The following is a 57,671-nucleotide window of genomic DNA, read 5'->3' on the forward strand; positions in this document are numbered from 1 at the left end:
ACAGGGTGGGGTGTTATACGACCTGATCGCCTGGATTACAGGCAAGCCCATTGATGTACTCTCCAGTCCGGGTTCGTTCCGTCCGCTCATTATTGTACAGATGATGTGGAAAGAGATGGGATGGGGCACAATTATTTTCTTGGCAGCCCTCGCAGGTGTGGATACGGAACAATATGAAGCCTCCATTGTGGATGGTGCAGGACGGTTACGACGAATGTGGCATATCACACTTCCAGCCATTCGTACGACCATAGTCATTTTGCTTATTCTCAGACTGGGGAACTTCCTCGATACCGGATTTGAGCAGATCTATCTGATGACCAACTCCCTCAACCGGGATGTGGCGGACGTATTTGATACGTATGTGTACACGGTAGGGATTACGCAAGGTGCATTCAGTTACAGTACTGCTGTTGGACTATTCAAGTCTGTGGTGGGGGTCATTCTGGTGCTTGGCAGTAATAAACTTGCGAAAAAATTCGGCCATCCCGGAATTTATTAAGGAGGAGCGCCCATGAACAGCCGTCTATACAACAGCCCTGCCGGCAAGGTATTTGATATCTTCAATTACGTCATGCTGGGGATTCTGGGCATATTAACCGTCCTTCCGTTCCTGTATATTATAGGGAATTCTTTCGCAACGGAAGCCGAGATCACCGAACGCAGTTTTTTCCTCATCCCGAAGGTATTTTCCTTTAGTGCATATGAGTATATTTTTTCCTCGTCCACGATCTTTCGCAGCATTGGTGTATCCATTTTCATCACGGTGGCAGGGACACTGGTCAATCTGTTCTTCACGCTAACGATGGCCTATCCACTATCCAGAAGTGACTTCTGGGGCCGTAACGTCATGATGAACATGGTGATTTTCTCGATGTTATTTGGCGGTGGCATGATTCCAACGTATCTCGTCATTCGTGGACTGGGACTGCTCGATTCTTACTGGGCCCTTATGCTTCCTGGCGCGATCAGCGCTTTTAACTTAATCGTTGTCAAAAACTTTTTTCAGCAAATGCCGCCCGGGCTGGAGGAAGCGGCCCGCATCGACGGCTGTTCAGATCTCGGGGTGCTGTGGCGAATTGTTCTGCCTTTATCAAAGCCAGTCATTGCCACGTTTGCCTTGTTCTACGCCGTAGGCCACTGGAACAATTTTTTCTCGGCACTTCTGTACATTTCCGACAGTGACAAATGGCCGCTGCAAGTCATGCTGAGACAGATCGTGTTACTTTCGCAAGCCAGTGTCGGAGATATGGCTAACATGGACCCCAATTTTGTGCAGCCACCAGAGCAGTCAATCAAAATGGCGGTGATCGTTGTAGGTACCATTCCGATTTTGCTGGTGTATCCGTTTTTGCAGAAGCATTTTGCCAAAGGTGTCATGTTAGGTTCAATCAAAGGTTAAAGCCAAGGGGGAGAACGTATGGGACAAAAAACGGGATTCAAAAAAGGTGCACTGTTACTCTCTGCGTCACTGGTATTGAGTACAATTCTGGGAGCATGCTCCACGGATAAAACAGGTTCAGGGAGCGCTGCCGGTGGCACAGACGAAATTACCATTATGCTTCCGAACTTCGAAGCGGAGAATCCGCCGGAGAACAGCCCGGTCATCCAGAAGCTTGAAGAACTGACCAAGGTGGATGTGAACCTGCAGTGGGTGCCAAGCAGCTCGTATGAAGACAAATTCAACATTACACTGGCCTCGGGAAAGCTGCCTCAGATTATGGTGGTGTTAGGGAAGTCCCCAAGTTTTATTAATGCGGCCCGAACCGGAGCATTCTGGGAGCTTGGTTCTTATCTGAAAGATTATCCGAATCTGAGTCAACTGAATGAAATCATCACCAACAATGCGTCAATCGATGGCAAAACCTATGGGATCTACCGGGCACGGGCCCTCGGACGTAACGGGGTCACAATCCGCAAAGATTGGCTGGAGAATCTGGGTCTGGAAGAGCCAAAGACGATTGATGAATTTTACAATGTATTGAAAGCGTTCACGAAGGATGATCCAGACGGTAACGGCAAGGATGATACGTACGGTCTGGTTGCCAGCAAATTCACGGGCCCGTGGGATAACATGCAGGTATGGTTCGGTGCGCCCAACAAATGGGGAGATGATGGCAGCGGAGGCCTGATCCCGGCGCATGAGACACCAGAATACATGGAAGCCCTGAAATTTTTCCGGCAAACCTATAGCGAAGGTCTGGTGAACAAGGACTTTGCCGTGATGGATGCAACGAAACTTCCTGATCCTTTTGTGAATGGTCAAGCAGGTGTCATGGTGGATGTAGCAGATAATGCACAGCGCATGGATCAGAAAATACTCGATAAAGACCCCAATGCGACGGGACGCGTGGATGTGCTGCAAGCGATGGAAGGTCCAAAGGGATTGCGTGATATGCCAACGTCCGGCTACTCCGGCCTGATTGCGATCTCCAAAAGCAGTGTCAAAACGGAAGAAGACCTGAAGAAGGTACTGAGTTTTCTGGATCAGCTGAATGAACCGGAATTGCAGGCATTGTTGTACAACGGACTGGAAGGCAAGCAGTATGAGAAAAAAGAAGACTACATCATACCGAGCACTGACAAGCTTGCGCTCCGCGACCTGCAGGGTTTAAATCAGATTTTGATGTTTGTGCCGGAAGACAGAACGCTTCGTGTCCAACAGACACCTGTCCGTGAAAAGGTTGCACAGGTGCAGAAAGCCAACGAAGAGATTGTCATTGCCAATCCTGGCGAACCGCTGATCTCTGATGTTTACGCTCAGAAAGGACCGCAGCTGGACAATATCATCAACGATGCACGGATCAAATATATCGTAGGTCAGATTGATGAGAAAGGATTCGAAGATGCTGTTGCCCTTTGGAAGAATAATGGCGGAGACGATTATGTGAAAGAAGTTAATGAACTGTACGCTGCACTGAAGTAGTCTTATAAGCCAAAGCCCGGTAGCCGTGCCTTCAGTGTAGGGGAAACAGCCGGGCTTTCCTTATCGCTGTAATGGCTTGATTCGCGAACAAAATTTCATCCAACTTTCTGGAAATTATGACTTCCTGAATATGGTTTTTGATGTATAATCAAAACAAAACAAACCTATATGAACTGAAATGAACGTTATTGGTAAAGCTGGACACCACACACTCTTGGACACGCAGGGAGGAAGGCAACATGTGGAACGGGGATGCTTTTGAAAATCCCGAGGCGCAGTACCGGGTTCATCCCTTTTGGTTCTGGAACGGGGATATGGAAGAAGAACAGATAAAGCGGCAAGTGGCTGAGATGGCGGCGCAAGGTGTAGGTGGATTCTTCATCTGTCCACGTCAGGGACTGCAAATTCCCTATCTGTCGGAAGCGTGGTTTGATAAGGTGCGGATTGCAGTGGAAGCGGCGGCTGCTCACGGCATGCAAGTATGGTTATATGACGAATATCCATATCCAAGTGGGATGGCTGGTGGGGAAGTGACCCTTGATTTCCCTGAAGCGAAGCAGCGACAGCTCGTACATCATCAGTTGGTGGTTCAGGGCGGAGAAGCTGTGGATCTGGAGTTACCATGGGGACGAGTCTTGGTTGCCAAGGCGATTCCCAAGGATGAACAGGGCAAACGGTTGTGGCATGAATCCATTGACTTGCGCAGCAAAATCGGTAATATCCAGACCGATCAGGTGTATCAGGAGACCGGACTCACATCGTATAACCGCAAGCGGTTCTTCACCTACCGAACAGCGTTCCGCTTGTTGTGGGATGTTCCCCCGGGTGATTGGGAGTTGATTATATTTCAAGAAATGGAGATCGACGATTTCAAATATTACGGCAACTTTGTTGATCCTTGCCACAAGGAAGCGATGAGTAGATTTATTGAACTGACACATGAGCGTTATAAGTCAGCGGTTGGAGATCAATTTGAAAGCGTAATCAAAGGTATGTTCTCGGATGAGATTGCACCGCTGGGCCGTATCCCCTGGTCACCACAGCTTCCCCGTTATTTCAGAGAGCGTTGTGGTTATAGTCTGATCGATTCCCTACCGGCCCTGTTATATGGTGATGTTCCGGACGCGCATCGGATTCGGTATGACTACTATCAGTCCCTACACCTGCTTCTCCGGGAGTCCTATCACAAACAGGTGCATGATTGGTGTGAGGAAGCAGGAATCCAGTATGCGGCTGAAGTGCCTGGTGTACGGATGACGACCCAGTTGTTCAGCCATATGCCAGGTGGTGATTCAGCACATGAGAAAATTGGACGATCCTTATCGTGGATTCTGGAACGATATGGTCAAAAGATGCGTGACAATCCCAAGATGGTCAGTTCGCTTGCCCGGCAATTGGGCCGAAGCCGCAATCTGATTGAATGTTTTCACAGTGTAGGCTGGTCCATGACGCTACAGGATGCCAAGTGGATGATTGATCGAATGGCCGCCATGGGCACCAATTTCTATAACTTTCACGCCTTTTTCTATACGATTGGTGGGCTTGCGAAGCATGACGCACCGCCGTCTCAATTTTTGCAGAATCCCTACTGGAAGCATTTCCGGCAGTTGGGGGATTACACCGGACGTTTGAGCTATCTCATGAGCACTGGAGCAGCAGACATTCGAATTGCTGTACTTGACCCAACGACGACATTCTGGAGTCTGATGGGTAATCCACTGCATGGATTTGAGTATAGCGGCGAGGACGAAGCAGAACGGGTGCAACTGGAGCGCCTGACGAAGGACTGGATGAGGATCACGACACATCTGCTCGAAAACAGACGTGACTATGATCACCTTGATCCCGAATTGTTGGCTGAAGCTGACTTAACGGATGGTATCATTCAGATCGGCGTTGCCCGTTATGACGTACTGATTCTGCCACCGATGCTGAATCTGGAGGCCGCGGCCTGGGAACAGGTGAAGCGATTTGTTCGGCAGGGAGGAACTGTTATTTCTGTTGGGATGCCTCCGCATATTGCGATTCAGCAGGGAAGTCCGGAGGGGGAGGAAGCTGCCGAGTTCTTTGGTGCGGGCGAGCAGCCGCAAGAGGTGTACTGGGGCCGTAGCGTGACAACAGATCACGATAACCGTGAAACCATGTGGCATCAGGGTGAGGGGAATGCCTATTTTCTACCCGCAGGAACAGGGCAGGGAGATGACTTTTCGCTGGAGCTAATCTCTCTCCTGCTCGATCAGGTATTGCCGGAACCCATCTGCTGGATCATGGAGGAGGAAAGTGCCTCTCTGCTGATGCACACCCGTGAATTGTCGGCTGGGGAGCATATGGTTTTTTTGACCAATCAGGAGGGTCAGGACCTGAAGGGACAATTGAAGCTGGTCACCAGGCAGTTGTGGGATGGAACGGAGCTGACAGAGGGTGCTTGTATTGTGGCAGAACGACTTGATCTGGAGACAGGGCGGCTTCAGACATTGCCGTATACGAGCAGTGGTGGGGAATGGTGCATTTCACTAACACTTGCGCCTTATGAAGCGCATGCTGTTCGTCTTACTTTACAACCTGCGAAGGAAGAGGCATTAACAACGAAGGTGGATGTAACAGACAAAACGGGTTCGGCGTTCGTAACGGATGTATTGGCAGGAGCTAATCAAGCCTGTAAGATCATGGTCCCTTCGGAAGGGCCATGGCGACTCGAAACGGTGCAACCTAACATTTTGCGAATGGGACAATTCCATCTTCAGGCTTCCAATGTTAATGGTGTGATTCTGGAAAGCCAGCATGTAGCTGTGAAACCGTTTATTGATCAAGCGGCAGAATTATCGGAGCAGCAGCATCTGCCAATCCAGTTTAATCAGGTATTTGGCACACCGAAAAAGGCATCCTTAGCCTATCCCATCGAATGTCGATATACGACTACATTTGAGCTGAGAACGGCATTGCCTGCATGTTTGTTATTTATGGACAGAGCGGCGATCTCGGGCAGTTGGTCCATGGAGATTAATGGGCAACCACTTGGAAAAGAACAATTCGATCCAATTGAAATCACCGATCACAATAATATCGCTTGTGATATCACGGAGTTGTTGCACAGCGGTCTCAACGAAATGGCGGTGATTGTGCAGGTAACGAAAGATGAGGATGGCATCGTGGATCCCTTGTATCTACAGGGAAGATTCGGCATGGAGTTCCATCATGAAGGCATGGTTTCGCTTGTACGGGAACCGGACACGGCCCTTTGCATCGGACCTGAACCGCAGCCGCTGTATCCCCATTTTGCCGGGGAAATGAGTTATAAACGCACGTTCTGGCTGGATGAGCCAGGGGAAGATATTACCTCGTTTGAACTAGAATTTAGCGATTGGCGTGTGCAGGATGTGGTGGAAGTGCGGGTAAACGGACATAGCCTGGGTGTAAGATGCTGGTCTCCGTATCGTTGGAAGGGAGAGACCTCCTGGTTGCGTCCGGGAGACAACGACATTGAAGTGCGGATTACCAACACATTGATCGGCCTGCTGGAAGGTACGTATTTTGATTCGGAACATCATCGATTACAGGATGCAGGTCATGTACCTGTTGAAGAATTGGGATAAAGGAGTGGAAGTAAGGAATGGGACATCGTATTCAGTTTGACCGCTATCCAGGTGGTGTGATGAAAGCGTTAACGCTCAGTTATGACGATGGAGTGGTGCATGATCGCAGACTGGTGGAAATCTGTAATCGGTATGGTCTACGGGGAACCTTTAATCTGAACTCCGGTACCCTGGGTAATCCAGGCCGCATTGAGGCTGGGGAAGTCGCTGAACTTTATACGGGGCATGAAGTAGCCGTTCACACGGTTACTCACCCTACGCTGCCTTATGTTCCGAATGAACTATTGACCGAAGAGATTATCGAAGACCGAAAAGCATTGGAGCAGCTCGTCGGTTATCCGGTACGAGGCATGGCTTATCCCAACGGAGGGTACGACCGTGCGTTAAGTACAAAGCTGGAGTGGCTTGGCATTGATTATGCCCGTACCGTTGAATCACATGGCAGATACACGTTGCCAGATCGGCCGCTTGAATGGCATCCGACGTGTCATCATAACCATGATCTGGCGGGGCATGCCAAACGTTTTATCCAACATTCCAAAACAGGTACACCACTATTACTCTACGTCTGGGGTCACAGTTATGAGTTCAATGACAACGACAATTGGGAGATCATCGAACAGTTCGGTGAGCAGATTGGCGGCAGGGACGATATCTGGTATGCCACGAACATCGAAGTGATTGCTTATTGGAAAGCGGTGCAACGATTGGAGTGTTCAGCAGATCGCTCCATCATCCATAATCCGTCTGCCATCCCGGTTTGGTTCACGGCAGATCAGCAGGTTGTTGAAGTGCAGGGCGGAGAGACATTGCGGCTAAGCGAACGAATCAAGGTATAAGGGAAGGGAGCTGACGATCATTCGTTATTTTCATGAGAACGAGGCGATTGCAGGCAAGGTGTACGATTCAATTCCGGATATATTGACAACGGTGGCTCAGCGTTATATTGGCGATCATCCGAAACATTCCTTTTTGTTCAGAGCTTATCATCAGGGAGGTTTTCGCAGGCTAGGGGACTATCGTTACAACCTGAATCTGAATGAGAAATGCGTTGGGGCGCATGCAGGGCAGTACGTGTATGTATGGGGCAAGTTATGGAGCGAGCAGAATACAACGTTAAATACGGGCTTGAACTGTTATAGTCCGGTGACGATTTACGTGAACGGTGAAGAGGTATTCAAGTCTGAGCTGTTGCAGGAATTATTTCCCGAGCGAAGAACCCAGATTCCGATTTCCGTGAACTATGGCTGGAATGATGTATTGCTGTGTTTTGTCAAAACAGAAGTGGGATTCGGCGGTATCTACGGAACAGCCTCGTTCAAAAATTTCCCGCTGCACTTCCTCACTCCTGGGGCAGATCGTCAGGGTCAGGAGGGCTGGTTATATTCGGAACCCGTCGATGAACCTGTAGTATCTCTTCCTCGTGACGGCATGACGGAAGAAGAAACGGGTCTTACCTGGTATCCGCGCAGGGGCTGGACAGATGAGGAGCAGAGCATGGGTTCTTTTGCCCGCATCTTTGGTACAGAAAAGCCCGCTGTTGCCTACGCATGGTCCAGATTGGATGTAACTTTGCCAGGAACATCACCAGTTATTTTAAAAGGTCGTCATGATGGAGCTTTGACCCTGTATGTGGATGGCACGGAAGTATACTCTGCTGGAAGCAGCGGTAATTTTCACGTTGAACTCCCGCGCCGTTACGGTTCCTCGGATTTGGTGGCGAAAGGTGAAATCCAGGCAGTCGGCGGCTCATGGGGATTCACGTTGGAAGATGCCGAGCGTTCGGATTCCAAAGGCTGGAGACTGAAATCGCCTCATCCGGTTGCGGGATGTTCTAACCCCTGGCTGTACACGGGTGTGTTTGCTCCCGGTGCTGAAACATCGCATGCCGACATCGTGCGAACAGATACCGTATTTGATGATGGCGCACAAGGTGTGTATTGGCGGGTAGATCTTCCCGACACCCATGTCCGTCCTTACCTGGAGAATACACATTACGGAAAGTGGAATTATCCGCTTGGCGTTACCCTTCTTGGACTGCTACAGACGGGACAGGAATTGGGACGGGATGATTACATTCAGTATGTGCGGCAACATATTGAACTGAGTACTTCATTTGACCGCTATGGTCTGTGGGATCGGGAAGGGTACGGTGCTGCAGGGATTAATAATCAGCTGTCTGCCATCGACAGTCTGGATGATTGCGGTTCGTTTGGGTCTACGCTGCTTGCTGCGATGGAGTTCGGTGATATTCGTGGGGGAAGAGATACTGCGGATCGGATTGCGGGCTACATTACGGATGAGCAGGAACGTTTGGAGGATGGTGCCTTTTACCGGGTTCGCGGCAGTGGGGAGATGCGACAGGAGACGATGTGGTGTGATGACTTGTACATGAGTACACCTTTTCTGATGCGTTATGGTCAGTTGACAGGTGATGCGACGTATTGGGATGATGCGGTCAATCAGTTCCTGATGTTCCGTAAATACCTCTACCTTCCCGAACAACAGATCATGTCCCATGTGTATGATTTTGTGCGTGGTCGGGCGACAGGTATTCCATGGGGACGAGGGAACGGCTGGGTGCTCTTTTCATTAACTGAATTGTTATCCATCCTGCCACATGATCATGTGAAACGGTCGGAACTGCTAACTTTCTATCGTGATTTAAGTGAAGGTTATCTGGCGCTGCAAGGGGAAAATGGACTATGGCATCAGGTGCTGAACCGCCCGGATTCGTATGAAGAAACCTCCTGCACGTCGATGTTCATCTACGCTTATGCCCGTGGTATTCGGGAAGGCTGGCTGGAACAGCCAGAGTCCTATCTGGAGGCAGTGCGCAAAGGATGGGAAGGCATGACACGTTTGTCGATTGACTATAAAGGCAATATATACGGGGTATGCCGGGGCTCCGGGTACTCGTTTACCGCCTTGTATTATCGCGATGATCTGGGCTGGAATCTGAACGATACCCATGGGATCGGCATTGTGCTCTTGGCAGGCATTGAGGCTCATAAAATGAACCAGAAGCTACGAGAGGTGTCTATCAATTCTTCGGTTACAGCCGCGCAGCGCTGATGTTTGACACAACGGAACGGATGTATGTGGATAGCCTTCTAAAGGTAGATTACCAGCTAAAGAAAGCGGCAATGCCCTCAGGCTTGCCGCTTTTAGTTTTATTCCAATCCCGAATCTGATCTGCATAAAGCAATATATAAATACACTTACCTTCACCCAATAATATGAATAACTCCGTTTTTAGCACGCATTAAAATAGCTCCAGCTGCTCCGGTCCTTCTTCCTTCTCCGGTTCAGAACGGTCAGGAAAAGGCTTCACCGGCTGATCCAGCAGGTCCATCATCATCTGGGCATTCGCTGCTGCATCGCCACCGGAGTTGTTATTAAAAATAACATAGACATCCTTGCTCTGCTCCTGCAATTGCTCCAGATACCCTTTCCATTCCAACAATTCTTCCTTGTTGTAACGGTACAGGTAACGGGTCTCGCGCCAATTAGGCGCACCATTCTGATGCCACCCGGACACATTACGTCCGTGCATGCGAACCAGTGTCATCTCGGAATCCGTCGCCTGTGGTACGATGGGGATAGAACCTAGACCTGCCTGAGGTTCGTCACAGACGCTGTGAATCCAGCCTTGCTCTTTCAGGAACGAAAGCGTCCGCTCGCGCATGTCACCTTCATACCAGCTACGATGACGGAATTCCAGGGCACACGGAATGCCCTCCATTCGAAGTTTTACTTCACGAAGCTCTTTCACGTTGTCCTTATTGCACTCAAACCAAGGCGGATATTGAAACAAGGCTGCCTGCATCTTGTCGGCTTCAATGACCGGTTCCAGTGATTCCCGAAAAGCCTTATACATCTCCGACGTGCTGGTGAAGTAGGGCTTGCCCCGCAGATGTCCGGTCATTCCCTGATAGGCTTTGATGATAAAAGCAAAGGATTCGGGCGTCTCTGCAGCCCACCGTGCCATTCGATCCCGCGGCTGAACGGCGTAGAAAGAACTATCCACCTCCACGGTGGAGAAGTACTGTCCGTATAGACTGAGCTTGTCTTTGGCTTTGGTACGGTTTGGATAGAGATCTTCCTGATCCCCCCATCCGGTAAGTCCGATGCGAATCATCAGAACACCTCCTGTTGCTTTTTGAACAACCTCTTATAATTAACCGATTTGCAGGCATATGTCTAACATTATATCGTGTGCATTTTGGCTCTTCAATGTTGGAAAATTACTGGATTTTTTTGAGTTTGCAGAATAAAGACGTTACAATACATTAAAGCTAGTGGAAATGATCAGGCCTGTACATAGCGTACTACAGATAGAGAGCCAGTGACCAAGTGGAGGGCGAGAATGGATGACGGAATGGTATAAAAAGAGTTTTGGAGAAGATTATCTGCTCGTATACAAGCACCGGGATGTGCAGGGTGCCCATCAGGAAGTACATAAAATGATTAATTGGTTGAAGCTTGAGCCCAATTCTGAAGTATTGGATCTATGCTGCGGTATGGGACGGCACTCCATGGCACTTGCTGACGCAGGATTGCGAGTGACCGGAGTTGATCTGTCCGATGTGCTTCTACATGAAGCGCGCCTAATGGACACCGAACATCGAGTATCGTGGTGTCATGCGGACATGCGTGAACTGCCGCTGAAAGGTGGCTTCGACGCTGTAGTTAATCTGTTCACATTGTTTGGTTATTTCCTGGAGGACGGAGAACAACTGAAAGTATTACGTGCCATTCATCGCATGCTTCGCCCGGGTGGCAGCTATATTATTGATTTTATGAATACAGCTTTGATGTCCATGACAGAGGACATACACCGCGTCAAAACTAACATGTCGTTTCCCTTGCGATGGGTCAATTTATGTGTTGTCTGAACCGAATGGAACGATTACCAATATAGATCCGGGACCACGTAATAGAAGAGAGCAGATGATTTTGTCATCTGCTCTTTTCATCCAGTGTCCATTAAAGCGTGTTATTGTACAATACAGCTATTAGAATTTTCTCCACTTAAACTCTTTCTTAACTTCTTCCACTTCATCAGGATAGGTGTCTTTCAATGATCCGATCGAGCTTCTCAGCGTATTAGCCACGTTCTTATTCTTCTTAAGAATATCAAGTGAAAGAATGGATCTCTGATCTTTCAGAAGTAAGAGAGTGTCTAAAGTTTCTTTTTTAGGAATATCAAGATCATCTCTGGTGCGTGCAGCTTTTAATAAAGCAAACATAGTCCATTTGTCCATTTCTTTTATGATTTTTAAAATGGATTTTTGGAACCAACTATTAAGTTTTTGTTCATCAACTTTTTGGATAGTTGTCATTACTATTTTCTGAGAGATATTATCTTTAAAATTCCAGGTGCTGAGTTCGTCTATATATTTCAAACTTGGTTTTATTTCAATCATGTTTGCTAGTTCGATGCCAAACTCATTTCGACTATCAATAGAATCATATTTTTCCAGATAGGTCTTTCTTTCTTCGAGATTAAAGAAATCCCATCTACGGATAGCAATATCTCGATGATATTCACTTTCTGAATTATGATGTGTAATGAAAAAATCAATATACGTCTCATTATCAAGTTCTAATTTTTTGCCTAATGTAATTAGTAATGAATCCATTGTATCAGGATCAAGATGATCTATAAGTTTTTCTTGAATAGCCTTTTCTAAGAAGGATTTCCAATCAATTTGTTCACTATTTAATAATCGATTTAGTATTAGATTGATGTAAATGGTGTGATTGTTTCGGTAGTTAGTATAAGCAACTCCTAAAAATCCATTTCGTACCTTCAATAAATCAAAGATTGAGAGTACGGTCCAATCAGCAAGGTCATCATTGATTTTTAGAAACGATACAAGCAGATCAGCCCTATCCTCTGCTACGATCGGCGGCCATTGAAGCCAAATAGTTGTTGCATCTGGAGGGAAAAATTCTGCAATTAATGATTGGAGTTTTTCTGCCCATAAAGAGTCAGTAACTAGCAGATCTATTATAGTATTTGCTGTGGTTCTTCTATGATTATTTGAAGCATCGGTTAGTTCGCCTTTGATTATAGTAACAATACTATCAAGTCTCTTCTTGATAACTGCGGAACGTCTCGATATAATTTCTGTCCCCAATTTCAATATTTTCTCTTCTAATGCAAATGAAAAAATATCACATGCAAAACTTGCAATCCCGGGGGCATCCGACCATTTATCCATTAAACTAAATGTTTTTTCTTCATCTTCTTTCCACCATGAGGAGAAAATGTTACGAACACGGCTTGAAATAGCTTTGTATTCGAGTTCATCAAATTGACTTGCAATGTAATTAAGATCTTCCTCAGTAAATCCAGAAAAATTTATTGAGTCCATCAGATCTAATATTGAATTCATGTCTGCTTGCTTAGAATCAGATACCTCATATAACTCACACCATAAAGTACCAACGCCCTCTAAGTAGGTAGGATTCTTGAAATTAAATGCAGCAAGCAGTTCATTTATAATAGATGTTGTCAAAAGTCCCTCAGTTTTTTGCGCCCATATAGGAAGCAAAGTAGCCAATGGAATATCCGGTAGGTCGTCGGATGTAACTGCATTTAAAATAGTATTGATCCAATCAAATGTTTGATTCCTTAAGATTGAATTATTATGGCTAATACTAGGTAGTTTATTGACAGCAATATGGGATTTATTTTCACTCTTTAACGTAGATATAATGCCTTGGCCAATTTTAGATAAGCCTAGGTTGGTTACATAGTTTGGATGTTCAACCCATAAATTGAATATTAATTCATGGTTAACTTCATCAGAAATCGCTTGGCCATAAGTTTTCCACACGAAATCTCCACATTGTAATTTCTCGAGACCTAAGCAAATGTCTAAAGTAGCAAGCTCAAAAAAATCATCTGTGTGTGTTATATTCTCAACTATAATTTTTTCCCAACGGTTTAGATCTATTTCTTTTATGAATTTTAAGGCTTCTTGATCTGCAAAAAGGACTTTTAAGACATTGCCAGCAAAGATGTTACTTGTAGTATCGATGTCTTCTAATGTTGAAGACAAGACAATTTGCATATCCTCGAATGAAAGTTTATAAAATTCCTCATGAAACTCATCATCTTGTCCATTCAGAAGATATTCTTTCGTATTTTCAAGTTCAGGTCTTCCTGTTAAAGGATTGAGTAACTGATTGTTGAAATAAATGAAAGGACGAGGATCAGCGGGCATATTACCTTTAACTCGGGAAAGAAATGCCTCGAGATCATGAGTTGATTCGTCAGAATTTTCGTTTTCTTCAAGGGGTGGTTCATCTTGATAATAGATTTTTCTGATTTGATCTTTTATAGGTTTTTGAATTATAAATGGATTTTGACTAACTGCATGATAATAGTTTGGGAAATCGGTCTTCAAAACAGTGAAAATGGCAATATGATTAGAATGTTTACTAAGAAATTCTACGCCAGCTTCAGCATCACGTTTAAGTGCTAAGTACCAGTCAAAAGCATAGGCATTTAAGATCTTCTTTACTTGTCTTGGAGTTCGGACTCCAGTGTGAATTAGTATCCCTAATAGCCTGTCCACAGGTATGTTTTCATCTAGCGTCCACTTCACCTGTTGTTCCGAAAGTATGTTTTTTGCATATGTTCTCATATTGACTTTTTCTACATGTGGTAGATGGAGTTGTAAATCAAATGTTTTATTTAAGAATTCACTTACAGAAAGATTAGACATCTTTTTTTCATTGAATGCGGAAGATATCCCTTCTAACAAGACCTCTTCATCACAGGGAACAATAAAAGCACATTGATTTGAACGTAAGAAGGTTTTAATGGTATTTAAAGCAGCAACGAGTTGCTTTGGAGGAAGCCTATCTAAATCATCAAAAACCAGAATTAATTTCTTACCTTTATTGGCTTTAAGATATTCACTGACCGCACTTTCAAAGCGATGCTCAAATTGATCTCCATGCAGGAGAGCTAGTTCTTTTTGTTGCGTTTGATAAGTAAGTTCTAACCCATTTTTGTTTAGAAGGTTATTCGCAATTAAAATGGCCAATAAGGAAGTTGTGCTTGTAAATGAAAGTGCCCAAGGGTCTTTGAAATTGAACAACCATTCGTACAGAACAGTTACAATAATGAGTGTTATTACATATAGAAGTATAATTATTCCATGCTTTTTCCATAACTCTTTCTGAAATATTGACCATACTCCAGATGTTTTTTTTATTTGTTGTATAGTAGTTTCGTGACTTATTCCTTCTTTTTTTTCCACTTTCAATTCTGCTTCTACTTCTCTTACAATCTTTCTATGTAAAGAAGGAGCATCATCTGCAAATTTCCACACATTGATAAACTTCAATAAGTATTTGCGTTCGCTTTTTCTCTCGGCATTTACCTTGGTTTCAAGCAGCCGTAAGACTGAGGTTTTACCTGTTCCCCATGAACCCATTAAACCAATGTGTAAGGGGAGTTGCCCTTCTTCTAATAGTTCGTAAATGATATCGGCCATCTGACCATACTGGAACTTATCTTCTTTTCTATTGGTGACTGGTGAATCTTGTAAATATAGAGGTGTTTTATTTACTATTTTCTTCCGTCCGACAGGATTCTGAAAAGGAAAGCTTTTAATTATATTTTTAATAGTATTTTTCCTCATTTTTATGTGCCCTCTTTTTTTGATAGTGGTAATTCTCAATATTACCATTATATTGTTTAGGTTTGCCGATATCATTATTTAATTTTGCTAAATGGAAGTTAGCTGCAAGATAGATGCAAAATAGATGCAAAATTAGATTTACTCATTCACTTTTATTTTTGTGTTTAATCCACTAGAATATGTATAAAACTATTAGGAGGGATTGTGTGTTCGATACAAAAGATCTGCTGATGAGAGCAGTCCATGAAGGTGTCTTTGATAATAAAACTATTAAGCGCTTCTCAGGTGAATATAAAAGAACCTACAGATTATTGATGATCCAGTGTTGGTGTTCAAGTTTCTTTAATGATAGGTCAAAGTTTTATGAAGCGTTCCAGGAAATTAAAAGGTTATATAGAGCACTGAATACTAGTACCGTAGGTCAAATAAATAAACAAGTCTTAAGTCAGATAAATCAAAATTGTGCAATATATTTAACTGATAATTGTGGTATGAAAATAAAGGATAAAGACAAAACATATGAGGACGATTACTTGCTTGAAAGCAATATACAGCAAGCAGCAGATTTTTTAATCAAGTACAAAGATAATTTAATGCAGAATAAACCAATAACATTATACAGATATTCAGAGATTAGTTCATTCTGGGATTTAAGCGATCAATATAAGGAAAATAAATTATTAGAACATCATTGGTTTGACTTTAGAGCGTTTGAAATGCCTCAACCAATATTCACTTTTCCTGAATATTTTGCTTATGCTGATTTAATTAATCTTTGGAATGACACCATTAAAAAAATGAATGACACCCTGACTAAAGGATATAATTCAAAAGTAGCTGAAACTAGAGAACTAAGATTCTCATATTTTTCTTCCTTGCGAACGGTAGCTATTTTAGGTGTTCATTTTATGGAAACTTACCTATATTATCTGTACTATAATTTAAGGAGTCTTAAAAAGTTTCCAGAAAACACATTACTCAACAGGAAAGATATTAGATCAATAAATGATAAACAGATTATTGAGGAATTGTTATTCATAGAATTTCCCTCATTACAAGCGAACATTGTACCGTTATATCAAAAGTATCAAGAGACACTTAGAGATAGAGATGCATTTGTACATATTTCCGCATTTACTGAGGATCATTCAGGTGCTTCAAAAATGCAAAGGCTAGTGAATATAGATATCAACGATGTAATTAATGATTTAGACAATATAATTAACATGATTGAATTAATTGAAGCAGGTATTGGAGAAGATAGTATTTTATTTTGGTGGGACTTATTTGAAAGACCTGTTTTTAAAAGGAAAACTTATATCAGTCCTCTTCGTAAATAGAACAACTGATCTACAATTAGTTTTTAATTATATAAGGAGTGGTTTAATGTTGAAACCCGGTGAAATTGTTAAATTTAATAGTATGAAGCATTTCAAACACATATCGACTTTAGGATCTGGTGGCACAGGTGATGCACATTTATTTAAAGATGAAACCACCGATATGTTGTTTGCTTTTAAAAAGTATTCACCTAAAGGCAGTAATGATAATGATGATACATTTAAACGTTTTGTGGACGAAATTAAGATATTATTCACTTTGTCTCATGAGAATATAGTTAGAGTATACAATTATTATTTATACCCTGAAGCTAAGTCTGGATATCTTCAAATGGAGTATGTAGAAGGAGTATCAATTGATCAATTTGAACCTTACCATAGATCCTTTTGGGAAGATATTTTCAAGGATGTCATATATGTTTTTGAATATTTGGAAGAGAATCAGATATTGCATAGAGACATACGACCTTCAAATATTCTGATAGATAAAAATGATAAATTAAAAATAATTGATTTCGGATTCGGAAAAAAATTAGAAATTGAAGAAAGAGAAGGAAGAAGTGTCTTCCTTAACTGGCCTGTTTCACAACTACCAGTGGAAACCCAACTTGAAGGAATATATAGTCACCAAACTGAAATTTTCTTTGTAGGTAAATTGTTCCAAAATTTATTTAAAAATAAGGGCATAGAGGATTTTAAATATAATTATATCATTGAAAAAATGATAAAAATTGATCCGAGTACTCGTTATAGATCTTTTCCTGAGATTGCTCAAACCATATCTGCAGGGGTAATGAGTGAGATAAATTTCACTACAAGGGAAAAAGAAATTTATCAGTACTTTGCTGATACTTTATTTAGTCATATAAGCTCTTTGTACGATAAATATGATCCCATAATTGATATAGATGTTATCTTAGACAAACTAGCTAACTTAATACGAAACAGTTCACTTGAGACATATATACAACATAATTCACAATTAATTAATTGTTTTATTAAAGGTGTTTATAAGTATAAAAAGAATATTGATATTCAAGTTGCTACTGTGAAAAAATTCTATGAGTTTTTAGTGAAGTTAGATAGCGATAAACAAAAAATTGTAATCGATAATATACGTACGCGTTTAGCGAATATAAATATTATTATTACTGATGATCTTCCTTTCTGATCAGATGTAAGATAATAAATAGAAAACAACCTACCTGAATTTATCTAGGTAGGTTGTTTTCTATTTATGAGAATCAATTGTGTTTAAAACGTTACTTGTCAACTGTTGAATCATCTGAATATCATGAAAAATATGATTCAGTAAATCATAAAATATAAAAGGTACTAATACCTTAACGGCTAAAGTACCGAATTTTTTGTTCCTTTTTTAGAGGGGATTCGGTTCCTTTGCCGTATTAACATCTATATTATCTTTTAAGTCGGTTGAAGGTTGTACTCTCAACCAAAAGGATTTTATCCATATTTTATAATCATATAATTGACTTTAAGGTAATGATCAATCTCGTTAAAAAGGAAAGATAGAATATAGTTCTTACATGTGATAAATTCAAATGATATTATAGCTAACCAATATCATTAACTTAGGAAAGGAACATTACTCATGAAAAATCGGATGTTAGACGGAAAAGAAAAACAGAGTATAGTCAAACTCTTAAAAAGAGACAGAAATGAGCAAATAGACATTCTAGATTGCATCGAGGGTCTAAACAAAGATGAACGGGATTTGTTACTAGCGAATGATGAGTTTCTTCCATATTTCACTTCAGGGGAACATTCTCAATCTAGATATTACGTTAGTGATGAAGCAGAGGTATTTGTCTGTGAAGCGATAAAGCAGTTTTTGATTCAACGAAAATTGCCTGACGATATAAGTCAGGTGAATATTTTAAAGCTCCTTTCAATTCTTTTCTCAAGAGATCATACAACATCATTCACTGAGTATAGAGACATTATTCTTAATGTTAGTTACACCGAGTTCAGAAAACTTACACAAGAACGTAAAGAATTTTTACATAAACTCCATGAGAAATATAAAAATTATTACAATCAGAATAGGGAATTATACCAAAATGTACAACATCAATATCAAAAAATGCTAATTAAAAATAACATGGATAGTTTGACAAAGTTGAAAAAAGCTTCAGAAGAACAATTAAAAGAGAATAAACTTATATCCCATGTATCATGGAAGTTGTCAAAGTTCAACGTACGTCAATATGATTTTCTTAACAATGATCCTTATTTCGCACCAGCAGAGTTGTACTCACCAAAAATTCTTGATCAAAGGTTTAGATGGATGCTACATTTGCCCCCAGCTGAATATTTTAAGTTATTGTCAACAAATGATATATCTGTTTTAGAAAAGGACATACCTGCGTCGATGAATTATTTAGAAGAATATCTTAAAGATAATGAATTTAACCTAGAGGTTAAAATTCACGTAGAAGCTATAGTTGAAGCAATTGATTCTTATAAAATGGGATTCAAAAGAGCAGCCATAACGTTAATGCTCCGTGAAAACGAAGGACTCGTTTGGGACTTGGCTCGCCAGATAGCAGATAAGAATAACATAAGTTTTAGTAAGGAAAAGAAACAAATTAAGATAGAGCAGTCTGCTTCTCCTAAAAATATATCATCATTGCCGATGTTGTTAGCTATTACAGAATGGCCTAAAATTTTTAAAGATCCACTAAAAGAAGGTGGGAAATTGAGGTTGGGTGAACGATTAGGGTACCTATCTATTGATTACTCGCATGAACGAAATCTGATCGTACATGGAATTAGCGATGATTATTATAGTAATTGGAAATGGTTTGAACTTCTTTCAGCGTGTGTAGACATATTACAAGCATTTGAAGAACTTGAGGAGGAGAATTAGCAAGGAACTGAATTTATTAAATAAGAAGGTGGCCCAGAATAAAGATTCTGGGCTACCTTCTTTATTTGAACGTTCTTCTTATTAATTGAATTGATTAGAGTAATTATTACTCAATTATGTACATTTCTTAAGTTCCCAATGTTAATTATGTACATCTCAATAATATTGTACAATCTATAGACTGATATTTCCTCTTAGAAAATCAAGAGAAAATATAAAATTCTAATTATTGTACATATGATTTTATGCAGATACAGGTGGATATTGAAACAAGGCTGCTTGCATTTTACCAGCTTCAATGACGGGCTCCAGTGATTCCCGGAAAGCCTTATACATCTCTGACGTGCTGGTGAAGTATGGTTTGCCTCGCAGATGTCCGGTCATTCCCTGATAGGCTTTGATGATAAAAGCAAAGGATTCGGGCGTCTCGGCAGCCCATCGTGCCATTCGATCCCGCGGCTGAACGGCGTAGAAGGAACTATCCACCTCCACGGTGGAGAAGTACTGTCCGTATAGACTGAGCTTGTCTTTGGCTTTGGTGCGATTGGGGTAGAGATCCTCTTGATCCCCCCATCCCGTGAGTCCAATCTGAATCATGAATAACACCTCCTGCTGCTGCATCTGATGTCAGCATATTGCGTCCAACGATTTCTAACATTCGTTGGTTTGACAGCAGCATGCCTGTATATAAAGCTTCTACATATAGTTAACCGGTTTACAAGAGTGTGACTATGTTTAACATTATATCGTGTGGTTTCTGTGCGTTCAATGGAGGATAAGAGGGACCAATCTTTGAGTTTCAAAGGTAAAGACGATACAATCATTCTAAGATTAAGGGAATCAATCAGTAATGAATCAGTAATGAATCAGACCTTTATAACAAGGGATTACGGATAGCTGGGTTAGTGACCATCTGGAGGGCGAGATGTAATGACGGAATGGTATGAAAAGAGTTTTGGAGAAGATTATCTGCTCGTATACAAGCACCGGGATGTGCAGGGTGCCCATCAGGAAGTACATAAAATGATTAATTGGTTGAAGCTTGAGCCCAATTCTGAAGTATTGGATCTATGCTGCGGTATGGGACGGCACTCCATGGCACTTGCTGACGCAGGATTGCGAGTGACCGGAGTTGATCTGTCCGATGTGCTTCTACGTGAAGCGCGCCTAATGGACACTGAACACCGAGTATCTTGGTGTCATGCGGACATGCGTGAACTCCCGCTGAAAGGTGGCTTTGACGCTGTAGTTAATCTGTTCACATCGTTTGGTTACTTCCTGGAGGACGGAGAACAACTGAAAGTATTACGTGCCATTCATCGCATGCTTCGCCCGGGTGGCAGCTATATTATTGATTTTATGAATACGGCTTATGTAACTCGTCATCTGGTGCAACACTCCGTTCGAGAGGATGAAGGACAGCGTATTGAGGAGTATCGCAAGATTGAGGAAGGGTTTGTGCAAAAGGAAATTCGTATTACGGATACTGCATCCGGACATGAACCGCGGGTATATCAGGAACGTGTGAAGTTGTATACAAAGGATCAACTGAGTGAGCTGTTAAGTAAAGCTGAACTTCACGTAGATCAGGTACATGGCGGCTATGACGAAGAGAAATATGACGAGCAGACTTCTCCGCGCATGATTTTTGTTGGTCGTCGTCCTGTGGAGTGAACAGAGACAGTCTGGAAGGGGGATAACATGAAGCGCACAGAAGAGATGCCCATGACAGAGGGCATGCACCGGGTCAAGATCAGCATGTCGTTTCCCTTACGATGGGTGAACAGTTATGTGTTATCAGAATCGGATGGGAAGATAACTATTATAGATCCGGGACCGCGTAATTCGGAAACAGAACAGGAGTGGAGTGAAGCGCTGGCAGATCTCGGCCTGACCTTTAGCGATATTCATCAAATTGTACTCACCCACCATCACCCCGATCATCTTGGGTTGTCGGGTTGGATGCAACAGATGACGGGGGCACCCGTTCGAATGTCCACACGCTCCCGCCAAGAGGCCGATTATATGTGGGGATCTGATTCACGCATCAATACAATATTACCTGATTATTATGGTCGTCATGGTATGCCGGAAGACAATACTGAGCAGATACATGAACATATGAAGGCATTTACTTCGCAGATCACACCACTTCCGAAGGTGACACCCATTGAAGATGGCGAGTGGCTTAATATGGGCGGGAAACGTTGGGTTGCTGTGGAGACGGGTGGACATGCCCCAGGCCATTTATCCTTTTATGCGCCGGAGTCCATGGAGATTCTGTGCGGAGATGCAGTTTTGCCACAGATTTCACCGAATATTAGTCTGCAACCCGGCAGTGACCCTCAGCCATTATTATCTTATATGGAAGGATTGCAACGTCTCGGGGAGCTGAATGTCAAACAGGCGTATCCAGGGCATCGGAATCCTTTTGCCCAGTTCACCGAACGGACAGTTCAATTGCTGGCTCATCACGAGGAACGTCTTCAGAAGATGACGGAACGAATTCAGGAGTCACCGGCGAATGCTTATGACATCTGTGTGCACATGTTTGGCAATCGGCTGGGTACCCATCAACTGCGGTTTGCCATGAGTGAGACGTTAGCCCATTTGCAGGAGTTAATTCGACGCGAACTAGTGAAGCAAGAGCAGCAACCGGATGGCACGTTCTATTTTCAAATCTAAACGGAATGATGATATCGATATGAAATGATAATACGATCTTATATAGAGGCTCGGGACAGGAAATTCACCTGTTCTGGGCCTTTTTAGCCTCTCTTAACGGTTCATTCATCTATTTTTAAGCCAGCGCGCCTATGATACATCTATGAACTTCGCTAGGGCATGTCTTGAGACACACCCTAAAGAAAGCAGGGAAGAGCGATGACCAGAAGAAAACGGAATCAATGGAGAAAATGGCAAGCTTCAGCGGCAGCAACGTTGACTGTGGCTGCACTTTTTCAATATGTAAGAACTTCGGATGCCTTTGATGTGGCCTATGCAGCAGCAAATGGCACAGATACAAGCGTTACTGCTTCAAGCCAAGTGGATACGCATGATGATGTGATGGATGAATGGATCAACAGTACAACGGACAGCAACAACTGGAACACGCAGGACAATGACAATAATGATAGTCAATATAATGGAACATCCGATAGCACACAAGCAGCTCGGCCAGATCAGAGCTCGAGTAACGAGGGGAATTATTCAGATTCTCAGCGTATCGGGCAAAATAACCAGGGTACAGACTCCGGATACAGCAGTGGCAACTATCAGTCACGTACAGGTGCATCATGAGCCGCACGGAGCAAGTTGCTCGTCCGCTCCGATTTCAATTCCGTGCGATGAACACGGATGTTGAAGTGCAACTGTCAGCTGGGCGGGAAGAAGCTGAACATGCAGCAACCGTGGTGAAGAATTGGTTTGAGACGCAGGAGCAGCGCTTCAGCCGATTTGTTGCAGACAGTGAACTGAATCGTTTGAATGCTTCAACCGGATGGATGCCCATCTCCGCTGCGATGGATGAAGTTTTGAGTTTGGCCTATGGATATATTGGCCTGACCGAAGGGATTTTTCAACCGGGTATCTCGCAGGCTCTTCAGGCTTCGGGATATGATCTAAGCTTCGAGAAGGTGCAGCAACGACAATTGAAACGTCCATTAATTGAACGTGTATTGCGAACGAGAACACCTGAATCATCAGGCTGGATGGAAGATCGATATGACCACAGCCGTCCGAGCTGGATTCAGCGGGAAGGTAGCCGGATGGTTCATCTGGACCCCGGAGCTGAGTTGGACTTAGGAGGCATTGTTAAGGGCTGGGCAGTAGAGCGTATCGCAGACTGGTTGCAGCGAACATTGCATATTCCAGCGGGTTTGATTAACGCGGGTGGAGATATTCAAGTATGGGGTTCACCAGACCATTCCCAATGGACCTTGCAAGTAGCAGATCCTTTGCAGAATCAGGGTGCTATGTCGGGAGCGATCCGTTTACAGCGAGGAGCTGTTGCCACTTCGGGTATTTCCCGCAGACAATGGCAGAATACGGATGGAAGCTTTGCACACCACCTCATTGACCCCCGGACGATGGAGCCGGCAGATACGGACGTATTGCAGTGTACCGTTCTGGGACAGCATGCTTCGCAATGCGAGATCATTGCCAAGACGGTATGCATTCTGGGGAGTGCCGAGGCGGTGGGCTGGTTAAACCGACATTACGATCGGCATGACGTCCTGTGGATGACACGGGATGGGAGTAATTATTTTAGAGGGAATACGGATACGCTTGCTGAGCACTGGCCCGGTTTTGATCCGGATCATCGCTTCAGTCTATTATAAACGAGGACAAGTCTAACAGATATGGGGGAGCCGGTTATGGTACAATGGATTGTAGATTACCTGCCAACGTGGAATATCATTCGAATTAGTGGAATTGCTGCTTATGTGTTGCTCTTTGCCGGTGTGTTTCTGGGTATTGCGCAAGGGATGCCTATGGCCAAAGGCAAACCAAAAGCAGCCATGTTCAAATGGCATACCCGAACGACCTGGCTCGCCTTCGGACTTGGACTCGTGCACGCATTAACGTTATATATTGATCATTACAGCCCATTTACCTGGGGAGAACTTCTGATTCCTTTTACCGCCTCCGTACATCCGATCGGCAGTGGTCTGGGAACGTTAGCCTTCTACGGATTAGTGATTGTCCTGTTATCCAGTGATCTGCGGAACAAGCTGGGCCGTAAATGGTGGTTCATGTTCCACATGTTGTCCTATCCGGTGTTCATTGGTCTGCTGGTTCACGGCATGGTTACCGGAACGGATTCTGGCAACATCATCATGCGGATGATATATGTATTTACCGGACTCAGCATTCTCGGTATCACCGTGCTACGTGGCATGTTGCGAGAGCGTAAAGGCCCGGAAATCACGATTGGACCGAAACGTGCAACATCTGGTTCACCTTCCGAGCAGAATTGGGTTGAAGGTTTTGGTTTGGTGGGAACGGTACGACCTAAACATCTGAAATAATAACATGTGGATTATCCAATATGTATCGTTACACATGCAAAAAAGCGGCCATCAGGCCGCTTTTTCCATGAACAGTTATTTCCATGAACAGTCATTTCACGAAGCATCCATACACATGTCCATTATTCCACATGACCTCAGATATGAAACGAGTTACACATTATACAGCGTCATCACTGACAGGTTTTTCTCCCAGTGCTTCTTCAAGCTCGGATTGTTTGCGATGGGCGATCCGACTGCTCGCTGCTGATGCAATCGCACCGACAATATCATCGAAGAACGTGTGGACAGGGCCTAGGCTCTTGTCATTCAGTCGTTCAAGCACCCCTGGTTTCAGCTTGTCCACATAACCATAATTCGTAAATCCAATGCTGCCATATACATTGACGATGGAGAATGCCAAAATCTCATCCACGCCATACAATCCTTCATCGTTCTCAATCATCTCCTGCAAAGGAGATATGAGCTGCCCCTGTTCTGCCAGAATATCAAGCTGAATTCCGGTCAAAACAGCGTTCTGTACCTCACGTTTACGGAGAACCATCTCCACATTTTCGATACATTCTTCCATCGTAAGACCTGGATAATATTTTTGTTGCAATAACATGACCAGCTCTGCGATCTCAGGGATCGTGACGCCCCGCTTATGCAGCCATTCCCTTGTTGCCTCCGCCACCTTGCGGCTATTCAGGCTGTAAGGGATTTTTTCTTGCTCAGGATGTTCCATGGGCGATTCCTCCTCTGAAGTTAGCAATGTCCCTACTCTTGCTTCCTAATACGTTATTAACCTGGTTTACGTTTCTTTAAGATAATAAAATTATAAGTTTCAGTGAAGTTGAACAATTCGATTAACACATGAAAAATTTCAGCTAAAAACGGTCTGCCTTCCGTGAAAGTGCGTTGATAGACATTTTTCTTATTATCTTTTAGTTATTTTTTGGACAAAGGCTCGTATACATGGTAGTACAAACTGTAAAAATGATGAGGGGGAACGTGATCATGAGAAAGATCCATTCTTTGCGTACGGTATCGGCAGCAGCGCTGCTGAGTATTCCTATGGTATTGTCAGGCTGCGGCATGTTTGGAGCACAGTCTTCCGAAGCTGTTGATCCACCACCGCCCATCCAGGAAGCAGCTATGATTCAAGCGGCCGAAGGGAATGGAGCACTCGCAATGCTCCCGTTAACGACGGTATATCTGCAAGACCAGCAGGGGCTGCTCGCTCCGGTATCCCTGACACTTCCTTCTGGAACAGACGCAAGCAGTCCAAAGACAGCTCTGGATACACTTGTCACAGGCGGGGCCTATGCGGGTATGCTGCCTGAAGGATTCCAGGGCGTTCTCCCGCAGGGAACGGTTGTGCAGAATGTAACGATTCACGCGGATGACAAGCTGGCGGTTGTTGAGTTCTCGGGTAATTTTGCCAAGTATGATGCAAAGGAAGAACGGAAAATGCTAGAAGCTGTCACGTGGACATTGACGGGAACACCTGATGTGGAGAATGTGCAGATCTGGGTGGATGGCAAAAAGTTAACGCAAATGCCGGTAAACAGCACGCCGCTGCCTGAACCGCTGAATCGGGCTGTGGGAATCAATCTGGATCTGGGTGATACGTTTGTGACCAACAGCAGCCCGGTCACGGTCTATTTCTCCGCTGCTTCACCAGCAGGCATCCAATATTATGTTCCGGTGACACGTCTGGTTACACCTGGTGAAGATCGGGTGCAGGCAGCATTGAACGAACTCATCAAAGGACCTGACAAAGATGGAGAACTGGAAGAGGTCATGACAGGCGGAACGGAGCTGCAATCGGTCAAAACGGCAGAGGATGGCACGGTCACGGTTGCCTTGAAAGATGATATGTTTGCCGAAGGGGATATCGTGCCAAGCGAGCTGTTACAATCTGTCGTATTAACCACTGCGGAGAACACAGCCAGCAAGGATGCCAAAGTACAGATCGAGTGGAACGGCCAAAAAACGGTCATGGGTGACGACAACAGGGATTACAGTGCGCCGGTTTCCAAGCCTGAATATATCAACGAAATTCCGATTTAATGAACGAAGAATGCTTAAGGATGCTTTTAACCGAACTCTTTGGTAAAATATAAGGGATTCGTAAAAATACGTGTTCAAAAAGATCGGTTTTCAGTACCGAGAATATGGGATGAAGCTAGAAATGGAGTAGCGGAGCGTAGGCAAACTACGTGAGCAACTACAATGTTTCCGAAGGAAACATACTTCGTAAGCTTATGCTTATTAGGCTGAATTCCATATTCGATGCTGATGATGCCTTAAGGCATTTTTCGTAATCAAAAGCGAGCTTTTTGAACAATCTCTAAAAGTGTGAATAAGTTCAACATTACAGGATGCTTAAGTCGTAGGAGGCAGAAAATATGAGATCAAACGGACGAACCAGCGAACAGCTGCGCCCGCTGAATTTAACAGTGAACACGAATAAATACGCCGAGGGCTCTGTACTGATTGAAGTTGGAGATACAAAGGTGATCTGTACAGCTACAGTAGAGGAACGTGTACCTCCCTTTATGAAAGGGCAGGGTAAAGGCTGGGTAACAGCTGAATATTCCATGTTGCCACGTGCAACACATACCCGGAACCAACGTGAAGCCAATCGTGGCAAATTAACTGGACGCACCATGGAAATCCAGCGTCTGATTGGTCGGGCACTGCGCTCGGTAGTTAATCTGCAGGCTCTTGGTGAGCGTACCATTACCTTGGACTGTGATGTTATTCAAGCTGACGGAGGCACACGCACAACGTCCATTACCGGTGCATTTGTAGCGCTGGCACTTGCCGTGAACAAGATCTCCCAACAGCACAAACTGCAAGTATTCCCGATTACGGATTTCATTGCCGCAGTAAGTGTGGGTGTTGTGGGTGAACAGCCTGTACTGGATCTGAACTATGATGAAGATTCCAAAGCCAAGGTAGACATGAACTTGGTGATGACAGGTGGCGGTAAATACGTCGAGCTTCAGGGAACAGGTGAGGAAGCACCATTTGATCGCCGTGAGCTGAACGCCATGTTGGAACTGGGCGAGCAGGGGATTTTGGAGATGATTGAGCGTCAAAAAGAAGTGCTTGGACCGATTGCGCTCAAGATCGGCGCGCGTGGATTAGGGGAAGCCTAAGATGAGTTTGGACAGCCCAATCCTCATTGTTGCAACCCGCAATGCGGGTAAAGTCCGTGAATTCGCTCATGCTTTCGCACCACTTGGCAAAGAGGTTAAGAGTATGTTTGACTATCCGGAGCTGCCGGATGTCGTAGAAGATGGCGTAACGTTTGCGGAGAATGCCTGGAAGAAAGCCAAAGCGGTTGGTGATGCGCTTGGTTTGCCGGTTCTGGCAGATGATTCAGGTTTATGTGTAGACCTGTTGGATGGTGAGCCGGGAGTATATTCAGCGAGATATGCAGGCGAAGGAGCAACGGATGCACAGAATAATGCGAAGTTGCTGGAGACACTGGAATCGTTGAAATCCGGTGAGGACACCGAGCAGCCGCTACTAAGTCCGGCTCGTTTCGTTTGTGCGCTGGTCCTGTACGATCCGACAACAGGTGATAAGTATGAATCAGAAGGCACTGCGGAAGGCTGGATTACGGCTCAAGCTGCAGGTGCTGGTGGTTTTGGATATGACCCACTCTTCTATGTACCTGAATACGAGCTGACGATGGCAGAGCTGACGCTTGAGCAAAAGCAAGCGATTAGCCACCGTGGTCACGCGCTGAGAGCGCTTGTATCCAGACTTGAAGGCTGAGACTAAACGAAACATCTTGATTTAACTTCATGATATGTGAACATCAAAGCGTTAATGGAAGGACAGAAGCATTCCGATGGGATGCTTCATCCGCCATTAACGCTTTTTCTATGAATTGAAGTGTTGATCGGGTTTAGTGAAGGTCCATCCATATACCTAATTGAAGATAGCTATTTCTGCGACTATACATCGGAACGTACGTTCTTGTACCTACATGAGAAATGGTTTACATTGCACGATTGGGAATCTCATTGGGACTGGAGTTGGAAGAAGTTGCAAGCCTTGTGTGGTATGGGTTAACATTCAAACTAACGAATCACATATGAACCTTAAACGGAGGGATCTACTCATGCAAGAAGTGAAGCTTGTTGTATCTTACGATGATTATGAGGACGGCATTCGTATGGAAAAGTTAATTAAGGAACTGGCAGCTAAACCGGAGGCTAGCTCATTGGAAAGTCTGGTCATCGGAGATTGGGGACAGGCTTATGAAAATTCGCCTGACGAGTTCATAGGTACGCTTGTCGAGTCTGCTCCAAGCTTTCCGTCATTGAAGAAACTGTTTATTGGAGATATGGGATTCGAAGAATGTGAAGTATCGTGGATTATCCAGACAAATCTCACACCACTGTTAGGTGCCTTTCCAGAATTAAAATCATTCTCTGTAATGGGCAGTAGCGGCCTCAGTCTGGAACCACTCCAGCATGCCAAGCTTGAAGAATTGATTATTATTTGTGGTGGTCTCCCGAAAGAAGTGTTATCTTCAATCACCCATGCCAAGTTGCCTGAATTGCGTAAACTGGAACTGTACCTGGGTGTGGATAATTATGGTTTCAATGGATCACTTGAAGATGTGCTTCCTTTGCTAGAAAAAGGATTGTTTCCAAAGCTGGTTTACTTGGGTCTGAAAGACAGTGAAATTCAGGATGAGATTGCCAAAGTAGCAGCTGAAGCACCTATTCTGGATCAACTTGAAGTACTGGATCTATCGCAAGGAACGTTGTCCGATGAAGGGGCTGAGGCGTTGCTTGCCAGTGACAAGATCAAGAAACTGAAACATCTTGATCTAAGTTACCATTACATGACCAATGAAATGATCAGTCGATGGAACCGATCGGGTATATCTGTAGACGTTAGCGACCAGCAACAGAGTGATGAGGATGACTGGCGCTATCCATCGTTAACGGAATAGTCGATGTCAGGTGTAAAGGAAATGAATGAGAGTTTGCATCAACCAATAGATGTACCTGATCTAACGCAAGATCAGCCCTTTTTATTGATCGGAAACCCTGATAACCGACGAACACAAGGGCTGCAAGAGGCTAGGCATAGATTGGGTTTGAAACCTGCGGTTGTACTGCCATATGCTCAATTGCTGCAGAATTGGAGACACGGACGAACCATCGCTGATACAGTAGATTTCAATCTGCCTGTACCCCTGATTCGGATTGATGCTCCTGGTGAGGATTGGGACGTGGAGCGTGAACTACTGTTCCTTGGAGCTATGAATGATTCGTCAACATTAACGGCTGGGATGGGTACAGAAGCATTTTCCGCAGAACAGGCACTTGCGCTGGAACAGGAGTGGGGAAGAATCTACGCTCCCGCCCAGTGGTTTCGTGGCTGGAAAGCATGTTTGGATCGAATCGGCCGTGAGTCTCGGGAGATATGGTCTGAAGTCCGATTCATGAATGATCCCGCCGATATCCAATTGATGTTTGACAAGAGAACTTGTCAGCAACATCTATCTTCACATGGAGTTGATGTACCTCCGGCGCTGCAATTTTCGCAGCCAATCCGCGATTATATGGACCTGCGTAGCTCAATGAAGTCTGCCGAGATGCATCGTGTGTTTGTGAAGCTTGCGTACGGCTCCGGGGCTTCAGGAGTTGTTGCCTATCAAGTCAATCCCCGAACGGGTGATGAAATTGCTGTAACAACGATGGGAATGGAACAGTCGCGGGGCAAGACGATTTTCTTCAATGAAGGACGTCTACGCAAGTATACCCGCAGTGAAGAGATTGCTACGCTGATGAACTGGTTATGTGTAGAAGGTGCACAGATTGAACGATGGATGCCCAAAGCCACGCTTGATCAGCGGGCCTATGATATTCGCCAACTGGTTGCAGGTGGACAGGCAGGTCATGCGATTATGCGGCTGAGCCGTACCCCGATTACCAATCTGCATCTGCGCAATGAGCGTATGCTGCCTGCTGAAGCAGGCCTGGATGAACAGCGGATGTCGCTGGTACGGTTGGCAGCGCAAGCAGCCATGTCTGCATTTCCCAACTCGTGGTCAGCCGGGATTGATGTGATGCTTACTAGTGGTTCGAATCCGCGTGCCTATGTGCTGGATGTGAATCCATTTGGAGATCTGTTATACAGGGTTGAGCATCATGGCCTCGGAACCTATGAGTGGGAAATGGAACTTTTACGAAAGGAGCCTATTCAACATGCCTGATATGAACACCATTGTGGGCTCCCATGATCTGTTAATGATTACGCTGGATACGCTACGCTATGACGTAGCCAAGCTGGAAGAGGAGAATTGTCCTAATCTGTGTGGTTCGGGTCCGTGGGAGAAGCGTCATACCCCAGGCAGTTTTACATATGCGGCACACCATGCTTTTTTTGGTGGTTTTATGCCGACTCCTGCCAATACAGATAAGGCATCTCATGTAAGGCTATTTCATTCCCGAAATACTGGGCTCAAAACACATCCGCACACCTGGCTGTTTGATACACCGGATATCGTATCTGGGTTCGCGGCTGAAGGTTACCGTACCATCTGTATTGGCGGCGTCATCTTTTTTACGAAAAAAAACCCGCTTGCGAAAGTATTGCCTGGCTATTTCCAACACAGCTACTGGAGAATGAACTTTGGGGTAACCAACCCCAAATCGACAGAGCATCAGGTACAGCATGCATTAAAGCTACTTGAACAGACAGCGCCGGATGAAAAGATATTTATGTTTTTGAACGTGTCTGCCATTCATGGACCCAATCGTTACTTTGTAGAAGGAGCGAAGGAGGACTCGGTGGAGACTCAACGTGCTGCACTTCGATATGTAGATGAGGCTCTTGGACCATTGTTCGAGGCGATGAGGAAACGCGCCCGGCCTGCGTATTGCCTGGCTTTTTCCGATCATGGTACAGCTTACGGTGAAGACGGGTATCAAGGACACCGGCTTGCGCATGATGTCGTCTGGACGGTGCCTTACCGTGAATTTTTAGTATAGAATGTATTGATCTTATGAGGACAACAACCGGAGACAGGAGGAAACCGATGGAGAAACATATACAACATACAACAACAGGCCATTCCACACAGTCCGGATCCAATATAGCTACAAGTCTCAGTGAAGTACTGGCGTTCCCTTATCGTTCTTACTTATACTCGTACCCACACAAGACCGCCTATCGGGAGCTTGATCCACCACTGCCACTAGGGCCACTGTGGGAACGAGAGAATACCGATACGTATTTTTTATATATGCATATTCCCTTTTGTGCTGCTCGTTGCGGATTCTGTAATCTGTTCACACTGCCGGATCGACGGGATGATACGCATGAACGCTATGTAGATGCGCTGGAACGTCAGGCGAAGCAGTGGGCACCCATTACATCTCGAAGACCGTATTCGCGGTTTGCGATTGGTGGGGGAACGCCTACATTATTAAATGAGGTTCAGTTGAATCGTCTGTTTGATATTGCTGAACATGTGATGGGGCTGGACCCTGCGCAAGCATCGATTTCGGTGGAAACGTCGCCGGATACCGTTACGGAAGCCAAGCTGGCCATCATGAAGGAACGAAGTGTGGATCGTGTCAGTATGGGTATCCAGAGTTTTATTGAAGCTGAAGCATCTGCCATCTATCGTCCACAAAAACCGCAGGAGGTCGAACGAGCACTTGAGAAGCTTACTCGTTATGATTTCCCATTGTTGAATCTGGATCTGATCTATGGTCTGCCAGGACAAACGGTTGAATCGTGGATCTATTCACTGGAACGAGTGTTGGCTTACGAGCCGGGCGAAATCTTTATCTATCCCTTGTATACACGGGAAAATACAATCGTGAAGCCTGATGATATTCGCCGTCAGGGACCTGACATTCGGATGGAGCTGTATAAAGCTGCACGTGAGACTTTAAAAAGTAAAGGTTATGTGCAATATTCGATGCGCAGATTTGCCAAAGAACAGTCGTCCTCCAAAGTGCTTCTGCCTTATAGTTGTCAGGAGGAGGGCATGGTTGGTCTGGGATGTGGCGCACGCTCTTATACAAGTGAAGTACATTATGCTTCCAAGTATGGCGTGAGTTACAAGGCGACGCAGAGCATCATTGCCGACTACGTGGCGACCGAGCGCTACGATGTGGCGGACTATGGCATCGTGTTAAGCCGTGAGGAACAGAGACGTCGCTTTATTCTGAAAGCCTTGCTGCATCGGGAGGGATTGACACTGTCTGACTACCAACAGCGCTTTGGTACCGATGTGATGTCCGACTATGTCTGGTTGGCAGAACTGTTGACAGAGGGCATGGCGGAGTTGGAGAGCGATGAGGGCAAGCAGGTGCTGCGTCTGACAGAAGAAGGACTGGGCTACTCCGATGCGATTGGAGATTGGCTTATATCTGCCGAAATCCGTGAACAGATGGAAGGGTTTGTTTTCTCATGAGAGCGACTTTGTATTATCGGGGGAAGTTGTCTTCCTGTAATTACGACTGTCCATACTGCCCGTTTAGCAAAACCGTGGATTCCAAAGAGACGTTGGAGGTGGATGAACAACAATTGCGTCAATTTGTGATTTGGGTCAGGGAGCAAGAGAGTGCCGGGCATCAATTTTCGATTTTCTTTAATCCCTATGGTGAAGCTTTGGTGCGTCGGTGGTACAGGGAAGCGATGGTTGAGCTGTCACATATGCCACATGTGGATAAAGTTGCAATTCAAACCAACCTGTCCGTCAAACTGGATTGGGCGAGGGAGTTGGATGCGAATAAAGCGGCCTTTTGGGCGACGTATCATCCTCGTGAGACAAAAGAGGCTTCTTTTGTAAAACAATGTCTGACCTTGCGTCAGATGGGACTTGCTTTTAGTGTCGGTACTGTCGGACTCCGTAGTGCTTTCCCCGCAATTGAGTCCATGAGACAGGCTTTGCCGGATGATGTGTATATGTGGGTTAATGCCTTCAAAGATCGGCCCAAGTATTACACGCCGGAAGAGATTCAGTTTTTACGTGGGCTTGATCCGCTTTTTGAAGGTAATCTGCAGGATTATGAGAGCTTGGGCAAACGATGTGCTGCCGGTTCGGAAGTATTTTATGTACAGGGGTCCGGGCATGTGAAGAGATGTTACAAGGATCGACGAATCATTGGACATCTATATCGCGATGGTTTGCAGGCTTTGTCTGAGGATCGGCCTTGCCGCATGAAAAAATGTGGCTGTTACATCGGTTATATCCATATGGAGGATTCCCCGTTCAGAGAAACGTTTGGCAGCGGGCTGCTTGAACGAAATCCGGTATTGATTCGTTGACCGGCATTTCATATTTAGCTATTCCACTGGGGAGCTGGAATAGGTTTATTCGTTCTAGACCACATATCAGCGTAACTTCAAACGCATCTTTTAGTATAGGCAGGATCAGACCTTTGGTTTGGACTTGCCTTCTGGAAGATGTTTTTTTGTTTTACCGGACTAGAGTTAGTGTTTGTGTTCTTTATTAAAAGGGCCTTGACAATTTTGAAAAATAATATTTTTAAGTTTATGATTCAAATTTTATATTTTATGGGTTAGTATGAATAGGAAAAAAGACCCTGTTATGAATAGTATTTGTACATATAATCGCGAATTATATTTTTAATTGGGTCTAAAGTCTCAAATTGATTGAAAGGAGGGTGGATGTTGGAAGTATCATGCACGTTATCTGAACTTTCGGGGGAGTACACATGAAAAAAATCTCAATTAGCCGTAAATTACTTATGGGTTTCTCATCTGTGCTGTTATTATTGGTGGCTATAACGGTTATAACATATACGCAGTTTATAGCCGTTGAGAAAACGTATACAGAATTAATTAATGATAGAACAAGCAAACTATTACTCATTAAAAATATGTCGATTGATCTTAAATCACAGCAGATTGCTTTGAGAAATTATATTCTGGAAGACAGTGCGGAGAACGAACAGGCATTTAATAAAGCTTATGAAGATTACATAGCATTAAATGAAGAATTAAAATCAACAGTTTCAAGTTCAAAGATGAAAGATTACCTTTCACGATCAGATGAAGCGATGAGCCAATATTATGAACTTGCGCAGCAGATTATGACATTGACAAGACAGGGGAATAACAGTGAAATCTCAAGATTACTGAAGGATACAGCCCCAAGTCTGATCTCTGAATTTGAAGGCATTGTGGAAGGTATGGAAACGCATCAACAAGATGCCATGAACTCAGGCGTTGTGGAGGCTAATCTTCAGATTGTGCAGGTCCTTAGGTGGATTGCAATTATTGGAGTGGCTTCTCTTCTAATCGGGGCACTTGTGGCGTATGTCATTGGCAGAATGATCTCCTTGCCTGTTGCTGCTATTGCCCAATCCGCGAGCCGGATTGCAGACGGAGATCTGACTGGTGAGCCTATTGTGGTCCGTAACAAGGATGAGATTGGTGATCTCGCCCAAGCCTTTAACATCATGTCTGCAAATTTGCGTACACTCATTCATCAGGTAGGAGACAGTGCAGAACGGGTAGCTGCCTCTTCAGAGGAGTTGACGGCAAGCACCGAACAGACAGCAACCGCCACAGAGCAAGTGGCCATCACAATGGGTGAGATTGCAACAGGTATGGATACACAGGTTCGAATGGCGAGTGATGGATTCCAGACGATGAATGAGTTAACGACAGGCTTTCAACAAGTTACGGAGAACACACTCCATATGTCTGAAGAAGCTACCAAAGTCTCCGTAAAAACAATATCGGGTAGCGAGTCAGTTCAGTCTGCGATAGGTCAAATGAATTCTATACAAGGGACGGTGTCGAATCTGTCGGTCGTGATCCAGGAACTGAGCAGACACTCTCAGGATATTGTGAAAATGGTGGACAGCATCTCGGAAATATCGGCACAGACGAATCTCCTATCCCTTAATGCTGCTATTGAGGCTGCACGAGCTGGCGAACAGGGAAGAGGGTTTCAGGTTGTTGCTACAGAGGTTCGGAAGCTGTCTGAGCAGTCTGCGCTTTCTGCTAATCAAATTGTTCCATTGGTGGCATCGATTGAGAAGGGAATGCGAAATGCTGCTGAATCTATGGTGGTTGTATCCGCAGAGGTTCAAGAGGGGATTACACTTGTTCACCAGGCGGGAGCCACATTTGATGAAATTCGTGAGGCGGTTGGGGGCGTAGCGGGGCAAACACAGGAAGTCTCTGCTTCAATTGAGCAAATGTCAACAGGGGTAGAACAGATTAATAGGTCTATGAAAACAATCATGGAAGTGACCGAAACGGGGGCCGCTGGAACAGAAGAAGTGAGTGCATCTTCAGAGGAGCAGTTGTCTGCGATGCAGGAGATTGCTTCCGCAGCCAATGATCTCTCCTTGATGGCAGAACAGTTGCAACAGACCGTCAGTCGTTTCAAAGTGCAATAAATCAACTGAGTGGAATGTGGATGAAGAACGAGCGCATACGTACAGAGATTCTTATAAAAAAGTAATAAAAGGGTGTCCAAACACAGTAGTTACTGTTTGGGCACCCTTAAATAATTCATCATGTTGAATCAATGCATAACATGATCTTAACGAATAGCGACTTTATATGTCCGCAACCAGGTATTGATCTGAGTCAGATAAGCAAATAACTGGGGACCCGACATTAACTGTCCAAACCAGGGGAGATTGGAAGCTGCATCTGGTGAAGACGCAAGATTCCGGATCTGAGTTTTGTCGATCAAAGGCAAAATCGGCGAAGTGGGATCATCCAGGATATCAAGTACCTGCTGTTTGACCGCGGCCAGATATTGCGGATTATGTGTTTTCGGATACGGACTCTTTTTGCGATATAACACATCGTCAGGCAGGACACCTTCGAGTGCTTTACGCAGAATACCTTTTTCCCGTCCGCCCGTTATTTTCATTTCCCAAGGGATGTTAAACACATACTGGATCAGACGATGGTCACAGTAAGGTACCCGCACTTCCAGTCCTGCCCCCATGCTCATCCGGTCTTTGCGATCCAGAAGTGTAGGCATGAAACGTGTAATATTCAGGTAGGACATCACCCGCATTTGTGCTGCTTTACCTGTTTCCCCCTCCAACAGAGGCACTTCAGCCACTGCATCCGAATAGCGGTCTGCCAAATAATCGAGTGGCCGAATCCATTCCCGAATATCCGGGGATAACAACGCTGCTCGCATATCAGGTGCTACAGACCACGGAAACGTACCGGAGTTCAGCATATCTTCTCGATGGAACCAGGGGTAACCGCCAAACACTTCATCCGCTGCTTCGCCTGAAATGGCAACGGTGGCCCCTTTTTTGATTTCTTTACAGAACAAATAGAGCGAGGAGTCTACATCTGCCATACCTGGCAGATCCCTGACTAACATGGCCTGTGTCAGTGCATGAATCAGTTCTCCGTTCTCAATCTCAATCCAGTGATGGTCGGTCTTGAGTTCATCCACCATTCGCTTAATCCAGGGTCCATCTGCACCCGGCTGAAAGGAATGCGCCTGGAAATGCTTGGCGTTATCCACATAATCGACAGAATACGTACTGATTTGGCCTTGCCCGGTTCGCTTGTAATAATCAACGGCTAATGCAGACAAGGCACTGGAGTCCAGTCCTCCTGATAAAAGAGAGCATACTGGAACATCCGAAGCCAACTGGCGCTCCAGTGTATCTTGCAAGAGAGAGCGTACCTCTGCTGCCGTCTCTTCCAGGTTATGTTCGTGGTTCTGGCTTTCCAGTTTCCAGTAGGCATAGGTTCGGATGCCGTTTCGGTTATAGATCAGCGCGTGCGCAGGCTTGAGTTCGCTTAGTGAAGAGTATACGCCGTGTCCTGGTGTCCGTGCAGGCCCTACGATAAACACTTCGGCCAATCCTTCCGGGCCAACAGCGGCTTCCACGTCCGGGTGAATGAGCAGAGCTTTGGGCTCAGAACCAAATACGAGAGTGTCTTTGTTATTACTGTAGAACAGAGGTTTCACGCCAAGGCGATCTCGTGCGATAAAAACCTGTTCGCGTCCCCCATCCCATATGGCAAAAGCAAAAATACCGTTAAACCGGTCAACACATGCCGGTCCCCACTCAATATAAGAGGCGAGCAACACTTCCGTATCACATTGCGTGCGGAACTGATGCCCCCGCTGGAGCAATTCCTTTTTCAACTCGGGTGCATTGTATAGTTCTCCGTTATACACGACGGTATAGGAGGTATCTCCCTGTAACGCATGCATGGGCTGTGCGCCGTTCTCGGGGTCCATTACACTAAGACGCCGATGTCCAAAGGCACAAGGATTGGAGATCCATGTACCTGAAGCGTCGGGCCCCCGGTTCGACAAGCTATCCGTCATACGGACCAGCAGCTCTGATTCCTGGGTCAAATCCCGATTCCACTGTATGAAGCCGGTAATACCGCACATGGTTTGTTCATCCTTTCTTGGTCGAGTCATTCATCCGTATGGCTGCTTAGTTACTGGCAACCAGCAAATGTTGTCTTTTCGTCAGAGGTCGTAACAAATATATGCCGAAAGCAGGCATAAAATGTCTGTCCTCTTCGGAAACTAGTTCTAGGGACAACGGCCTCAACATGCCTGTGAAGGAGAGAACATGCAATGGACAGTATGAAGTATTATGTGTCTGTCATGGGCCGCTCCGTTATTCCGGATCCGTCGGTAACATCATATGAATGGATCATTCAGGCAACGCCGCAGGAAGCGGAGCAATTACTGGGACTGCTGAGCCTCATGCAGGAAAAGGAGGAAGAGGCCTTTCCTGGCATGGTATTCCCATGGCCAGATACACCGGAGGAGTCCGTAAACCGAGCTTATGAAACGGTATTACAACAGGTGTATCGAGAGATTTACCGATTGGGCACACCAGAGACACGATACCAGATTGAACAAAGTACATGATAAGCACAAAGGAAAAGGAGCGCGATGACGAATGTATGCCATTCAAGATGCCAAAATACGCAGATTAACCGAGGTGGATGGATTGTCTTGTGCAGAGGTTGAAGTGCAGCCTGGAAATGCCGGAGATCCATCGTTACTTGTATACGTGGCTTCAACACAGCCCGGAAATTCGCTGGAAGTTGTTCGGATTGTACGCAATCACTCCGATTCGGCGATCGACTGGTATAACAATAATATGCATACTGCGTTTGAAGAGGCGACAGATACCGCATTTGAGAACAGCGAAGGTATGACAGTAGAAGAAGATAAAGCTCGGTTTCAAAGTGAGTTGTTTTCCTTTGGTTTGCTTGGTCCAACACTTCAGCGTTATCTGATCGGGCAGGCTTAACAGGTAACGCTCCAGCAACACATGTGGCGATAGTGGGATAGAGTTCGATGTTGAGCTATATGTAGATGTGACCTGTTGCTGTTGCTGGTTGCTCTGACTGTATCTGTAACTGGAAAACCCCGCCGTTGTTGAACGGCGGGTTTTGTTATGCGATGGTCAGATCAGGTGGAGATGTGATCAAGCATACTCGCGCAGCACTTGAATCCCTTTAACCACATTGTACACAAAGCTTAATCCGTAAATCACAAAGAATAGAATGACAAACCCAACGGCGGAACCCAGACTATGCGCAGTCACGAAGAAATAAAATAACGGAATGGCAGCGAGAAAGGGGAATACATGTGAGAATAAGGCGCGTTTTGCATGTCCCTCAATGTAATCATCCTTGGCAACAATCCATATAATGATCGGAAACAGGAACGGGGCAAAGAAAATACTGAAATAGGATAGGGCTGATAAAAGCTGTCTCATGACGATTCTCTCCTTCAATGGATCATTGAAATGTATGTATGCAAAAGATTACCCAGCAATTCTGACATTGAAAATGTCTGATGTTAATCTTACTCTAATGTCCCAATCTCCTCAATATAACCTGGTTCAAGCTATCATATTCTCAAAGGGACTGGAGTATGAGAATAGCACGGAAAAGTACATGTTTGAACCCGCATTTAAGTATAATTATTAATTTTTTTATAAAACTATTGAAAAATATAGAAATCAGAGTATAATAAGAACCGCGCCGAAAATTTATTATACATATTTGTCTCAGTAGCTCAGCTGGATAGAGCAACGCCCTTCTAAGGCGTCGGTCGGGGGTTCGAATCCCTCCTGGGACGTAAAAAAGAAGAAGCTTCCTTCGGGAAGCTTCTTCTTTTTCGTTCAAGGGAAGAGAACCCCAGTGCAGTGGTTCGTCGAAGCATCCGCTTCGTTAGCACTTTTATTGGTTATACCTATAAACAATATAGAATTTATATATTTAAATAATAAACAATTCTATGCCACAATGAGGATATCAATAACGAAAGCGACGGTGGTATTCATGAAATCGTTAAATCAATGGCAACCAGATGAGTATGACAACAAACTGGCTTTTGTGTCCGGATACGGCAAAAACCTGATCTCTTGGCTTCAACCCCAAAAAGGGGAATACATTCTTGATCTGGGTTGCGGGACGGGGGATTTGACGCATGAAATTTCTCTGGCCGAAGCTGAAGTTATTGGCATGGATGCATCGACGGACATGATTCGCCGTGCGAGGAAGAAATTCCCTGAACTTGAGTTCGTGGAAGGAGACGGTCATCAGTTTGAGACGAATAGACTGTATGATGCCGTCTTCTCCAATGCAGCCCTGCACTGGATGCGAAGCCCGCGATTAGTGGTGGATAGTATATGGAAATCTTTGAAGCCCGGAGGGCGTTTTGTCGCAGAGTTTGGTGGTAAAGGGAACGTGCAGACCATTGTGAATGCATTAGAGCAGGTTATGGAGCGAAACACGGGCATTCGTGCATCGGAACGCAACCCTTGGTACTTTCCTTCGATCGGAGAATATAGCCATATTTTAGAGCAACGTGGATTTGTGGTGCGACAGGCCTATCACTACGACCGTCCTACGAGACTAGCAGATGGTGAGCAGGGTATAGTAGGCTGGTTGGCTCATTTTGGAGGGGACTATTTTGAGAGTCTCAGTCATGAAGAGATACAACAAATATGCCATGAAACCAGTCAGATCGTGATGTCTCACCTTTGGAAAGATGATGCGATGTATGCCGATTACAAGCGCCTGCGTATTGAAGCCGTGAAGCCAGAATAAAGTAAAATTTCGCGATATGTAGCAATTTTATCGATGTTAAACGAATTCCGGTATTCTTTGTATACTAACCACGCTTCCCCTATACACCAAGAGCCTCTTTCGGATAAAGAGGCTCTTGGTCTTTTTTTTGATGCATTATTTTAAAAATGAAATATTCAAACGACAAATAATTACAAATGGATATTTTTATCATACTCAAGACCCATATAAGTAATTTCTATATCATATTTGTAAGTATTTAGAAGGAAAATGTGGTATTTTGATAGAATAATTTACCAAGGGTCAATCTTCTTGCAGATAGGTGTTGAAATTGGAGTGTGTATTGCAGTACGCACAAACAGCAGGAACCCATCATTTGGTGACGTATTCACATTTAAAAGGAGGGGCAAAGCCTTGAGTAAACGATTGATATCCACGTTATTAAGTGTTCTGATGGTCTTTTCCATTATTCTCCCCGCGGCTGGAGCCGCTCCCGCAGATTCAGTTATTCAGCTTGACAACTTACCCAGTACAGCCGAAGCCAAACAATGGAGAGAGATTCTTGCAGGACGGGAAGCAAAAATTGCCGCAGATCCATTTTTGGATAAAAGCTTGGAAGGTCTGGGTGGAGAGAACACCCGAGTGATCGTTGAGCTTTCCAATAAACCTGTTGCAGTAGCGCAAGGTGAATCAACCCTCTCCGGAAAATCTTTTACCTCCTCTATGGAAACAAAGGCTGTGACTCAAGTTGAGCAACAACAACAGTCATTTGTACATAGCCTCACTCAGAAGAAAATCAAACATGAAGTATTGGAAGAATATGCATATGCCCTTAATGGTGTAGCGATTGAGCTTAAAGGAAACCAGGTGGGACAATTGCTTCAAATACCTGGCGTGGTCAGCGTATATCCAGACCTTGAAGTTACAATAGCGCCCGAGACAGATGAAGTGAACCCGTACATGAAAGACACAGCTCCTTTTATTGGTGCACCTGAAGTATGGGATCTGGGTTACAAAGGAAATGGCATTAAAGTCGGCGTCATTGATACTGGGATTGACTATGAACATCCTAATTTGCAGGAAGCTTACAAAGGCGGATGGGACTTTGTTGGAAACGACAATGATCCGTATGAAACAACATATCAAGAATGGAAAGGATCGGGCGAGCCTGAGCTTAACGAGCTTGGAAGCCCCTATTACACATCTCACGGTACGCACGTAGCGGGTACCGTTGCTGCTCGCGAAGCAGGGGACTACGGTATTGTTGGTGTGGCTCCTGAAGCAGATATCTATGCTTACCGTGTACTTGGACCGTATGGTAGTGGTCAAACCTCATGGGTACTAGGTGGAATTGATCGTTCTGTTCAAGATGGCATGGACGTAATCAATCTCTCGTTAGGTAACGCCGCCAACGACCCGAGTTATATCACTTCGGTTGCCCTGAATAATGCGATGTTGTCTGGTGTGACAGCGGTTGTGGCAAGTGGTAACAGTGGACCTAACCGTTATACACTCGGTTCTCCGGGTGCGTCTGCAATGGCCATTACGGTAGGTAACTCTACAGGACCTAGCCAGCTGATTACAGCCGATACTCACTTCTGGATTGGTGAGGAAGGCGAAGAGGCACAACCTGAACAACAACCGGTGCCAAAGGTTGAACAATCTCCTGAACTGGGGACGGCACCTGGAACAGAAGCACCAGAAGTTTCAGAGCAAGTTGTACCCGCAATTGCTGATGAGGAAAGTGCAGCAGCTGTGGAGGACACAGTTTCTAATGAAGCTGAAGTTCCGAATGTAGGAGAAGCTACAACGGAAGAAAATACTCCATCTGCATCACCTTCTGCACCCGTTGAAGCTTCTCCTGAAGCTGCCCCTGTGGAAGAAGAGTCTGTAATTGCTCCGACTGAAGCTCCACTGGCTATTACAGAGTCGGTTTACCGTCTGGATCTGATGGGATGGAGCCTGTCGGCAGACCCTGAAACTGTTTTGACAGGGAAATATGAGCTTGAATATGCAGCACTGGGTAAGCCAACTGATTTTGAAGGTAAGGATTTTACAGGTAAAGTGGCATTAATACAGCGTGGTGAAATCGCATTTGTAGAGAAAATCGCCAATGCTAAAGCAGCCGGAGCCTTGGCTGTTATTGTATATAACAACATTCCCGGTCCAATCGGTGTAAGTCTGGGCGATAACTTTGAACTTATTCCAACACTGAGCATGTCCAAGGAAGATGGAGATGTGATCAAGGCTGAGCTGGACGCAGGGCAAGCCGTTGAAGTGAGCTTTAGTGATTTTGAACGTTCCCAAACTCCGGGCGATGAAATGAGTTCATCCAGTTCACGTGGACCTGCAAAGGTAACACTGGACATCAAACCGGATATTGTTGCACCAGGTACAAGCATTTTGTCTACGATTCCTGCCTACGGCAAGGATGAGCCAGACGCAGATTACGCACAAGCTTATGATCGTAAATCAGGTACAAGTATGGCTACACCTCATGTAGCAGGTTTGATTGCGCTTCTGATCGAGAAGCATCCGGAATGGACACCATTTGATATCAAAGTTGCACTGATGAACAATAGTAAGGTGCTGGATACAACCAAGTTTGATGTATTTGATCAAGGTGCTGGCCGTATTCAGGCTGTTAATACCATTGATCCTGCGGCTTTTGTCAAAGTGCTTGATGTAACTCAATACACAGAAAGTGGATCTGTTGTTGAAAAGGAGAATATCACCGGAAGTATCAACTACGGTAATTTCCTGAGTACAGATGAAAAGACGATTACCAAAACGGTTAAAGTTGAAGCGCTGAATGGTAGTGGCGGGGATTACACCGTAAATGTGAATCCAACTCGTAATGTGGCTGGTGTATCCGTTGCCGTAGACAAGAGTTCCTTCACACTGAATGGTGAGGAAGAACTTGCAGTAACAATCTCCGTTCCGCGTGGGGTTACTACGACTACAGAAGCACAAGGATACATTGAGTTCTCGAATGGAACCAATACTTTTACTGTGCCATATGTTGCTCATTTCAACGTTACGTTGAGTGGAGTTAAGTATATTGAAACCGTAAAAGGGACTGAGAAAAATCCATTCCACTATCCATTGAAGGCTGATGGTACGTTGGATACGCTGAATGTTGCGATGGAATTCTATAATCCGATGACATTTGCCCTGATTGAGATCTATGATGGTCTTAATCCGGAAGGTGGATATTATCAAGATGGTTATATCGGCTCCATCTTTGGTAACTATTTTAACTTCAATGCCAATGCAAGATACAACCTTGCTTGGGACGGCTCATATGCAGATTACACAACCGATGAAGTGACTGAGATTCCGGATGGTTTATATACCGTAGACATCACTACTATTGGTACGGACGGCAAAACCTATAAGGAAGACACTTCGCCATTTTTGGTGAAAAAGACAGCTCCGGCTGTAACTGCACCAGAAGCGTTGGAGTTCAAAGAGGATGAGTCTGCTGTCCTTAACGGTAGCGTGGAAGACTTGTACTTCCGTGTAGCTCCTGCGCTTGCCAGCGGATGGGACATCACGTTTGATCCGGCCGCTTCTCTGGAAGCAACGTATGTTGTGAAAAAAGAGGATGGATCGGTTTATAAAGAAGGAGTCTTTGAAGTACAAGCTGATGGTACCTTCAACCTTCCTTTGGAGGGAATTGAAGCAGGCGAGTATGCTGTTGAACTTGCCGTAAAAGACCAACAGGGGCTTTCGGGCACAGCCAATACGGCACTGAAATTGGAAGCCGTGGAGACCGAACCTGAAACTCCGGCAACCAAGGCCCCAGGTACGCCTGTATTGTCTCACAATAACTGGGTAGGCAACGGCTTACCAGAGGGCGCGTATATCGTTACAATGAACCTGTGGTGGGGCGAGAACGCAACTAGCTACAAGTTATATGAGGACGGGGTTTTGGTAGATACGCAGAAGTTGACTTACAACGCGCCTTGGGCGCAGTTTGCTCAGACGAAGATCACGGGCAAAGCCAATGGCACGTATACGTACGTGGCTGAGCTGACCAACGACAAGGGAACAACGCGTAGTCAGACGTTGACTGTTCGGGTTACCAACGCAACGCCAGGCAAAGCGGTTATTTCTCACGATAACTGGGATGGCGATGGCCATTATAAGGTGACCATGAACCTATGGTGGGGGACCAACGCTACAGAGTATCGTCTCTATGAAAATGATAAGTTGATCGATACGCAAGAACTCCGTTCGGCTACACCTTATGCACAAAGTGCTGTGACTACACTGTCCGGGAAAACATCGGGCACGTATACGTATCGGGCAGAGTTAATTAACGCAGGCGGTGTTACCAGCACAGACACGATTAAGGTAAAAGTGAAGTAAGTTCATTCCTCATTGAAATTGATTAAAATGGATTCAATTAATGAAGGAATTGTTCTATGCATAAACGGCCTCCATCCTGATTTGCAGGATGGAGGCCGTTTTGTTTTTTTATAAATGAATTGTATGACTAACCGATCATTCTATTTTTGCTGGCCTGAATCCCTGCGATTAACAAAGCGATGGCCAGAATGACCTGTATTAGCAACGGCAGGGTCCATCCTTTTGTCCAGTCATGAAGCATACCGAACAGTAAAGGTCCAACTGCCGCTAGCATATATCCGAAGGACTGGGCCATACCGGACAGGCTGGCAGCTTGTCTGGCATCTTTTGTGCGAAGGACGAAGAACATTGTTACCATGCCAAATGAAGCTCCAGCACCTATTCCTGCCAACGTGACACCAATGGTAACGAGCGAAGCGATGCCACTTAACAATAAAGCATACCCGACAATTAAAGAAGAGCACGTTATCGCGGTTAGAACACGCTGATCTCGCGTTCGGCCGGCGAGGATTGGAACGATAAAGGTAGCTGGTACACTAACCATCTGCATCAGGGAGAGCATCCACCCTGCTGAGGTGGGGCTGAATCCTTGCTCAGCAAGAATTTCGGGAAGCCAGGTAATCGTTGTATAGAATATTAGAGATTGCAGACCCATAAATAAAGTAATGAACCAGGCCAGGGAAGAGGTCCGTAGACGTACAGGTGTCCCTTCACTCTGTGTGGCTATGAATAACATTCGCTGACGTCCTGCGGCGATCTGGGGGAGCCACAAGAGAAGCGCCAATATGGACAACAAGGCCCACATGCCTAACGAAGCGCGCCAACCCATAGATGTGGCTCCTGCTACGGGCACACTCACACCTGAGGCGATGGCGCCAAATATATTCATGGATACAGAGTATAATCCGGTGACGATACCTACCCGCAATGGGAAATCACGTTTGATCAAACTTGGCAAAAGCACGTTGCTTAATGCAATGCCGCACCCCAAAATTGCGGTTCCTGCATATAAGGAGAGAACGGAAGGCAACAAGCGTAATGCCACCCCAATGGTTACAATCATAACAGCCAATAGCAGAGCAGATTCGAGTCCTAACCGCTTGGCAAGACGTGGTGCAAAAGGAGAGACTGCTGCAAAGGCGAGCAAAGGAAGTGAGGTCAGAAGCCCGACCATTGTATGGCCGATACCTGTATCTGAGCGGATCATCTCCACAACGGGACCCGTTGCAGTGATCGGTGACCTCATGGTAGCGGCGATGACGATAATGCCTGCTAATAACAGGCCGAATCTTTTTGATGTCGAAGAATGTTCTTCCTCGGTATGGATAGATGAGTGTTGCTGTATTGAAGATGACATTGATAAAATCTCCTGTTTCCTAAGAAGTTAATATGTATGGATTGTTACATTACCCACTGGGTAAGCATAACATTCTATGTCAATATTGAGCAATGAAATGAAAAAACACCCAATCGACAATGGGTGCCTTGATTAACCTGTGAACTCTAACGAATCCACGAGGTCTTATAATGGGAAAATCGCTATTTTCAAATTCTAACGAACCTCAGCGACGTTAAGCAGGCTATGAAGTGCGAATAACTGGGTTAATACCCCAGAATGGTGAAATAAGCTCTCTAAGATTCGTTAGAGTTCCACAATGCTGAATTGGGAGCAAATAAAGTGTCCTATGTTCGTTAGAACATCGATACTTCAACGTGTTGCTTATAGAATGAGCAAATGCGGACGCTCCAATGCAGCGACATAGAGCATGTAACGAAGCGAATGCTCCGACGAACCATTGGGGTTCTCATCCCCAGACGCAAAAAAACTTCCCGAAGGAAGCTTCTTTTAATACGTCCCAGGAGGGATACTCCTTGCAGTCGAGACTGCGAAGTGGTGCTAACGAAGCGAATGCTCCGACGAACTGTTGGGGTTCTCATCCCCTGAACGCAAAAAAAGCTTCCCTAAGGAAGCTTCTTTTTATACGTCCCAGGAGGGATTCGAACCCCCGACCGACGCCTTAGAAGGGCGTTGCTCTATCCAGCTGAGCTACTGAGACATGAATTTTTTCAAGCAAAATTGATTTTATCATATGCATACAGGAATATCAAGCGTTTTATTTTGAATTATTTTTCGTATATGATATTTAGCGGCAGTAACGTTTTTTTCATTATATTTAAGGTTATGTTAGAATATCAGGAGAACTCAGAAAATAGATCAACAATCGTTTTAATATATACATCTATTTATGTTGATTCCGACTGGAGATTCAGGATATAGAGGAGGTGCTCCCATTAAGGAATCCACGACCCCGGAAACCGAGCATAACAACAATATTGTGCTGTTTCCTAAGACGCTGGACTATTACCAGATTCAATTGACAGTTATGCTTGAAAATGAACGGTATGGTGAAGCGATGAAATTGCTTCACTTTTTGCTGCAATGTCAGGGACAGGAAGAGCGCCATTATGATGAATGGCGGGCTCTGCTCGAATGGCTTCAGGCTGCGTTTCCTCAATATGAAGAAACCTCGCCTGCCGTTCTTGAAGAACGAGAAGAGGAAGAAGAGATTAGTGAGGAAGACATGGCACGGCAACATGCCCGAATGAAGCTTGAACAGGATGATGGTTATGCAGATAAGATGCTTCGCACAGTAATGGAGGAGCCGCTGTCTGAACAGACGATGCTGGCTTTGGAGCAGCTGGCCTATCTTGATCTACCGAAGATTGACGAGGCACTTACGAGTTGGTTAAAAGATAAGTCGCTTCACCCTCTGCTTCAATTTCGGGTGTTGCAAACCTTGCGTCGACGAGGTGTTCAAGGTATGATCCTGTTTACGAGAGGCGAAGAGCAGGTTGAAGTCGAGATCGACACCGTGCCTCTTAGACCAGAGGAATTCCCGCTCCAAATCGTTCAGATTCTGGAACGAGTGGCAGATCAGACGGAGGTTCATGAACCTACGCTCTTTTATTTTGCCCAGGAACTGTGGATACAATATGTCATGGCGGTGTATGGAACCCGTGATTATGTATCGATGCTGGAAGAAAATGATTCCATGACAGATATATGGGCAGCAGCTCTACATATGACCGTTGCAGACAGTCTGGGTGGTTCGCATGATGAGGAAAATACCCGCTCAATGTATGCTGTGACAGGCGCGATGCGCTTTCGACTGGAACAGGCTTATCGTTCCATGAAACAGTTTGTATCTGCCGGTTTGGATGGTTAATCGAGGCCGGAAACGTTTTCCTTAAACTGTATCAAGGGATTCCCCTTGAAAAAGAATCTAATCTTGTTTATACTAAAATGGTTATTTTGTACGTGATTGCCTACGTGAACATGTGAATTTTGGAGGGGAAAGTATACAATGAAAGCAACTTGGGAAAAGATAGAGAAGAACCTTGGGGTTCTTGAGGTTGAAGTGGATGCAGATCGTGTAACTGCAGCACTCGACAAAGCTTTTAATAAAGTGGTTAAACAAGCAAACGTACCTGGATTCCGTAAAGGTAAAGTACCACGTTCCATTTTCGAAGCACGTTTTGGTGTAGAGAGCCTTTATCAAGAAGCAATCGACATTTTGCTTCCTGAAGCTTATACAGAAGCAATCGACCAAACGGATATCTTCCCGGTTGATCGTCCTGACGTAGATGTTGAACAATTTGCTAAAGGACAAACATTCAAGTTCAAAGCAAAAGTAACTGTGAAACCTGAAGTTACTCTTGGTGAGTACAAAGGAATCGAAGTTGCTGTAGCAAAAGGCGAAGTAACTGACGCAGAAGTGACTGAAGAACTTGAGCGTCTTCAACAACGTCACGCTGAACTCGTTGTAATTGACGAAGGTTCCGCTGCTAACGGCGACGTTGCAGTAATCGACTTCGACGGTTCCGTTGATGGTGTACCTTTCGAAGGTGGACAAGCTGAGCGTTATTCCCTGGAACTGGGTTCCAACACATTCATTCCTGGATTTGAAGAACAAGTTGTGGGTCTGTCCACAGGTGACTTCAAAGACGTAGAAGTGACTTTCCCAGAGAGCTACCATGCAGCAGAACTTGCTGGCAAACAAGCGGTATTCAAAGTGAAAATTCACGAAATCAAACGCAAACAACTTCCTGCATTGGATGATGAGTTTGCTAAAGATGTTAGCGAATTCGACACACTTGAAGAGTACAAAGCTGACCTGAAAACACAATTGGAATCCCGCAAAGCTGACGAAGCCAAAGCTGCACAAGAAAATGCAGTTGTAGAAAAAGTGGCTGAAAACGCTGAAGTGGACATTCCTGCTGCAATGGTTGAGAGCGAAGTACAAAACATGATGCGTGATTTCGACAACCGTCTGCGTAACCAAGGTATGAACCTTGAAATGTTCCTGAGCTTCTCTGGCCAGACTCAAGCTGACCTGAGAGGGCAAATGCAAGAAGATGCTTCCAAACGTGTTCGCAACAACCTGGTGCTTGAAGCTGTAGGTAAAGCGGAAAACATTGAAGTATCTGATGAAGAAGTGAATCAAGAACTCGAGAAAATGGCTGAATCTTACAAGCGTCCTGCTGATGAGATCCGTGGCATCCTCGAAGGTAATGGTTCCTTGGACAGCCTTCGCGATGAAGTTAAACTGCGTAAAACGATTGACGTTCTCCTTGAGAACAGCACAGTTGTTGAACCGGTTGAAGCTCCAGCTGAAGAAGTTGTTGCAGAAGCTGACGAAAAATAAGACAAGCTGTTATCAACTTGTCAGTTGAATAAACGATAAGGCACGTGAATTATTGCGTGCCTTATTTTTAAATTATGACATCCATTTTATAGAAAATGAAGTAATTATATGGATGAACACTAATTTTATTGATCCGCGTACACTTTTTACATACCTATGTACTTCATGCAAATAAAAAATGGCAAGACGGCATAGGATGGCTTCAATTTGCACATACATAGAAAACATGGTTAAATATGATCAGGCTAAAAAAGTAAACAAATTGATGTCTCACCCCTCTTGTGAAAAATGACATTGTCACAGGAAAGTGTTAGAATGAATTTGGGTTTGCTTTACAGGTGGCCTATGTCTAATTACATGTAGAAAAGAGGTTGGTCTCATGAGTCTGGTGCCAATGGTTATAGAACAAACCAATCGAGGCGAGCGGTCTTACGATATATATTCACGTTTGCTGAAAGATCGCATTATCTTTCTAACCAGTGCGATTGATGACGATGTAGCCAATCTTGTCATAGCACAGCTTTTGTTTTTGGCAGCCGACGATCCTGAGAAGGATATCAGCTTGTACATTAACTCACCTGGTGGTTCTGTCACCGCAGGGATGGGTATATACGATACGATGCAATTTATCAAGCCGGATGTATCTACCATTTGCGTAGGGATGGCAGCAAGCATGGGCTCGTTATTGCTGACAGCCGGTGCACCTGGCAAGAGATATGCGCTGACAAATAGCGAAGTAATGATTCATCAGCCGCTTGGCGGCATTCAAGGACAGGCTGCGGATATTAAGATACACGCAGAATGGATTATTAAAACACGTCAGAAACTGAATCAAATATACGTCGATCGTACGGGTCAGCCTCTTGAGAAAATTGAGCGGGATACCGACCGTGACTTCTTCATGAGCGCTGAAGAAGCTAAGACGTACGGCATTATTGACCAGGTGCTCAGTAGACCGATCAATTCCTAAAGGGGTGGTTTCATGTTTAAATTTAACGATGAGAAAGGGCAGTTGAAATGCTCTTTTTGCGGTAAATCTCAGGAGCAGGTACGCAAGTTGGTCGCTGGACCAGGCGTGTACATCTGTGATGAATGTATCGAACTTTGCACCGAAATCGTTGAGGAAGAACTTGGTCATGATGAAGAAGTGGACCTGAAAGATATTCCGAAACCAAAAGAAATTCGTAATATTCTGGATCAATATGTTATTGGACAGGAACAAGCGAAAAAATCATTGTCTGTTGCGGTGTATAATCACTACAAACGGATCAACACACAAAGCAAAATTGAAGACGTTGAATTGTCAAAGAGTAACATTTTGCTGTTAGGGCCAACAGGTTCTGGTAAAACGTTGCTTGCGCAAACGATGGCAAAAATTTTGAATGTTCCTTTTGCTATTGCGGATGCTACGTCATTAACAGAAGCGGGTTATGTGGGTGAGGATGTAGAGAACATCCTGCTCAAACTGATTCAAGCTGCTGATTATGATGTGGAAAAAGCAGAGCGTGGCATTATTTATATCGATGAGATTGATAAAGTAGCGCGTAAATCCGAAAACCCATCCATTACTCGTGATGTATCGGGCGAAGGTGTGCAACAGGCTCTCTTGAAAATTCTTGAAGGAACTGTGGCTTCTGTACCACCACAAGGTGGTCGTAAACACCCTCATCAAGAATTCATTCAGATCGATACAACAAACATCCTGTTCATTTGCGGCGGTGCCTTTGATGGTCTGGAGCAAATGATCAAACGCCGGATCGGTAAAAAAGTCATTGGCTTTAATACCGTTTCTGAGCAAAAAGATCTGAAACCAGGTGAATACCTGGGTATGGTATTGCCGGAAGATTTGCTGAAATTTGGTCTGATTCCGGAATTTGTAGGCCGTCTGCCAGTTATCTCCACTTTGGAGCCGCTGGATGAAGATACGCTGGTACGGATTCTTTCCGAACCAAAAAACGCGCTTACCAAACAGTACCAAAAACTGCTTGAGCTGGATAATGTGAATCTGGTCTTTGAACCAGCTGCATTGCTTGCGATTGCAAAAGAAGCAATTAAACGTAACACAGGTGCACGTGGATTGCGTGCCATCATTGAAGGTATCATGCTGGAAATCATGTATGAAGTGCCTTCACGTGAAGATGTTACGAACTGTGTCATTACCGAGGAAGTTGTTGAGAAAAGAGTCGTGCCTGAACTAAGCCAATCGAAGGACGATAAGCAGGAAGAGAGCGCCTAATAAAGGCCTGAATCCCGTTGAACTCTGAAATATAGACTTGTCAGTTCTCCACTTTGGCAGAAGGCGAATTCATGTCTCTGTCAGGGTGGAGCTTTGACGTTGTGGGGAGAGAAATCACTCATGTATTTAAGACAGGATACACGTCCCGTGAAAGTGGGAAACGTAACGATCGGTGGCAGTAACGAAGTCATTATCCAAAGTATGTGTACAACCAAAACGGCAGACGTTGAAGCAACGGTTGCAGAGATTCTGCGACTGGAAGAAGCGGGCTGTCAAGTGGTACGTGTAACGGTGAATAATGAGGAAGCTGCCGCAGCCATCAAGGAAATCAAAAAACGCATTAATATACCGCTCGTAGCGGACATTCATTTCAACTATAAGCTGGCTTTACTTGCGATTGAGAACGGCATCGATAAAGTTCGGATTAATCCAGGTAACATCGGTAAACGTGCAAAAGTGGAAGAAGTGGTTAAGGCTTGTAAAGACCGCGGCATTCCGATTCGGATTGGAGTAAATGCGGGTTCTTTGGAAAACCATCTCCTTGAGAAGTATGGGTATCCTACGGCAGATGCTATGGTAGAAAGTGCATTGTATCACATTGGTATTTTGGAAGAGCTTGATTTCCATGATATCATCGTGTCTCTCAAAGCATCGGATGTGCCGATGGCAATTGAGGCGTATACCAAAGCAGCTCAAATCATTCCGTATCCGTTGCATCTCGGGATTACCGAAGCAGGTACACTGTTCTCCGGTACAATCAAAAGCTCCGCAGGTATGGGAGCTCTATTGTCCATGGGTATTGGTTCAACGATGCGGATCTCACTGAGTGCGGACCCGGTAGAAGAAATTAAGGTCGCTCGTGATCTGCTCAAAACATTTGGACTGATTACAAATGCAGCCACATTGATCTCCTGCCCAACGTGTGGACGTTTGGACATCGACCTGTTCTCCATTGCCAACGAAGTGGAAGAGTATATCTCCAAACTGAAGGTGCCGATTAAAGTATCGGTGTTGGGTTGTGCGGTTAATGGTCCAGGTGAGGCCAAAGAAGCGGATATCGGAATTGCCGGTGCTCGTGGAGAAGGTCTCTTGTTCCGTCATGGTAAGATGATTCGTAAAGTGCCTGAAGAAATCATGGTTGAGGAATTAAAAAAAGAGATCGACAAAATCGTTGAAGCCTACGAAGAGACAGGTGTTATTCCTGGTCGTTCGCACTGATTGATTCATATCTTGTTACAGCAAAAGCTCGCCAGCGATGGCGGGCTTTTTATTTTCTCGCATACAAATTCCGCATCGCCCGTTTACGTCGCGTTGAAAAGGCTATACTACCAAGTATTAGCATGATCTCATATGAGAATAGCGACAAAATAGGAGGATGTGAAGACATGGAATTTGGTATGGTCATCATGTTGATTCAGTTATTTTTTGGAGTGGTGATTGGTTTGTATTTCTGGAACCTGCTGCGTGGCCAGAAAACAAACCGCAGTGCCGTTGAGCGTGAATCTCGCAAGGAACTGGAGAAGCTGCGCAAGCTGCGTTCGATCTCACTCACCAAGCCGTTGTCGGAGAAGACGCGTCCAGCTACCATTAACGATATTGTTGGGCAAAAAGACGGGCTGCGTGCCCTTAAAGCTGCTTTGTGCAGTGCTAATCCGCAACATGTTATCATTTATGGCCCTCCCGGAGTCGGGAAGACAGCTGCCGCAAGGGTCGTTTTGGAAGAGGCTAAGAAGAATCCAACATCGCCTTTCAAGCCAGACGCGAAATTCACGGAGCTGGATGCAACAACAGCCCGTTTTGATGAGCGTGGTATTGCGGACCCCTTAATTGGTTCGGTCCACGATCCGATATATCAGGGAGCAGGAGCCATGGGCGTTGCAGGTATTCCCCAACCGAAACCGGGCGCTGTCACGAAAGCGCATGGGGGAATGCTTTTTATTGATGAGATTGGTGAATTACATTCGATTCAGATGAATAAGCTGTTGAAAGTGTTGGAGGATCGCAAGGTGTTTTTGGAGAGTGCGTACTATAACTCGGAAGACACGCATACTCCTGCTTATATCCACGATATTTTTCAAAATGGCCTGCCGGCCGATTTCCGCCTTGTTGGAGCAACGACACGTTCGCCTCATGAACTGCCACCAGCTCTGCGTTCCCGCTGTATGGAAGTTTATTTCCGTCCTCTGTTGCCTGAGGAGATTGGGCGAATTGCAGAGGATGCTGTTCAGAAAATAGGGTTCAGTCCATGTCCGGATGCCGTTGATGTGGTCAAGCGATATGCAACCAATGGACGTGAAGCGGTCAATATCATCCAGCTGGCTGCTGGACTTGCGCTGACAGAGAAGCGTGAGACGCTTCAGGCATCTGATGTGGAGTGGGTGGCGGGTAGCAGTCAGATTCAGCCACGGCCTGATCGGAAGGTCCCTACACAGCCGCAGGTGGGTTTTGTTAACGGCTTGGCGGTATACGGACCGAATATGGGAACCATTTTGGAGATCGAAGTGTCTGCTGTTCCGGCTCTTAAAGATCAAGGCCGAATCAACATTACAGGCGTTGTGGATGAAGAAGAGATTGGAGGCGGTTCGCGTACACTCCGGCGAAAAAGTATGGCCAAAGGCTCGGTTGAAAATGTGTTAACCGTATTAAAAGCCATGGGTATTCGTCCGAATGATTACGATTTACACGTGAATTTCCCAGGTGGGACGCCTATTGATGGTCCATCCGCCGGGATCGCCATGGCGACTGCCATTACATCAGCCATTCAGAGGCGTCCTGTGGATCATGAGACAGCGATGACTGGCGAGATCAGTATTCATGGTCGGGTTAAACCTATCGGTGGCGTGCTGGCCAAGGTCGAGGCTGCATTTCAGGCAGGAGCGAAGACCGTTATTATTCCCGCGGAGAACTGGCAGTCCATTTTTGAGAATCTGGATGGCTTGCGCGTTATCCCGGTAGATACGGTACAGGACGTATTCCGTGAAGTGTTCGCCTGGGTTCCGGAATCACAACAAATGGAACAAACGAAGCTTGCAGAGGAGACAGTTGCACCTGCACCGGAGATTTTTCCACCGGCATCCGCTTCCTATTTGCGTGCGGACGTGCCTCGTCCAGGACAGGTTACAGATTCGGGAAGCTGCTAAGCGCTTCCCTTCATTGGTTTTTTATGTGAACATTTGATAGAATAATGAATGACTACAACCTGAGAGCCATTGGAGGTGCGAAAGCGATGGGACCGAGCAAAGCGAAAGGTCGTCGTTTTCCTTTACTGCCTTTAAGAGGACTTCTCGTCTACCCGAGTATGGTACTGCATCTCGATGTGGGCCGGGAGAAATCGGTCAAGGCTTTAGAAAAAGCGATGGTAGAAGAACATCTGATTCTCCTATGTTCCCAAGCCGAAGTAAATATTGAAGAACCAACACAAGAGGACATTTTCAGAATCGGAACCGTGGCCAAGGTCAGACAGATGCTGAAGCTTCCGAACGGTACGATTCGTGTACTCGTTGAAGGCTTGGAACGGGCTGAAATTATTGAATATACGGACAACGAGGAATATTATGAAGTACTGGCTAAAGAGCTGCCTGAAGAGGAGAATACCCATCCGGAGACGGATGCCTTGATGCGTACCGTTCTGAACCAGTTCGAGAATTATATTAATCTGTCCAAAAAAGTGACACCAGAGACACTCGCAGCGGTGTCTGACATCGAAGAACCAGGGCGTCTGGCCGATGTCATCACGAGTCACCTGTCCTTGAAGATCAAGGATAAACAGGAAATTCTGGAGACCATCGACGTTCGGGAACGTCTGGAGAAATTGCTGGATATCCTGAACAATGAGCGCGAAGTGCTGGAGCTTGAACGCAAGATCAGCCAACGTGTGAAGAAACAGATGGAGAAAACGCAGAAGGAATATTATTTGCGCGAGCAGATGAAAGCGATCCAGAAAGAACTGGGTGAAAAAGAAGGCCGTGCGGGTGAGGTCGAGGAACTTCGCACTCAGATGGAAGAACTCGGCTTGCCGGACAAGGTGAAAGAAAAGGTCGAGAAAGAAATTGATCGACTGGAGAAAATGCCTGCAAGTTCAGCCGAGGGCGGAGTCATTCGCAACTACGTGGATTGGCTGCTTGGCCTTCCTTGGAGTCAGATGACAGCGGATGATCTGGATATCCAAAAAGCGGAAGATGTGCTCAATGCAGATCATTACGGACTGGAAAAGCCGAAAGAACGTGTGCTTGAATATCTGGCTGTCCAGAAGCTCGTCAAGAAGCTCAAAGGGCCAATTCTCTGTCTGGTCGGACCTCCAGGGGTCGGTAAAACATCACTTGCTCGTTCGATTGCTAGATCGCTGGGTCGGGAATTTGTAAGAATATCTCTTGGCGGCGTGCGGGATGAAGCCGAGATTCGTGGTCATCGGCGCACCTATGTAGGGGCTATGCCTGGGCGTATCATCCAGGGGATGAAAACGGCAGGGTCACTTAATCCGGTATTCCTGCTGGACGAGATTGATAAGATGGCTTCAGACTTCCGCGGAGATCCTTCCGCAGCGTTACTTGAGGTACTTGATCCGGAACAAAATAATACGTTTAGTGATCATTTTGTAGAATTGCCGTTTGACTTATCCAACGTTATGTTTATAACAACTGCCAACACGGTACACAATATTCCGCGTCCATTGCTGGATCGGATGGAAATGCTCAACATCCCTGGTTATACGGAACTGGAGAAGCAACAAATTGCGAAAAACTATTTGTTGCCCAAACAGAAGCAGGACCATGGTTTGGAAGAAGAGCAATTGGAAATCCCGGATGACGCGTTGTTGCGTGTAATTCGTGAATATACACGGGAGTCAGGTGTGCGTAATCTGGAACAGCAGATGGCTTCGTTGTGCCGGAAAGCTGCCAAGAACATCGTATCGGGTGTGGAAGGTCAGATTAACATCTCATCCGATGAGATCAAAGACTACCTTGGACCTGGCAAGTTCCGTTATGGTATGGCCGAACTGGAAGATCAGATTGGTACCGTAACGGGTCTGGCGTGGACTGAAGTGGGTGGAGATACCCTTATCATTGAAGTGACTGTTGTGCCTGGAACAGGTAAATTGACTCTCACAGGTAAACTGGGGGATGTCATGAAGGAATCGGCACAAGCCGCATTCAGTTACACCCGTTCCAAAGCTACACAGCTAGGAATTTCGCCTGACTTCCATGAGAAAAACGATATCCATATCCACGTTCCGGAAGGAGCGATTCCGAAGGATGGTCCATCTGCCGGGATTACGATGGCAACAGCGTTAATCTCAGCCTTGACGAACAAACATGTGTCCAAGGATATCGCGATGACTGGTGAAATAACACTGCGTGGACGTGTGTTGCCGATTGGTGGTCTGAAAGAGAAATCACTGGCAGCCCATCGTGCCGGCTATAAAAAAATATTATTGCCTAAGGATAACGAACGGGACCTGCGTGACATTCCAGACAGCATCAAGGAAGATGTGGAGTTTGTCCCTGTAGCCCATATGGATCAGGTATTGCAGCATGCACTTGTTGAGCAGACAGGAATTCACCTGTAATCCACGTATCCGAAAGGTTCGTATGAAGATTAGACCGTTCTGCGGAGGCTTCGGCGTCCGCTGGAACGGTTTTTTTGGTATGATAGAACAATCCATGGCATAATACCTTCAACAGGTGATGCATAGCACAGGTTTTCAAGAGAGGAAAGATACAATATGAAAGTAAATCAATCTGAATTTATTATCAGTGCCGTTCGGCCTGAACAATACCCCGAGGACGGTCTGCCAGAGATTGCTTTGGCGGGACGCTCCAATGTGGGGAAATCTTCC

At 45.1% G+C, this 57,671-nt stretch carries 41 protein-coding genes, 2 tRNA genes and 2 pseudogenes (2 of these 45 running past the window's edge); 37 read left to right on the forward strand and 8 right to left on the reverse strand.

Annotation, left to right across the window (positions count from 1 at the left end):
• The 6 genes from C170_RS01245 to C170_RS01270 all read left to right on the forward strand — a co-directional run.
• Positions 1-502, forward strand: partial view of an ABC transporter permease gene (locus C170_RS01245; protein ID WP_051446939.1) — the 3' portion only. Its footprint begins 413 nt before the window's first position; 502 of the gene's 915 nt are visible here — the last part of the coding sequence; the start codon falls outside the window, past its left edge; the stop codon is at positions 500-502.
• Positions 503-514: 12 nt separating this feature from the next.
• The gene (locus C170_RS01250; RefSeq protein WP_017692544.1) at positions 515-1,402 is read left to right on the forward strand and encodes a carbohydrate ABC transporter permease; all 888 of its coding nucleotides are present in this window, start codon (positions 515-517) and stop codon (positions 1,400-1,402) included.
• Positions 1,403-1,420: 18 nt separating this feature from the next.
• Positions 1,421-2,926, forward strand: coding sequence for an extracellular solute-binding protein (locus C170_RS01255; RefSeq protein ID WP_036605862.1), 1,506 nt, complete (start codon positions 1,421-1,423; stop codon positions 2,924-2,926).
• Positions 2,927-3,165: 239 nt separating this feature from the next.
• Positions 3,166-6,519 (forward strand): glycosyl hydrolase, encoded by a 3,354-nt coding sequence (locus C170_RS01260; RefSeq protein ID WP_036605863.1) that lies wholly within the window; start codon positions 3,166-3,168, stop codon positions 6,517-6,519.
• A gap of 17 nt (positions 6,520-6,536) precedes the next feature.
• Positions 6,537-7,358, forward strand: a complete 822-nt coding sequence (locus tag C170_RS01265) for a polysaccharide deacetylase family protein (RefSeq protein WP_036605864.1) — start codon at positions 6,537-6,539, stop codon at positions 7,356-7,358.
• A gap of 58 nt (positions 7,359-7,416) precedes the next feature.
• Positions 7,417-9,594: a glycoside hydrolase family 88/105 protein gene (locus C170_RS01270; RefSeq protein WP_235200696.1), complete on the forward strand. Its 2,178-nt coding sequence runs from the start codon at positions 7,417-7,419 to the stop codon at positions 9,592-9,594.
• 190 nt (positions 9,595-9,784) lie between these two features.
• Here the strand turns inward: C170_RS01270 and C170_RS01275 are convergent, their stop codons facing one another.
• A complete protein-coding gene (locus C170_RS01275) occupies positions 9,785-10,660 on the reverse strand; it encodes a DUF72 domain-containing protein (RefSeq protein ID WP_036605866.1) in 876 nt (291 codons plus the stop codon).
• A gap of 232 nt (positions 10,661-10,892) precedes the next feature.
• Here C170_RS01275 and C170_RS01280 point away from each other — a divergent pair.
• Positions 10,893-11,342 (forward strand): annotated as a pseudogene (locus C170_RS01280) (class I SAM-dependent methyltransferase); the annotation flags it as partial.
• A gap of 195 nt (positions 11,343-11,537) precedes the next feature.
• Here the strand turns inward: C170_RS01280 and C170_RS01285 are convergent.
• Entirely contained in the window at positions 11,538-15,185 is a 3,648-nt protein-coding gene (locus C170_RS01285) for a P-loop NTPase fold protein (RefSeq protein ID WP_036605867.1), read from the reverse strand.
• A gap of 206 nt (positions 15,186-15,391) precedes the next feature.
• Here C170_RS01285 and C170_RS01290 point away from each other — a divergent pair, with 206 nt between their 5' ends.
• From C170_RS01290 to C170_RS01300, 3 genes are all read left to right on the forward strand, one after another.
• The gene (locus tag C170_RS01290; protein ID WP_036605868.1) at positions 15,392-16,525 is read left to right on the forward strand and encodes a hypothetical protein; all 1,134 of its coding nucleotides are present in this window, start codon (positions 15,392-15,394) and stop codon (positions 16,523-16,525) included.
• 46 nt (positions 16,526-16,571) lie between these two features.
• Positions 16,572-17,696, forward strand: a complete 1,125-nt coding sequence (locus C170_RS01295; protein WP_036605869.1) for a protein kinase family protein — start codon at positions 16,572-16,574, stop codon at positions 17,694-17,696.
• A gap of 441 nt (positions 17,697-18,137) precedes the next feature.
• The gene (locus C170_RS01300) at positions 18,138-19,415 is read left to right on the forward strand and encodes a hypothetical protein (RefSeq protein WP_036605870.1); all 1,278 of its coding nucleotides are present in this window, start codon (positions 18,138-18,140) and stop codon (positions 19,413-19,415) included.
• Between the two features lie 255 nt (positions 19,416-19,670).
• On the opposite strand, the pseudogene C170_RS01305 reads toward C170_RS01300, so the two are convergent.
• A pseudogene (locus C170_RS01305) lies at positions 19,671-20,012 on the reverse strand (DUF72 domain-containing protein); the annotation flags it as partial.
• Positions 20,013-20,345: 333 nt separating this feature from the next.
• Between C170_RS01305 and C170_RS01310 the strand changes: the two are divergent.
• The 5 genes from C170_RS01310 (at position 20,346) to C170_RS01330 (ending at position 24,445) form a co-directional block, all read left to right on the forward strand.
• Positions 20,346-21,089 carry a class I SAM-dependent methyltransferase gene (locus C170_RS01310; protein ID WP_036605871.1) on the forward strand — a complete coding sequence of 248 codons (744 nt, stop codon included), beginning with the start codon at positions 20,346-20,348 and terminating at the stop codon, positions 21,087-21,089.
• Between the two features lie 27 nt (positions 21,090-21,116).
• Positions 21,117-22,100: an MBL fold metallo-hydrolase gene (locus C170_RS01315; RefSeq protein ID WP_036605872.1), complete on the forward strand. Its 984-nt coding sequence runs from the start codon at positions 21,117-21,119 to the stop codon at positions 22,098-22,100.
• Positions 22,101-22,298: 198 nt separating this feature from the next.
• Entirely contained in the window at positions 22,299-22,715 is a 417-nt protein-coding gene (locus tag C170_RS01320) for a hypothetical protein (RefSeq protein ID WP_036605873.1), read from the forward strand.
• Positions 22,712-23,755, forward strand: coding sequence for an FAD:protein FMN transferase (locus C170_RS29875; protein ID WP_051446925.1), 1,044 nt, complete (start codon positions 22,712-22,714; stop codon positions 23,753-23,755). The genes C170_RS01320 and C170_RS29875 overlap by 4 nt, the downstream gene beginning before the upstream one ends.
• Positions 23,756-23,791: 36 nt before the next feature.
• Positions 23,792-24,445 (forward strand): ferric reductase-like transmembrane domain-containing protein, encoded by a 654-nt coding sequence (locus C170_RS01330; RefSeq protein ID WP_051446926.1) that lies wholly within the window; start codon positions 23,792-23,794, stop codon positions 24,443-24,445.
• A 160-nt stretch (positions 24,446-24,605) separates the two neighbouring features.
• Here C170_RS01330 and C170_RS01335 read toward each other — a convergent pair whose 3' ends face one another.
• Complete coding sequence (locus C170_RS01335; RefSeq protein ID WP_017692570.1) at positions 24,606-25,172, reverse strand: phosphatidylglycerophosphatase A family protein; 567 nt, start codon at positions 25,170-25,172, stop codon at positions 24,606-24,608.
• A gap of 272 nt (positions 25,173-25,444) precedes the next feature.
• Here C170_RS01335 and C170_RS01340 point away from each other — a divergent pair, with 272 nt between their 5' ends.
• The 9 genes from C170_RS01340 to C170_RS01380 all read left to right on the forward strand — a co-directional run bounded on the left by C170_RS01340 (position 25,445) and on the right by C170_RS01380 (position 35,859).
• Positions 25,445-26,500 carry a GerMN domain-containing protein gene (locus C170_RS01340; RefSeq protein ID WP_036605874.1) on the forward strand — a complete coding sequence of 352 codons (1,056 nt, stop codon included), beginning with the start codon at positions 25,445-25,447 and terminating at the stop codon, positions 26,498-26,500.
• Between the two features lie 338 nt (positions 26,501-26,838).
• Positions 26,839-27,594 (forward strand): ribonuclease PH, encoded by a 756-nt coding sequence (rph, locus tag C170_RS01345; protein ID WP_017692572.1) that lies wholly within the window; start codon positions 26,839-26,841, stop codon positions 27,592-27,594.
• Position 27,595: 1 nt separating this feature from the next.
• Complete coding sequence (locus tag C170_RS01350; RefSeq protein ID WP_036605875.1) at positions 27,596-28,219, forward strand: XTP/dITP diphosphatase; 624 nt, start codon at positions 27,596-27,598, stop codon at positions 28,217-28,219.
• A gap of 349 nt (positions 28,220-28,568) precedes the next feature.
• Positions 28,569-29,411, forward strand: coding sequence for an STM4015 family protein (locus C170_RS01355; RefSeq protein ID WP_036605876.1), 843 nt, complete (start codon positions 28,569-28,571; stop codon positions 29,409-29,411).
• A 21-nt stretch (positions 29,412-29,432) separates the two neighbouring features.
• Complete coding sequence (locus C170_RS01360) at positions 29,433-30,680, forward strand: STM4014 family protein (protein ID WP_200868482.1); 1,248 nt, start codon at positions 29,433-29,435, stop codon at positions 30,678-30,680.
• Complete coding sequence (locus C170_RS01365) at positions 30,673-31,458, forward strand: STM4013/SEN3800 family hydrolase (protein ID WP_036605877.1); 786 nt, start codon at positions 30,673-30,675, stop codon at positions 31,456-31,458. The genes C170_RS01360 and C170_RS01365 overlap by 8 nt, the downstream gene beginning before the upstream one ends.
• A 47-nt stretch (positions 31,459-31,505) precedes the next feature.
• Positions 31,506-32,894, forward strand: a complete 1,389-nt coding sequence (locus C170_RS01370) for an STM4012 family radical SAM protein (RefSeq protein ID WP_017692577.1) — start codon at positions 31,506-31,508, stop codon at positions 32,892-32,894.
• Positions 32,891-33,751 (forward strand): STM4011 family radical SAM protein, encoded by an 861-nt coding sequence (locus tag C170_RS01375; protein ID WP_036605878.1) that lies wholly within the window; start codon positions 32,891-32,893, stop codon positions 33,749-33,751. The genes C170_RS01370 and C170_RS01375 overlap by 4 nt, the downstream gene beginning before the upstream one ends.
• 410 nt (positions 33,752-34,161) lie before the next feature.
• On the forward strand, positions 34,162-35,859 hold the full coding sequence (locus C170_RS01380; RefSeq protein ID WP_036605879.1) for a methyl-accepting chemotaxis protein: 1,698 nt from the start codon (positions 34,162-34,164) through the stop codon (positions 35,857-35,859).
• Positions 35,860-36,005: 146 nt separating this feature from the next.
• On the opposite strand, the gene asnB is transcribed toward C170_RS01380, so the two are convergent.
• Positions 36,006-37,850 (reverse strand): asparagine synthase (glutamine-hydrolyzing), encoded by a 1,845-nt coding sequence (gene asnB, locus C170_RS01385; protein WP_036605880.1) that lies wholly within the window; start codon positions 37,848-37,850, stop codon positions 36,006-36,008.
• A 192-nt stretch (positions 37,851-38,042) separates the two neighbouring features.
• Between asnB and C170_RS01390 the strand changes: the two genes are divergently transcribed.
• The gene (locus C170_RS01390; RefSeq protein ID WP_017692581.1) at positions 38,043-38,342 is read left to right on the forward strand and encodes a hypothetical protein; all 300 of its coding nucleotides are present in this window, start codon (positions 38,043-38,045) and stop codon (positions 38,340-38,342) included.
• Positions 38,343-38,373: 31 nt separating this feature from the next.
• Positions 38,374-38,730, forward strand: coding sequence for a hypothetical protein (locus tag C170_RS01395; RefSeq protein WP_036605881.1), 357 nt, complete (start codon positions 38,374-38,376; stop codon positions 38,728-38,730).
• A gap of 177 nt (positions 38,731-38,907) precedes the next feature.
• On the opposite strand, the gene C170_RS01400 is transcribed toward C170_RS01395, so the two are convergent.
• Positions 38,908-39,201 (reverse strand): DUF4870 domain-containing protein, encoded by a 294-nt coding sequence (locus C170_RS01400; protein WP_017692583.1) that lies wholly within the window; start codon positions 39,199-39,201, stop codon positions 38,908-38,910.
• 291 nt (positions 39,202-39,492) lie between these two features.
• Between C170_RS01400 and C170_RS01410 the strand changes: the two genes are divergently transcribed.
• The 3 genes from C170_RS01410 to C170_RS01420 all read left to right on the forward strand — a co-directional run bounded on the left by C170_RS01410 (position 39,493) and on the right by C170_RS01420 (position 44,893).
• Positions 39,493-39,566, forward strand: a tRNA-Arg gene (locus tag C170_RS01410).
• A 203-nt stretch (positions 39,567-39,769) separates the two neighbouring features.
• Positions 39,770-40,540, forward strand: coding sequence for a class I SAM-dependent methyltransferase (locus C170_RS01415; RefSeq protein WP_036605883.1), 771 nt, complete (start codon positions 39,770-39,772; stop codon positions 40,538-40,540).
• 393 nt (positions 40,541-40,933) lie between these two features.
• A complete protein-coding gene (locus C170_RS01420) occupies positions 40,934-44,893 on the forward strand; it encodes a S8 family serine peptidase (RefSeq protein ID WP_051446927.1) in 3,960 nt (1,319 codons plus the stop codon).
• A gap of 127 nt (positions 44,894-45,020) precedes the next feature.
• Here the strand turns inward: C170_RS01420 and C170_RS01425 are convergent, their stop codons facing one another.
• Together C170_RS01425 and C170_RS01430 are read right to left on the reverse strand one after the other, a co-directional pair.
• Positions 45,021-46,250, reverse strand: a complete 1,230-nt coding sequence (locus tag C170_RS01425) for a CynX/NimT family MFS transporter (RefSeq protein ID WP_036605884.1) — start codon at positions 46,248-46,250, stop codon at positions 45,021-45,023.
• Positions 46,251-46,876: 626 nt separating this feature from the next.
• Positions 46,877-46,950: transfer RNA gene (locus C170_RS01430), tRNA-Arg, on the reverse strand.
• Between the two features lie 234 nt (positions 46,951-47,184).
• Between C170_RS01430 and C170_RS01435 the strand changes: the two genes are divergently transcribed.
• From C170_RS01435 to yihA, 8 genes are all read left to right on the forward strand, one after another.
• Positions 47,185-48,120 (forward strand): hypothetical protein, encoded by a 936-nt coding sequence (locus C170_RS01435; protein ID WP_174806500.1) that lies wholly within the window; start codon positions 47,185-47,187, stop codon positions 48,118-48,120.
• A 138-nt stretch (positions 48,121-48,258) separates the two neighbouring features.
• Positions 48,259-49,599: a trigger factor gene (gene tig, locus C170_RS01440; RefSeq protein ID WP_036605885.1), complete on the forward strand. Its 1,341-nt coding sequence runs from the start codon at positions 48,259-48,261 to the stop codon at positions 49,597-49,599.
• 379 nt (positions 49,600-49,978) lie between these two features.
• Positions 49,979-50,569 carry an ATP-dependent Clp endopeptidase proteolytic subunit ClpP gene (gene clpP, locus C170_RS01445; protein ID WP_036605886.1) on the forward strand — a complete coding sequence of 197 codons (591 nt, stop codon included), beginning with the start codon at positions 49,979-49,981 and terminating at the stop codon, positions 50,567-50,569.
• Between the two features lie 12 nt (positions 50,570-50,581).
• On the forward strand, positions 50,582-51,835 hold the full coding sequence (gene clpX, locus C170_RS01450) for an ATP-dependent protease ATP-binding subunit ClpX (protein ID WP_036605887.1): 1,254 nt from the start codon (positions 50,582-50,584) through the stop codon (positions 51,833-51,835).
• A 120-nt stretch (positions 51,836-51,955) separates the two neighbouring features.
• Complete coding sequence (gene ispG / locus C170_RS01455) at positions 51,956-53,053, forward strand: flavodoxin-dependent (E)-4-hydroxy-3-methylbut-2-enyl-diphosphate synthase (protein ID WP_017692591.1); 1,098 nt, start codon at positions 51,956-51,958, stop codon at positions 53,051-53,053.
• Positions 53,054-53,220: 167 nt separating this feature from the next.
• Complete coding sequence (lonB, locus tag C170_RS01460; RefSeq protein WP_036605888.1) at positions 53,221-54,975, forward strand: ATP-dependent protease LonB; 1,755 nt, start codon at positions 53,221-53,223, stop codon at positions 54,973-54,975.
• A gap of 86 nt (positions 54,976-55,061) precedes the next feature.
• Positions 55,062-57,401, forward strand: a complete 2,340-nt coding sequence (gene lon, locus C170_RS01465) for an endopeptidase La (RefSeq protein WP_036605889.1) — start codon at positions 55,062-55,064, stop codon at positions 57,399-57,401.
• A 156-nt stretch (positions 57,402-57,557) separates the two neighbouring features.
• Positions 57,558-57,671, forward strand: the 5' end (the start) of a protein-coding gene (yihA, locus tag C170_RS01470; protein WP_036605890.1) for a ribosome biogenesis GTP-binding protein YihA/YsxC. Its footprint extends 543 nt past the window's final position; only the first 114 of its 657 coding nucleotides appear in the window; it begins with the start codon at positions 57,558-57,560; the stop codon falls past the right edge of the window.

Source organism: Paenibacillus sp. FSL H7-689, from assembly GCF_000517905.1.
Classification (GTDB): Bacteria; Bacillota; Bacilli; order Paenibacillales; family Paenibacillaceae; genus Paenibacillus; species Paenibacillus amylolyticus.

Coding starts and splice junctions, on each gene's coding strand:
- C170_RS01425 (WP_036605884.1), bottom strand. CDS start 46,250: ATGTCATCTTCAATACAGCAACACTCATCTATCCATACCGAGGAAGAA.
- C170_RS01295 (WP_036605869.1), top strand. CDS start 16,572: ATGTTGAAACCCGGTGAAATTGTTAAATTTAATAGTATGAAGCATTTC.
- rph (WP_017692572.1), top strand. CDS start 26,839: ATGAGATCAAACGGACGAACCAGCGAACAGCTGCGCCCGCTGAATTTA.
- clpX (WP_036605887.1), top strand. CDS start 50,582: ATGTTTAAATTTAACGATGAGAAAGGGCAGTTGAAATGCTCTTTTTGC.
- lon (WP_036605889.1), top strand. CDS start 55,062: ATGGGACCGAGCAAAGCGAAAGGTCGTCGTTTTCCTTTACTGCCTTTA.
- C170_RS01275 (WP_036605866.1), bottom strand. CDS start 10,660: ATGATTCGCATCGGACTTACCGGATGGGGGGATCAGGAAGATCTCTAT.
- C170_RS01310 (WP_036605871.1), top strand. CDS start 20,346: ATGACGGAATGGTATGAAAAGAGTTTTGGAGAAGATTATCTGCTCGTA.
- C170_RS01415 (WP_036605883.1), top strand. CDS start 39,770: ATGAAATCGTTAAATCAATGGCAACCAGATGAGTATGACAACAAACTG.
- lonB (WP_036605888.1), top strand. CDS start 53,221: ATGGAATTTGGTATGGTCATCATGTTGATTCAGTTATTTTTTGGAGTG.
- C170_RS01260 (WP_036605863.1), top strand. CDS start 3,166: ATGTGGAACGGGGATGCTTTTGAAAATCCCGAGGCGCAGTACCGGGTT.
- C170_RS01390 (WP_017692581.1), top strand. CDS start 38,043: ATGGACAGTATGAAGTATTATGTGTCTGTCATGGGCCGCTCCGTTATT.
- C170_RS29875 (WP_051446925.1), top strand. CDS start 22,712: ATGAGCCGCACGGAGCAAGTTGCTCGTCCGCTCCGATTTCAATTCCGT.
- C170_RS01370 (WP_017692577.1), top strand. CDS start 31,506: ATGGAGAAACATATACAACATACAACAACAGGCCATTCCACACAGTCC.
- C170_RS01360 (WP_200868482.1), top strand. CDS start 29,433: ATGAATGAGAGTTTGCATCAACCAATAGATGTACCTGATCTAACGCAA.
- ispG (WP_017692591.1), top strand. CDS start 51,956: ATGTATTTAAGACAGGATACACGTCCCGTGAAAGTGGGAAACGTAACG.
- C170_RS01365 (WP_036605877.1), top strand. CDS start 30,673: ATGCCTGATATGAACACCATTGTGGGCTCCCATGATCTGTTAATGATT.
- C170_RS01395 (WP_036605881.1), top strand. CDS start 38,374: ATGTATGCCATTCAAGATGCCAAAATACGCAGATTAACCGAGGTGGAT.
- C170_RS01380 (WP_036605879.1), top strand. CDS start 34,162: ATGAAAAAAATCTCAATTAGCCGTAAATTACTTATGGGTTTCTCATCT.
- tig (WP_036605885.1), top strand. CDS start 48,259: ATGAAAGCAACTTGGGAAAAGATAGAGAAGAACCTTGGGGTTCTTGAG.
- C170_RS01400 (WP_017692583.1), bottom strand. CDS start 39,201: ATGAGACAGCTTTTATCAGCCCTATCCTATTTCAGTATTTTCTTTGCC.
- asnB (WP_036605880.1), bottom strand. CDS start 37,850: ATGTGCGGTATTACCGGCTTCATACAGTGGAATCGGGATTTGACCCAG.
- C170_RS01375 (WP_036605878.1), top strand. CDS start 32,891: ATGAGAGCGACTTTGTATTATCGGGGGAAGTTGTCTTCCTGTAATTAC.
- C170_RS01315 (WP_036605872.1), top strand. CDS start 21,117: ATGAAGCGCACAGAAGAGATGCCCATGACAGAGGGCATGCACCGGGTC.
- C170_RS01300 (WP_036605870.1), top strand. CDS start 18,138: ATGAAAAATCGGATGTTAGACGGAAAAGAAAAACAGAGTATAGTCAAA.
- C170_RS01285 (WP_036605867.1), bottom strand. CDS start 15,185: ATGAGGAAAAATACTATTAAAAATATAATTAAAAGCTTTCCTTTTCAG.
- C170_RS01355 (WP_036605876.1), top strand. CDS start 28,569: ATGCAAGAAGTGAAGCTTGTTGTATCTTACGATGATTATGAGGACGGC.
- C170_RS01350 (WP_036605875.1), top strand. CDS start 27,596: ATGAGTTTGGACAGCCCAATCCTCATTGTTGCAACCCGCAATGCGGGT.
- C170_RS01330 (WP_051446926.1), top strand. CDS start 23,792: ATGGTACAATGGATTGTAGATTACCTGCCAACGTGGAATATCATTCGA.
- C170_RS01335 (WP_017692570.1), bottom strand. CDS start 25,172: ATGGAACATCCTGAGCAAGAAAAAATCCCTTACAGCCTGAATAGCCGC.
- C170_RS01340 (WP_036605874.1), top strand. CDS start 25,445: ATGAGAAAGATCCATTCTTTGCGTACGGTATCGGCAGCAGCGCTGCTG.
- C170_RS01265 (WP_036605864.1), top strand. CDS start 6,537: ATGGGACATCGTATTCAGTTTGACCGCTATCCAGGTGGTGTGATGAAA.
- C170_RS01320 (WP_036605873.1), top strand. CDS start 22,299: ATGACCAGAAGAAAACGGAATCAATGGAGAAAATGGCAAGCTTCAGCG.
- C170_RS01250 (WP_017692544.1), top strand. CDS start 515: ATGAACAGCCGTCTATACAACAGCCCTGCCGGCAAGGTATTTGATATC.
- clpP (WP_036605886.1), top strand. CDS start 49,979: ATGAGTCTGGTGCCAATGGTTATAGAACAAACCAATCGAGGCGAGCGG.
- C170_RS01255 (WP_036605862.1), top strand. CDS start 1,421: ATGGGACAAAAAACGGGATTCAAAAAAGGTGCACTGTTACTCTCTGCG.